Origin of the sequence: Burkholderia sp. AU30280 (assembly GCF_020420125.1) — a bacterium.
Taxonomy (GTDB): domain Bacteria; phylum Pseudomonadota; class Gammaproteobacteria; order Burkholderiales; family Burkholderiaceae; genus Burkholderia.
This window is the reverse complement of the sequence record NZ_JAIZRY010000013.1, coordinates 1-57078: the sequence shown is the minus strand read 5'-3', so window position 1 is coordinate 57078 and position 57078 is coordinate 1. Positions and strand designations below refer to the sequence as shown.

Sequence of the window (57078 nt, the reverse complement as noted above, 5' to 3'; positions counted from 1 at the left end):
GTGCTGCGCTGACGGATCGCCAGGCCGGCCGCGCATGACGCGCCGCCGCCGTCGGCGGCCGGTTCGATTTCAGATGTAACACGGCAGCCGCAATCTGCAACGCACGAGAAATGCCGGACGCCGACACTCCATTGCAACGCAATCTCGCAATGGAGCGTACGCATGGAAGCAACGGCACTCCTGTTGTCCCGAATCCAGTTCGCGGCCACGGTCTCGTTTCACATCATCTTCCCGTCGTTCACCATCGGGCTGGCGGCGTGGCTCGCGGTGCTCGAGGCCATGTCGGTTGCGACGGGCAATCGCGTGTACCGCCGCGTGTTCGAGTTCTGGCTGAAGATTTTCGGCGTCGCGTTCGGCATGGGCGTGGTCTCGGGCATCGTGATGGCGTTCCAGTTCGGCACGAACTGGAGCGAGCTGTCCCGCGCAAGCGGCCCGATCCAGGGGCCGCTGCTCACTTACGAATCGTTTACCGCGTTCGCGCTCGAGGCCACGTTTTTCGGCGTGATGCTGCTCGGCCGCCCCCGGGTGCGGCCGTGGTTCTATCTGACGTCGTGCATCCTCGTCGCCGCCGGCACGACGATGTCGGCATTCTGGATTCTCGTCAACAACTCGTGGATGCAGCATCCAGTCGGATACGTCGTACAAAACGGCGTATTCGTGCCGACCGACTGGGCGGCGATCATCTTCAACCATGTCGTATGGGTCCGCTTCCCGCACATGCTGCTGGGCGCGTATCTGACCACCGCATTCTGCGTGGCCGCCGTCGGCGCCGCCTATCTGCTGAAGGATCGCTACCGGGTCGAGGCCACGGTCATGGTGCGGATGTCCGTCACCCTCGCCGCCGTGCTCGTCCCGCTGCAGATCCTGTTCGGCCACCTCACCGGCGACTACCTGCACGACGATCAGCCGGCCAAATTCGCCGCGGTCGAAGGACGATGGACCGACGAGCAGCCGGCCGCCGAAGTGATCTTCGCGATTCCCGATGCCGCGCATGAGCGCAATCGCGTCGAATGGAAAGTGCCGGTTCTCGGCAGCCTCGTGGCGTCCGGCACCGTCGACTCGCGCGAAGTCGGGCTGACCGATTTCGCCGCCGCCGACCGGCCGCCCGTGCTGATTCCGTTCTTCGCGTTCCGCGTCATGGCCGGGTGCGGGCTCGTCATGCTGGCGCTTGCGTGGGCCGGCACCGCCGTGGCCCGGCGCGGCAGGCTCGAGCAACGGCGCTGGCTGCTCTGGCCGCTCGCATTCAGCTTCCCGCTCGGCTTCGTCGCGATCCTGGCCGGCTGGTTCACGGCCGAAGTCGGGCGGCAGCCGTGGACCGTGTGGGGCGTGCTGCGCACCGCCGACGCACTTACGCCCGGGCTCACCGCGCACTTCGCCGCCGCGACGCTCGCGCTGTTCGTCGCGATCTACGCGTTCATTTTCTGCTTCGGCGTGTACTACATCGTGCGCATCGTGCAGCGCGGCCTGGCCAGCGGCGACGTGCTGACGGTCTGGAATGGCCATGTCATCCAACGGACGTATGCCCCCGCGGCGCGGCCGGCGCGCGCACCGCAGCCGAACGTCCACAAGATTCGATAAGGAGAACTTCGATGATGAACTGGTTCTGGTTCGTCGAACTCGCGTTCGCGCTCGTCGCGTACCTGATGCTCGACGGGTTCGATCTCGGCGTCGGCATGCTGACGGCCTTTGCAGGCGAGGCGCGCGACGAGATGATCGCGTCGATCGCGCCGGTGTGGGACGGCAACGGCACGTGGCTCGTCATTGCCGGCACGATCCTGTTCGGCGCATTTCCGTCCGTGTATTCGATCGTGCTGCCGGCGCTGTATGCGCCGCTCGGCATGATGCTGGCCGGCCTGATCATGCGCGGCGTCGCGATCGAGTTCCGCCACAAGGCCATCCGCTCGCGCCGCATCTGGGACGTCCTGCTGTTCGCCGGCTCGCTGCTCGCAAGCGTCATGCAGGGCGTGTGCGTCGGAACCTATGCGCAGGGGCTGCCGGTCGAGCACCTGCGCTACGCCGGCAACGGATTCGAATGGTGCTCGCCGTTCGCGCTGTGGTGCGGCGCGAGCCTCGCGCTCGGCTACGCGCTGCTCGGCTCGGGCTGGCTGGTATTGAAGGGGCGCGACGCATTGCAGCGCATCGGCCGCGACGCGATCAACCGGCTCGCGCCGATCACCGCGCTGTTCGTCCTGTCGATCCTCGCGTCGACCCTGCTGACCGAAACCGCCGTCGAAACGCGCTGGCTCGTGCATCCGCTGCTGTTCGCGCTGCCGGTCGCCGCGGGCCTGACGTTCCTTTATGTGCCCACCGCGGCGCGGCGCGACGGTGCGTCGGCCTATCTGTTCGCCGCCGCCGGATGCATCGCGATGGTGCTGATGCTCGCCGCATCGTATCTGCCGTTCATCGTGCCGTTCGAAGTCACGCTCGACGCGGCCGCCGCGCCGCGTTCGAGCCAGACCTTCATGTTCTGGGGGGCCGGGCTGTTCGTCCTGCCGTTCATCGTGTTCTACACGTACGTCGCGTATTCGGTGTTCCGCGGCAAGGTGTCCAACGCGCACGCGTACCACTGACGCATTCGCTTCCAGCGTTCCATTCAACCGAGGAATCCCATGAAAGTCGCCCTATTCATTCCATGTTTCATCGACGCGTTCTACCCGGAGGTCGGCATTGCGACGCTGCAACTGCTCGAGCGCCTGGGCTGCGAGGTCGACTATCCGCTCGACCAGACCTGCTGCGGCCAGCCGATGGGCAACAGCGGTTGCGAAAAGCAGGCCGCGGCGACCGAGAACCTGTTCGTGAAGAACTTCACCGGCTACGACTACATCGTCGCGCCGAGCGGCAGCTGCGTGCACCACGTGCGCGACCACCTCACCGCCGCCGACCAGACGCGCGACGCGGTCGCGGTACGCAGGAACACGTACGAGCTCGTCGAATTTCTCCACGACGTGCTGCGCGTGCGCGAATTCCCGTGGGCCGAGTTCCCGCACAAGGTAGGGCTGCACAACAGTTGCGGCACGCTGCGCGCGCTGCGCACCGCGAAGATGTCGGAGATCGACGAGCCGTTCTTCTCGAAGCCGCTCGCGCTGCTCAAGGGCGTGAAAGGCATCGAGTTCATCCAGCCCGACCGCCCGGACGAATGCTGCGGCTTCGGCGGCACCTTCTGCGTATCGGAGGCGCCCGTATCGGCGCGCATGGGCGCGGACAAGGTTCGCGACCACCATCGCAACGGCGCCGAGTACATCGTATCGGCCGATTCGTCGTGCCTGATGCACCAGAAAGGCTGCTCGGACCGCCTCGAGCTCGGCCTGAAATTCATCCATATCGCGCAGATCCTGAACGGAGCACGAGCATGAAACGCGTAGACCACGTCGGCGCATCCGAGAAATTCATCGCCGACGAGAAACACATCCAGTTCCACGACAAGCGCTTGTGGGAGCTGCGCACGTCGCGCGACGCCGAAGTGCACGGCATTCCCGAATGGGAAGCGCTGCGTACGCTCGCGTCGGCGATCAAGGAGCACACGCTCACGCACCTGCCCGAGTACCTCGAGGAGTTCGAGCGCAACGCGACGGCCAATGGCGTCGTCGTTCACTGGGCGAAGGATGCCGAGGAGCACAACCGGATCGTGTACGAGATCCTGAACCGGCGCAACGCGAAGCTGCTCGTCAAGAGCAAGTCGATGCTGACCGAGGAATGCGAGATGCGTCCGTATCTGGAAGAGCGCGGCATCACGGTCGTCGAGACCGATCTCGGCGAGCAGATCCAGCAGCTCGACGACGAGCTGCCCTCGCACATCGTCGTGCCTGCCGTGCACAAGCTCGCGACCGACGTCGCGAAAATCTTCTCCGAGAAGATCGGCACCGATCCCAACGAAAGCAACATTCCCAAACTGGCCGAAGCGCAGCGCAACGCGACGCGCCCGCTGATCCTGAACGCCGACGCAGGCATGACCGGATGCAACTTCGCGGTCGCGGAAACGGGTGGCATCACAGTGTGCACGAACGAAGGCAACGCGGACCTCAGCGCCAACGTGCCGCCGCTGCATATCGCGTCGATCGGCATCGAGAAACTGATTCCGAAGCTCGAACATCTCGGCGTGTTCGTGCGCATGCTGTCGCGCAACGCGATCGGCTCGCCGATCACGCAGTACACGTCGCACTTCCGCGGGCCGAAAAAAGGCGGCGAGATGCATTTCGTGCTGGTCGACAACGGCCGTTCGGAGCGGCTCGGCATGGACGATTTCTGGTACTCGCTGAAATGCATCCGCTGCGGCGCGTGCATGAACACGTGCCCGGTCTATCGCCGCAGCAGCGGCCTCAGCTATGGCGGCGTGTACTCGGGGCCGATCGGCGCGATCATCAACCCGACCTTCAACCTGCGCAAGTACAGCTCGCTGCCGTTCGCGTCCACGATGAACGGCAGCTGCACCAGCGTGTGCCCGGTGAAGATCAACATCCACGAGCAAATCTACAAGTGGCGGCAAATCGTGGCCGAGCAGCACGAACTGCCGTTCGTCAAGCAGGAGGCGATGAAAGTCGCCGGCCAGGTGCTGTCGCGGCCCGCGCTGTATCGCGCCGCCGTCAAGACGGCGGGCACCGCGGTATCGGTGCTCCCGCGCGCCGTGCTCTACAACCCGCTCAACGTGTGGGGCAAGCAACGCGAAGTGCCCGACGCGCCCGAGCAGACTTTCCGTGACTGGTATCTGAAGAGGAACAAGAAATGAGCAGCCGAGACCTGATGCTTTCCCGTTTGCGCGAAGTGCGCCCCGCCCGCCGGCCGCTGCCGCAGGTGCCGATGTTCGACACGAAACTTCCGCCCGCCGTCGATACGTTTCGCACGTCGCTCGCGCGGCTGGGCGGCACGTGGTGCGGGTTGCCGGAGCGCACGCCGCTCGACGCGTTCATTCGCTCCCGGTTTCCCGGCGCATCCGTGTTCTGCTCGGCGACCCCCGAATTCGACGGCAACCGCGACCTCGCGTCGATCGACGATCCGCGTGCGCTGAACGATGTCGACGTCGGGATCGTGCGCCCGGCGTTCGCCGTCGCGGAGACCGGCTCGATCTGGCTCAGCGAGACGGAATACGACGTCAACGCGCTCGGCTACCTGTCGCAGCACCTGGTCGCATTGCTCGACCCCGCGGACATCGTCGGCAACCTGCATCACGCGTATCACCGCAGCGAGTTCTTCGCGGCCAACTATGCGGTGCTGATGAGCGGACCGTCGGCGACCGCCGACATCGAGGGCGTACTGGTGCGCGGCGCGCAGGGTATCCGGTCGCTCACCGTCATCCCGGTGCCGAGGCCCGTTGCCACGCGATAACGCAGGAGCATGCGATGAGTGTCATCAAGCGCGCCCGCGATACGATCGCCCGCGCATGGCGCGACGGGCGGCATCACCTGCCGCTCTCGGCAGCGCTCAAGGCCGGGCTGATCTGCGCGGCGCCGGCGCTGCTCGCGGCCACGCTGCACGCGCCGTCGCTGTGCTGGGCCGCGATCGCCGCGTTCTGGACGTGTCTTGCGGACGATCCGTCCGAATCGATCCGCACGCGGGCCGGTGCGGGGTTGTGGTTCGGTGCGATCGGCGCGCTCGCGTCCGCGTGCGCGACGACCGCCGCGGATGTCGGGTGGCTCGCCGTCGCGCTGACGGGCGTCGCGGTCTACGTCGGCGGCCTCGCGCGGCTCGGCGGCGCGGTGATGGGCACGCGCGGGTTGCTGCTCGCCACCGCATGCGCGGTGTCGGCCGCGTTTCCCGCGCATCCTTGGCCCGCGCCCGAACGGTATGCCGCGAGCTTTGCCGGCGGAAGCCTGTGGGCGGTCGTCTGTCTCGTGGGCTTCTGGCAGGAAAGCCACACGGCCCGCGCACGCAGGGCGGCCTTCGCCTACCTGTATGCGGCGAGTTCGTTCGTGCGCGCGCTGGTGCCGGTCGCACACGATCCGCGGCGTGCGGGCGGCCCCAATCGCGCCGCGCTGCGAACGCGACTCAACGCAATGACGCGCACGGCCCGGGCCGAGCCGATGGGCGCCGGCACCGCCGCCATGGCGTGGCAACTCGGCGGCGAAAGGTCGATCGCGTTGCTCGCGGGCCTCGAAAGCCTGCTGTGCAACCGCCCCACGGACGGCACCACGGCGGCCACCCTGCTCGTTCCGTTGCTGCACCGGCTCGTCGCGTTGATCGATGCGCATGCCGACGCGGTACTCGAACGGCCGGGCTGCGACGCCGCGCTCACACGGCTGCGCAACAGGCTGGCCGCCGACATGCGCGGCGCGACGCTGCGCGCGGACGGTTCGGCGCTCGGCGACGACGCGCGTGCCTGGCTGCAGTCGTGCATGACGCTCGTGGCGGCGTTCACCGATATCGGCGATATCCGCGCCGGCGATCGAAACCCGGCGCCGCCCGTCGCGCGCGAACGGCCGCGCCTATTCCAGGCGATCGGCTTCGCGACGCGTGCGGCGCTGACGGAAATCCGTGCAAGCGGACGCATCGCGCGCTATGCGCTGCGGCTCGCGGTGGCGGCCATGCTCTCCGCGGTACTGGCCCGCGCGCCTGGCGTTCAGCAGGGCTACTGGATCGTGCTGACCACGTTGTTCGTCGTGCAGCCCACCGTGCCGCACACCGTCAGGATTTCCGGCCTGCGGGTATTCGGAACGGTCCTGGGCGCGATCGTCGCATCGGGCGTCGCGCTCGCGTCTCACAACATGGCGCTGCTCGCGCTGGCGATCGTCCCGCTCGCCACCGGGACCTTTTCCGCGCGGCCGGTCAGCTACGTGTCCTACATCCTGTTCCTCACGCCGCATTTCATTCTCGTCGCGTATCTCGGCGCACCTGTCGCATCGCCGTGGCTGCTCGCCGGGATACGGGTCGCGAATAGCGTCGCGGGCGCACTCGTGGCGCTCGGCGTGAGCGTGCTCGCTTGGCCGGAGTGGGAGCGGGGCAAGCTCGACGCCGTATCGAACCGGGCGATCGCCGCGGTGGCGGAATACATCGAGCTCGTCCGTGCATTCGTGTCGAAGCGCGGCGTCGAAGCAGACGAACTGATTGCCGCGAGGCGGCAGGCGTGCGGCGCGACCGACGAACTCGACGCGCTGTCGGCGGCCATGCGCCTGGAAGCGGGCACAACGCGTTCCCGTATCGACGACGCTTGCGAACTGGTCCGTCGGCTGCGCGATGCGGTCGGCGGCGCCGCGCCGCTCGAGTGCCTTGCCGCGAGCATGAGCGCCGCTCGCCGCGAACGGCTCGCCACGGTAGAACTGTCGAGCGTCGAGTTGGCGGCCGATGCGACCGCGCGCGCCGTTGCCGTTCGCGATTCGCGCACGCGTCGCTTTATTGCGTTCAGAACCGATCTGGCACAGTCAGCAGCCCGAAGCGACTCGACGCAACGCGCACGCTCGTTCGGCGCGGCCGTTGGCGATATTCCACCAGCGGACTGATATCGCGCGCGCCACGGGCGCGCCGGCCGGAAGCTGCGTCAGCCCCGTTGCGTCACTGGGCCGTCTCGGCCGCCTCCACGACCGGCAGCGGCCGGCTCGCGATCTTCTCGGCTTCCGCGCGCTTGAGCCCCAGCGTATGCAGCAGCGTTGCCGCCGTGCGTTCCGGAAAATGCTCTCCGCTGAAGCCCAGTTCCTTCAGCACACCGGCGGCCGGCGCGCCCGGCGCGACGAAGTTGAGTTCGGCGGCAATGGCGGTCAGCACCGTACCGCCGACCGACAGGAAGCCGATGAACGGATCGGCGACCACGAAACGTTTCTCGGCGATGCCGCGCTCGATGTCCCGCAGCAGGCGCTGACCGAGGCCGAACGTCAGGACCCGCGCCGAAAAACCCTCGCGGATCAGGAAGTGCCCCCATACCGGCTCGCGCCGCGCGCGCATCAGCGTATGCCGCACCGACACGGCAACGATCTCCGCCGGGTCGGACAAGCCGCTGGCCAGACGATCGAGCGAATCCGCGAATTCCTCGAATACCGATTCCACGAGGGTGGCGTAGATCGCTTCCTTCGATTCGAAGTGGTTGTAGAACGAGCCGAAGCCGACGTCGGCGGCCTCGGTAATTTCGTTGATGGCGACGCCTTCCATGCCCTTCTCGGCCATCAGCCTGAGCGCGGCATCCAGCAGGCGGGCGCGGGTCTCCCGCTTGCGGCGCGCGCCGCGCGGCTCGCGCTCTTCGGCGGCCGCGGGCGCGGGTGTGGACGCTTCCGGCGCGGAGCGCTTTGGGGTCCGGCGATTCGGTGTGTTCGGCATGACGTTTCCGATTCTTGTTCGTGCCCAAGTATAGATTCAAATGTCTACATTGACAAAATCATCATCTATGACTTTAATGTCACAAAAGGCGCCGAAACAAAGCCTCGAGAACCGATCGACAGACGAATGGAGAAACGGTGGAGACACATCTGCATACGGACGCCAGCGCGTCCATTCACGACAACCTGCCCTCGTCGCCCGAGCGCGGATTGCGTTCGACGCTCGGCGTACCGATCCCGGGATACAGGCCGGCCGGCACCGCAACGGGCCACTTTCCGGCCTGTCGCGGTACCCGCGACGAAGCCCGCCGCCCGCATGCGAAATCGACGAGCGACACCGCGACGTTCACGGGCCGGCCTGTCATGCCGCGCGGCGGCGCGATTGCATGTCGGCCGTCGCGCGCAAAGCCCCTCGATGCGACGGCGCCTGCCTTCGCGATTGCCACTCGACCTGCCTGATCGTCATCCTCGATGAAACTGACCACCCCACAGCCGGCGCGACACCCCCACCCCACCACGAAGGCATCGGCGCTCGCCTATTTGATCTTCGATCGTCCGGACCTCGACGAGGCCGAGCACTTTCTCAACGACTTCGGTCTTCGAACGGTGCTGCGGGACGACACGCAATTGTTGCTGCGCGGCACGGGCGCCGCACACTTCTGCTATGTCGTTCGCCACGCGCCGAAGGCCCGCTTCGTCGGCTTCGGATTGCGGGTCGACAGCCGCGCCGATCTGGAAGCGCTCGCCGGACTCCCCGGCGCGTCGAAGGTCGACGCATCGGATTGGCCCGGCAGCGGCCACCGGGTGAGCCTCACCGATCCGTCCGGTTTTCGGGTCGACGCGATCGCGGGCCAGACACGGGCCGACACGCTGCCGCATCGCGCCGCGCTCCCGTTCAACTCGATCGACGCGCCCGTGCGGATCAACGAGACGCAGCGGCCGCCGGCGAGCCCACCCGAGGTCATCCGGCTCGGGCACGTCGTGCTCGAGCTCGCCGACTACCAGGAAACCTGCGCGTGGTACACGCAGCATTTCGGGTTCATCCCCAGCGATGTCCAGGTGCTGCCGGACGGCTCCCCTGCGGTCGCATTCCTGCGGCTCGATCTGGGCGACAGGCCGGCCGATCACCATACGCTCGCGCTCGCCCAGGGATTCGTGCCAACTTATAGCCATAGCGCGTACGAACTGGTCGACGCCGATGCCGTCGGCATGGGCCAGCGCATGCTTCGCGACAGCGGGTGGACCCATGCGTGGGGCATCGGCCGGCACATTCTCGGCAGCCAGATCTTCGACTACTGGCAGGACCCGTGGGGCGACAAGCACGAACACTATTGCGACGGCGACCTGTTCACGGCCGACGAGCCGACGGGCGTGCACGCGGTCAGCCGCGAAGCAATGGCGCAGTGGGGCCCGACGATGCCGCGCAGCTTCACGAAGCCCCGGTTCACGCCGTCGAGCCTCGCGGCACTGTTTCGCAACCTGCGCCGCAGTCCCGACCTGACGCTGAGCAAGCTGCTGACCCTGGCGAAGCTGTTCGCCTGATCCCCTACCGTCCGTTCGACTCACGAGAGACCCATTCATGTCACTGCTAGTCCTGCACTTCCGGCATAACGGCCGCGCCCAATGGGGCGTGGTCGCCAACGGCGCCGTCACGCCGATTCCCGGCGACTTCGAAACGACCGCAAGCTTTCTCGCGGCGAATCCGGTCGAGCGGCTCGTCGCGCTCGACGGACCGACGATTCCGGAGAAAGAGGTGGAGTGGTTGCCCCCGGTAACGGCCAACCAGCAATTCGTTTGCCAGGGCGCGAATTATCGCCGGCACATGATCGAGTCGGGCATGGATCCGGACGCGAAAAAGTTCAACATGATCTTCACGAAGGCGACGAGTTGCATCGTCGCCGCCGACTCGCCGGTCGTGAAACCGCGCCACGTCCGGTTTCTCGACTACGAAATCGAGCTCGGCCTCATCCTCAAACGCGACATCGCGTCTCGCCGGCAGATCACGGACGCGAACCTGCACGACTACGTCGCCGGCACCGTGATCGTCAACGACTATTCCGCGCGCGATGTCCAGATCCCGCAGATGCAGTTCTACAAGGGCAAGAGCTTCCGGACGTTCGGCCCGGTCGGCCCGTATCTGTGCCTGCTCGAGCGGCGTGACTTCCCGAAGCTGAAGGCGCTCGACCTGACGTTGACCGTCAACGGCGCGGTGCGTCAGCAGGACTCGACGTCGAACCTCGTCTACGGCCCGGCAGAAACGTTGACAGAGCTGTCGGGCGTGCACGACCTTCACGCCGGCGACCTGCTCGCGACCGGCACGCCCGCCGGCTGCGCACTCAGCATCCCGTCGCCGCTCAAGCAGCGGGCCGTCGCGCTGTTTCCCGAATCCGTCAAGTGGAAGATGTTCATGAAGGTGCAAGCGGGACGCGCGCAGTACCTGAAGGCCGGAGACATCGTCGAAGCCCGGATCGCGAGCCGGGACGGAACGATCGACCTGGGCGTGCAACGTAACGAGATCGTGGACGAAGCGGCATGAACGGCATCGCGACCCGGGACGACGTGCTGGCGATCGAAGCGCAGGGCCTGCCGGCGGACCTCCCTGCCAGCACGTACGAGATGATTTGCGCCGGTGCGGCCATCGATCCGTCCGCCCCCGCGCTCTCCTTCTTTCCGAGCGCCGACGCGCACCGCGACGCCGAGCGCTGGACCTATCGCGAGCTGGTTCGCGACATCACACGCACGGCCAACCTGTTCACGCGCCTCGGCGTGAGTTCGGATTCGGTGATCGCCTATGTGCTGCCCAATCTTCCCGAAACGCATTTCGTGATCTGGGGCGGGCAAGCGGCCGGCATCGTCTGCGCGATCAATCCGCTGCTCGAAAGCGAAGCGATAGGCAGCCTGCTCAAGGCGGCCGGTGCCAGCGTACTCGTGACGCTCGCGCCATTTCCCGGCACCGATCTCTGGCAGAAAGTCGCGGCCATCCTTCACCAGGTCGAGCCGCTGCGGCATCTCGTGCTGGTCAATCCGGCCGATCGCGTGCGGGGCGCGACGCAATCCGCGGCCCGAACGCTCCAGCGTGACGCATGCACGAAGCTGCACGGTGACGACGGTTTGCGCGGCGCGGTGCCCGCGCCTATCCAGATCCACGACTTCGGTACGGCAATCGCGCGGGAATCCGGTACGGCGCTCGACAACGCGCGCCGCATTCAACCTGGCGACATGTCCTCGTTCTTCTGCACCGGCGGCACCACCGGATTGCCGAAAATCGCGATGCGCAGCCACGGCAACGAGGTGGCGAATGCATGGAGCGCCGGCCGGTTCCTCGGCGACAGCATCGGCCCCGGCAAGACGACCTTCTGCGGATTGCCGCTCTTTCACGTCAATGCCGCGATGGTGACCGGCCTGCTGCCTTTCTCGCGCGGCGCCCATGTCGTGCTCGGCACACCGCAGGGTTACCGGGGCGACGGTGTCATCAAGCGTTTCTGGGAAATCGTCGAACATCATCGCATCAACTTCTTCAGCGGCGTCCCGACACTTTATGCGTCGCTGCTCGACATTCCCGCCGACGGTCATGCCATCGACTCGCTCGAATACGGCCTGTGCGGTGCGGCGCCGATGCCCGTCGGCGTCTTCAGGGCCTTCCAGGAAAAAACCGGCATCCGGATTCTCGAAGGCTACGGCCTGACCGAAGGCACGTGCGTGAGCAGCGTCAACCCGCCGAACGGCGAGCGTCGGCTAGGATCGATCGGGCTTCGCATTCCGTTCCAGGCGATGAAGGCGGTCGTCGTGGACGATGCGGGACGGTATCTGCGCGATTGCGCGGTGAACGAGGACGGGCTGCTCGTCATCTCGGGGCCGAACGTTTTCACCGGCTATACGCGCCCCGATCAGAACAAGGCGTTATGGCTCGATCTCGGCGACGGCAAGCGCTGGCTCAACACCGGCGACCTCGGCCGCTGCGATGTCGACGGTTACTTTTGGCTGACCGGCCGCAAGAAGGAATTGATCATTCGCGGCGGACACAATATCGACCCCGCGGCGATCGAGGAACCGCTTCATCGGCATCCGGCGGTCCAGATCGCCGCGGCAATCGGGCGGCCCGATGCGCATGCCGGCGAGCTGCCGGTCGCATACGTTCAGCTCAAGCCGGGTATGAGCGCGACCGAGCACGATCTGGCAGCGTTCATGCAGTTGGAGATCACTGAACGCGCCGCCCTGCCCAAGCACGTCCGAATCGTGGAAGCGATCCCGCTCACGGGCGTCGGCAAGATCTTCAAACCGGAACTCAAGCGCCGCGAGACGCGTGACGCGCTCCGCGAAGCGTTGGCCCAGGGCGGCGCCCCCGGTGCATCGATCGACGTCACGACCAACGAATCGGGCGGCATGTCGGTGTCGGTCGAGTTGAGCGACGCCGGGCTCGAACCCGCGGCCCGACTGGTGCTGGGGCGCTTTCCGTTTGCGTTCTCGATCTCGATCGCCGCGCGGCCAATACGGTCGCGTTGACCGACCGCTACAGACCTGCGGCGATAGAGCAGCACGGCTAGCCTGCATAACACACACATCGAAAGCAGGCCGCCGCATTCAATAAGGTATCCAGATTAGTTGTAGTTCATGAAATGGATCGAGACAGAGGAGACACGAGATGAAGTTGAGGCGAACGATGCGTTTCGCAGGCGCGGCGGTTTGTATCTGCTCGGCTTCGCTTGCCGACCATGCCGATGCGCAGACGGCAGGCAGCATTACGACATCGGCAGGATGGCTGCATATTGCCCCACAGGGCGACGCAACGCCCCTGACCGTGCAGAGCGTGGGCGGCATGACGGTGAATCAGCAACTGGCCGGCACCGGCGCACATGCCAGTTCGACGGATACGCTCGGAATAACCACCGAGTACTACATCACCGACAACATAGGTGTCGCCATGCTGTTGGGCATGCCGCTGAAAGTCAATCTGATCGGCGACGGGACGTTGCAGAAGTACGGCACGCTCGGCACGACAAGGCCGATGCCGCCCGCCATTGAACTTCGCTACCACCTGTTTTCAGCCGCATCGAAATTCCGTCCGTACCTGGGCATCGGCGCGAACTACACGTGGTTCACGCAGGTTCGGGCAACCAACAGCCAGTTCATCTACGACAGCTTCGGGCCGGGCGGCTCGGCACGAGCGACGCTCAGCGCGTCGTGGAACCCGGTGTTCGAGCTCGGCGCGAATTACGCGCTGACAAGACACTGGTCTGTCGGGACCTCCGTCAACTACATGCCCGTGAAAACCCACCTCACGTTATACGGACAGACCGCGACGGGCACGCCGATCGTTTCCAGATCGACGCTCCGGCTCAATCCCCTCAGCGTGTTCCTGAACGTCGCCTATACGTTCTGACGGGTACGCCCGGATGCCCCCCCGCATCGAAGCAACACATTGGATCGAACGATGAAACGACAGGTTCTCAAGACCATTCTATTTGCGTTGCCCAAGGTTCTGGAGCTGACAGCGCGCCGCTTCCCCGCCTACCGGGAACGTCTCGAGGAGCGCAATCTCGTCGCATGGATCGGGCTCATGGATCAAAGCATCGGCCGCGCCATCGAGATCAGGAATGGCCGAATCCGGTCGCGCGCCGGCAAGCACCTGAGCCCCGACGTCCGCATGGCATTCAAGGACGTCGCCACCGCGCTGAAGTTTCTTTCACCCAGCCCCGATCAGGGCGAAATCGTCCACGCCGCCAAGAACTTCAAGGTGGTCACCGACGGCGACGACGCACTGCTGGTCTGGTTCATGCAAACCCTGAGCATGATGCGCACCGTCGGCCAGCCGATGGGCACCCCCATGCGCGACGGTACGCGACGCTACACCACGTGTACCAACGGCGGGCCTCTGTTCGTCTACGTCAAGGATGGCCGCATCGTCCGCGTGACCCCCATCGAGCTGGACGATACGGATGCGCCAAGCTGGGTGATCGAGGCACGTGGACGCCGCTTCAGCCCGCCGCGACGCGGCCTGGTCGCGCCCCACGCATTGACGCTCAAGTCGCTGGTCTACTCCGACAAGCGCATCCTTCACCCGATGAAACGGGTCGACTTCGACCCTGACGGCGGGCGCAATCCCCAGAACCGCGGCAAGTCCGGCTATGTGCGTATCAGCTGGGACGAGGCGCTGGACATCGTCGCCAAGGAGATCAACCGGCAGAAGCGCGTTCACGGTCCCGGCTCCATCACCTTCCCGATGTCGTCTCATCACCAGTGGGGCAACGTGGGCTACTACCTCAGCGCGCTGACGCGCTTCGCCAACCTGATCGGCTTCACCCGGGTCGCCGCGAATCCGGACAGCTGGGAAGGCTGGTACTGGGGCGCCATGCATCATTTCGGCAACTCGATGCGTGTCGGCGTGCCGTCCGGCTACGGCGGCCTCGAGGATGGTCTCAAGGAAGCCGAAATGATCGTCTTCTGGTCGTGCGATCCGGAAAGTACCAACGGGGCCTACGCGGGATTCGAGGGAACACCGCGCCGCCTGTGGGCCAAGGAGCTCGGGATCGAGTTCGTTCACATCGACCCGCACTGCAATCCGACCGCCCAGCTGCTGGGCGGTCGCTGGATCCCGATCCGGCCGCAAACCGATGCGGCCCTGGCGACCGCCGTCATGTACGTATGGACCGTGGAAGGCTTGTACGACAAGGACTACGTTGCGAAGCGCACGACCGGTTTCGACGATTGGAAAGCCTACCTCCTGGGCGAAACCGACGGGATTCCCAAGACGCCAGAGTGGCAGGAGAGCGAGACCGGCGTGCCGGCCAAGGACGCCCGCGCCCTTGCGCGCCTGTGGGGAAATAAAAAGGTGCATCTCGCCGTCGGGATGACCGGCGCGGGATTCGGTGGCGCGGGCCGCGGTGCGACCGGCGCGCAATGGGCGCGCTGCATGATCATGATGATGGCCATGCAGGGCTGGGGCAAGCCGGGCGTGAATTTCGGCTGCCTCGAAATCGGCGCCCCGCACGATCTCCAGTTCTACTTCCCCGGCTACGCGGACGGCGGCATTTCAGGCGACCTGGCGTGGACGGCCAATGCGGTGGACAACTACCAGCGCATGCCGCACATCCTGACCATGAATCCCGTCAAGCAGATGGTGCCGCGACAGCAGATGCCCGATGCGATTCTCGACGGCCACGCCACCGGTTATCTGTGGGACGGCATGTCGCAGGAAGCCCAATTCGCGCCGTTCACCTACCCGATGCCCGGCTATTCGCCGATCCACATGATCTATCGCTACGGCGGATCCGCGTTCAGTACCGTGGCGAATTCCGGACGCTGGACGCAGGCCTACCGGCACTCGAGCATCGAGTTCGTCGTCAATCAGTCGATCTGGATGGAAGGCGAAGCCCAGTTCGCCGACCTCATCCTGCCCGCGTGTACTTCGCTGGAACGTTGGGACATCGGAGAATGGGCGAACTCGGGCGGCTACGCCCATCACGGGTATGGCACGGTCAACCATCGGATGCTGACGATGCAGCACAAGTGCATCGAGCCCTTGGGCGAATCGCGTTCCGACTACGACATCTTCACCGCCATCTTGACCCGGTTGGGCCTGGGTGGCGTCTTCACCGAGGGCTGCGGCGAGCTCGACTGGGTCAGGCGCGTGTTCGACTCGTCGGATCTGCCCGATCACGTGTCGTGGCGCGAATTCTGCCGCAAGGGCTACTTCGTCGTGCCGCCCGAAAAGCCCGAGCTTCGCCATCCCGTGGACATGCGCTGGTACGCGGAAGACCGGAAGAAGGATCTGCCGGAACCGCATCCGCTACCGTCGCAGTTCGCGGAAAAGTTCGGCCGGGGCTTGCAGACGCCGAGCGGCAAGCTCGAGTTCGTGCCCGAACTGCTGAAGCGGCACACCGCGGACAATCCCGAGCGGCCGCCGCTCAACCGATATATCCCGTCGTGGGAAGGCCTGCGCTCGGACCTGGCTCAACGCTACCCGCTGCAGTTGATCGCCACCCACAGCCGCTACAGCTTTCATACCCATTGCGACGGCAAGCGTTCCGCGGTGAACAGCGTCGACGATCATCGCGCGCAGATCGCCGGGCACCGGTTCTGGCTGCTGCGGCTCAATCCGGCCGACGCCGCGATTCGGCGCATTGCCCATCGCGATCTCGTCAAGGTGCACAACGACCGTGGCGCCGTGATCTGTGCGGCTGATGTCTCGCCGCTGGTGAACGCCGGGGTAGTGAAATCCTACGAGGCGAGCGCCGAATTCCAGCTGATCGAAGTCGACGGCGAGCAAGTCGAGATTGGCGGTTGCATGAACATGCTCACCCCCGACCGGCCGCAGACCGCCGGCACGAGCAGCATGAGCCCGAATTCCTGCCTGGTGCAGGTCGAGAAATGGCGCGGTGCCGAGGCGTTCATGCTCGGTCGCGCAGCGTGAGGATTTTCCAATGAGCAAGTGGAACCTGATTATCAAGGTCGGACGTTGCGAGAACTGCCAGAACTGCGTGATCGCCGCGCGGGACGAGCACGTCGGCAACGACTTCCCCGGTTACGCCGCGCCCGCCTCGGCCGACGCCGAGAGCCCCATCCGCATCCTGCGTCGCGTACACGGTGCCGCGCATATGATCGAGACCACGTATTTGCCGGTCATGTGCAACCACTGTGACGACGCGCCGTGCATGCGGGTCGGCGGCGACGCCATTCGCAAGCGTGCCGACGGCGTCGTCATCATCGATCCGGACAAGGCGCGCGGCCGAAAGGACATCGTCAAGGCCTGCCCTTACAAGGCGATCGTGTGGAACGCAGAACTGCAACTGCCCCAGATCTGGATCTTCGATGCCCATTTGCTCGATCAGGGTTGGCCCCGTCCGCGCTGCCAGCAGTCGTGCCCCACCGATGTCTTCGAGACGGTCAAGCTCGATGACACGGCGATGGCCGAGAAGGCCCGACGCGAGGGGCTCAAGGTATTGCGCCCCAACCTGGGCACGAAGCCCCGCGTGTGGTACAGCGGCCTTGAGCGCTGGGAAACGTGCTTCGTCGGCGGAAGTGTCAGTGTCCAGGCCGCAGACGTGGTCGAGTGTGTCGCGGATGCGGCCGTCGCGTTGTACGCCGGTAATCAGTTGATAGCCGAAACCGTCTCCGACGGCTTCGGCGATTTCCGGTTCGACGGCCTGGCCAAGGGCAGCGGCTCCTACAGGGTGCAAATCCGGCATGCCCTCGGCAATGCTTCGCGAGCATGCGAATTGGGCGACAGCGCCTACCTGGGCGAGATCCGGCTCAGCCGGTCGACGAGCGCCGCAGCGATCGAGTGCGCGTAAGCCGACGAGGGCTGAACACGGCGGTATTCGAATCCGTCTCCGTGGCTCAGCCTTGAACAGGCAGGCGAGTTGTACCCTATCGGCCGCCATGGCAGGATATCGCTTCGATCATGAGGGGCGCGTGGTGTGCGTTACAGGGATTAAAAAATGATGCTGTCGTGGCGATTGCGTTGGTACGTGCTGGCGACGGCCCGGACGCTGCACAAGCACTGGCAGGCTCTATTACTTGCTGTCCTGCTGTTGGTACCCGCAATGCCCTTGTTCGCACAGTCCCGCCTCTTGGGCGCGCCCGTCCTCGCACCTTTGGCTCCGGAGCATGGCTTCGAATGGCGGTTCGTCTGGATGCACATGCTCGAAGCCATCGGCATGCTCTGGGTGCTGATTCAACGTACGGCCATCAGCGGCGGCCCCTTCGCCGTCTTCGTCAAGTCGTTGCCTGTTTCCAATCGACGTCACCGCGCCCTCGATGCAACCATCGTGCTGATCGCGAGTACGCCGCTACTGCTGCCCGTCGTTGCCGCCGCGATCGCGTTCGCTTACTTGCCGCACAAGGCCTCGAACTATCTGTACGTGATCGATTTGACGATGATTACGCTTGGATGGCAATTGGTCGCGTTGTCGCGCAATATCAGTAACGGAGTGCCGTTGGTGGTGGCCAATTTCATGCTGATCGGCGCGCTGCAGACAGGTCACGCGCTGCAGACGACGCTGCTGGCGGCGGCGTCGATCGTTGCTGCGTTCGCGTTGATCCATGCGCCCGCGGCATCCTCTGCGCGTGCGGGGCAGTTCGGTACATCGTGGCGTCGATTCACCGATCACATTTCCGTCAATGCATCACGCCGGCTTCCGGCGTTGGTCAAACTTCAGCTCGGTATCGTAGGGTTTCACCTCGCAGGAACCGTCAGCCGCTGCGTCGTCATGGGCGCGGTCGCCGCTGCCACTTGTTACGTGGCTGACCTTTGGGGTTTCGACGCACGCGTCGTGCCATTGACGCTGATCGCGCAGGCTGTGATCGCGTTGATCGCGGCGACGACCTATCGCGATTTGCGCGCGAGTCATGTTCGCGCGGCCCATTTTGTGCGCTCACTCCCGCTTGCCTCGATCGTGCAGGTTCGTGCGGATGTACTGACCGTCGCCACGCTGGCACTGCCATTCGCGGCTGCCGCGCCACTGTTTCTGGTCGTGCACGGCGTCCTGGCGGCCCACGTCGCGGCAGCCATCGTCTTGGCCGGGGCGCCACTGCTTGCGCTGCTGCGTTTGCCACAACGCTGTGCGCCGGGAGAATCCGTGTTGCTCGGCGCAATACTCGCCGTGATCTGGATCGCCGCCGCGTGGCAAATCTTCGTCTGACGGATTTCACGATGCTTCGAATCGACAACCTCCACAAACGCTATGGCGAGCGCGTCATATTCCACGGGCTGCGTCACAGCTTCGGGGCGGGGTGCGTGGCGCTTTGTGACGAGAACGGCAGCGGCAAGTCGACCTTGCTTGGCATCCTCGCCGGGACCATCGATGCCGATGAAGGCGATGTCTGGATCAATGGTCATTCGCTTCGTGAAGCACCGCTCAAGGCAAAGTCGTCACTCGCTTATGTGCCCGACGACTGCATCGCGTATCCGTTCCAGACTGGACGTGAGTTCCTCGAACTCGTCGCCTCGACTAAAAAAACGGTCGTCGATCGTCGCACGCTCGATCTGGCTCATCGTTTCGGGTTGGCGCCGCACCTGGATAAGCGCTTTGAGCAGATGTCGCTCGGCACTCGCAAGAAGATTTTCTTGAGCGCCGTCACACTCGGGGACGCCTCGGTCGTCATTGCGGACGAGCCTGGCAACGGGCTCGACGACGCCGCGCGCGGCGTCCTCATGGACCTCTTCCGAACGCTGGCAAAAGATCGCGTTGTGTTCTTCTCGAGTCATGATCGATGGCTTACAGAAGGCTGCGGTGCAAGAACAATCAATTTTGCCGATCTTCGCACGGTTGGATAGCGCGCTGGTTCAGCTATTCAGTTAGTCATCCCGATATCTGATGGCTTCAATGTCGCTATTTTCCATTTGCTCGTGGGCACGCGGGCAATGAGAAGCAACCCGCCGATGACGGATTGTGGCCGGTTGCCGCCCGACGCGGTCGGCTGCAGCCGACCCTCAACAACCGTTCAGGCGCCCTCTACCGCAACGACCGATTCCAGGCCGCACCCGCCGCCCGCCTGGCAACGTTGGCCAGACAGGCGTCCTGCGAATGTCCCGCGCGATCAACCACGCCTGACATCGCGAAGGCTTCGTTTTGATCGTGAAGATGGCTGACAGCCGCATCCACCATTTCGCGCTGGCCATTCCGCTGAAGACACGGCCCAACGCGATATGGCGACCAAACGTTGGCCTCCAGAGTGGCAAGTGACGGTAACTGAACCCGGCATTTCCGGCAGTTGCACGCTCCTTGAGTTTTCATATCCAGATGCAATACTCCTATCAGCCATCGATGCGAGACCATTCGCCCCGCGCCATGACGGACTCCGCCACTTGTCCGACCTCCCCGGTCGTTTGCGATGATCCGAGCCTGTCGTTCTCTGCCTATGGCACCGGCTGGGGTACGTTGCACGTCATTCGGGAAACGCTCGGCGCAAACACGGCGACACCCGAACAGTTGCTCACCGCATTTGAAAGCAATCGCGAGAAGATCGCGGTTGCGGTCAATCGACATACATTGCCGAACGACGGCCGGCACATCCTGCACGACACATCAGACTTCTAGATCAGCACCCGCGGGTGGGCCGGCATACCGACTGTAGAAGTAGACAGGAGGCGTTACATGAACATCCGGATCCTGGTTCCCTGCGCCCTGGCCCTCGTTGACATCTCCGCTCACGCTGCCGATATCACCGGCGCAGGCAGCACTTTTGCCGCCCCGATTTACGCGAAATGGGCAGACGCGTACAAGAAGTCGGGCGGCGGCAAGGTCAACTATCAAGGCATCGGTTCGTCCGGTGGCCTGAAGCAGATCAACGCGAAGACGGTCGATTTTGCCGGTTCGGACGCGCCGCTGAAGGATGACGAGCTCGCCAAGGACGGCCTGTTCCAGTTCCCGACGGTCGTGGGCGGCGTGGTGCCGGTCGTCAACGTGCCCGGTGTAAAGTCAGGCGAACTGACGCTGTCGGGCCCGGTGCTCGGCGACATCTACCTCGGCAAGATCAAGAAGTGGAACGACCCGGCGATCGCCGCGCTGAACCCGAAGGTCAAGCTGCCGGATGCGGACATCGCCGTGGTTCGCCGTGCTGACGGCTCGGGCACGAGCTTCATCTGGACGAACTACCTGTCGAAGGTCAACGGCGAATGGAAGTCGAAGGTCGGCGAAGGCACGACGGTCAACTGGCCGACGGGCACGGGCGGCAAGGGCAACGACGGTGTCGCGGCTTTCGTGCAGCGCCTGCCGGGCGCGATCGGCTACGTCGAGTGGGCGTACGCGAAGAAGAACGGCATGGTCTACACGGCCCTGAAGAACTCGACGGGCACCGTGGTCGAGCCGAAGACGGAAACATTCAAGGCCGCTGCTGCCGGCGCGAACTGGTCGAAGTCGTTCTACCAGATCCTGACCAACGAGCCGGGCAAGGACGCGTGGCCGATCGTCGGCGCGACGTTCGTGCTGCTGTACGCGAAGCAGGACAAACCGGAACAAGGCAAGGAAACGCTGAAGTTCTTCGACTGGGCATTCCGCAATGGCAACCAGGCTGCCACGGATCTCGACTACATCTCGCTTCCCGATCCGGTCGTGTCCGAAATTCGCAAGCAATGGAAGGCGAAAATCAAGGACGTCACCGGTAAAGCGCTGGCGGACTGAGCGCGCTGGGTAGACGCGATATCGACCGCATACGTCCCTGGGCGCCGCGAAGCCGCCATCGGCCTGGCCGCACCGAGCGCCCGGAAGCGGACGGTCGCCAGCCTATTCATCGCGAAGCTCGCGTCTGGCGATGCGTGCGGTCTGTACCGCGTTCAAAGCTGCGACCACCCTCCGTCGACCGGCAGTTCGGCGCCGTTCGTGAAGGTCGCATCGAACGCGAGGAAGAGGCCGGCCTGCGAGCGGCCAGTCACCAGAACGCGCGCGCCTCCGTCGAGGAGCATCTTCGCCGTCGCGAGCCCCATGCCGCTCGTGCCGCCGATCATCACCCCCTTTTTATCCTGGTACCGGTTCATATGGTTTCTCCTAGAGAGATTCGGGTCGCGCTTCTGATTCAGGACGCCGCGCTCAAGGATTCCGCGTATGACCAATTGACGCCGGAGACGTTGACGACGGCCTGCCACGCGGCTTCTTGATTGGCGCCATCGTGGAGGTGCGGGTGGCGCTGCGCCTCAATGGGGCCGGTGAACTTCCCTTTGGCCGAGGCAAAGAATTGCCCCGAGACGTCGGTTCCGAACTCGGACGCCTGGAGGTACCGACGGGCCGCGGTCTCCGGCGTCTGATTCATGCCGGGAATGAGGTTCGTGATCGGGATGAACAGATACTTCAACGCAGGGCCAGCGTTTCGCACCACCTTGGTGTCGGTCGCCGCACCGGGCGAGACCGCGTACACGGCCATGCCCGAAGGCAGCCGGCGAGCCAGCGCCGCGGTCCACCAGGCGATCATGAGCTTCGCGTCCGCATACGCATTGTTCGGCACGTACTTCACGTTCGGCCCGTTGCGCAGCAGGGCTTCCATGGCAGCGGTCAGGTCGCCCTGGTGATATTGGGCAGCGAGTGCGTCCACGTCGGTGTAGCGGAACAGCGGTACGCCCCCTCGGGCAGGTTCCGCGCCAGCGATGACAATCCGCGAATCGGGGCTCAACAGGTTGGCGCGGAGCAACCCGACAGTCAGTTGATGATGGCCGATCAACGGGGCCTGAGAAGCCTCGATGCCCGCTGCGGTGATCACGCGCTGCTTGCCTGGGACCATTCCGGCATTCAGCAGCAGGAAATCGATCGGCCGACCTCGCTTGACGAGTTCGGCGAGCGCTGACTGAACGCTGGATGGCGTGTCCAACTCCAGTTCCAGCGGCGTGAAGACCTGTCTTCCGGTTTCCGCCGCGAGCTGAGCGGCCGCTTCCTGGGCTCGAACCAGGCTGCGCCCGGTGACGATGATCTCGTGCCAGCCCTCTCTGGCGAGCAGGCGGGCAGCCGCACGGCCAAGCCCGGAGGTGGCGCCGGTGACGAGCGCGATCGAATGTTCCATGGGTGTCTCCGTGGTGAAGGGCGAAGGTCGAGTCGTGAGGCCCCGCAAGGCCACGGACGACTTGCTAATTTAGAACTATTTGGTTATATATTTGAGCAATGCAGATCGTCAAGGAATTTTGAACCAAATGATTCAAAATGCGAGTAGACCGAGGGGGCGACCGCGCAGCTTCGACGAAACGGGGGCGCTGGAAAAGGCAACTCAGGTGTTCTGGTCGAAAGGCTATGACGGGGTGACGATTGATGATCTCGTCGCCGGCATGGGTGTGGGCCGGCCGAGCCTGTATGCCGTCTTTGGGGACAAGCGGGCGATATTCCTGCGCGTCCTCAGGGGGTACGCAGAACGGAAAGGCGCATCGGCCGCGAAGGCACTCCTCTCGCCACCGAGTCTGCGCGACTCGATCACGGGCTTTCTGAGGTACGCCGTCGAAAGCGCGACCGAGAAAGGGGCCGCCCGGGGCTGCCTCCTGGTGTGCGTCGCTCCGCTTGTGGACGACCCCGAGGTCCGGCAGTTCCTGCAAAACGCGGCCGCCGGTGGCACCGCGCTGGTGGAAAGTCGTTTCCGGGACGCGATCAGCGCGGGAGAAATACCCTCCGACTTTCCCGTAGCCGCGCGCGCCACCCAAGTCACGGATTTGGCGCGTGGGCTGACCATGCGTGCGCAGTTAGGCACGCCGCGCAAGACGCTCTTCAGGGATGCCGAGGAAGCAGCCGACCTGGTGCTCCTGCCGCGGCGTGGAAACGCGGGGCCGGAAAGTTGATGCCGACGTTGAGTGGCGCTGTGTGGCAGTAGGTTTTGATCGTTGCCGATCAGTGCGCCGTCAAACCCGATCAATCGTTTCCCGTTCGGGACGGGAGGGATCACCTTGATTTCGAAGTCGAAGCCCGAGAGCCAGTCAACCTCGAGCGCGCTCCCTCTCGGGTGGCGATTCGCGCCAGCATGAGTGGACCAGGCTCCCGAAATCGTCTCGCGCATTCTCGGCAACCGGAAACCCCGCGGCATCGGGCGGCTTGTCTGTGAGCCCCCCGAATCCGACCTCAAGTTGTTGCGGGTCGGACTGCAGAACGACTCCCGCGTCGCACCGCACTACGGTCCTGCATCGCTACCACTCGGACAGCCGAGGAGAACGCCAGGTCGTGAAGCGTAGCTCTTCCTCGAAGGATGACCGGTGTCACGCATCATGTTGTTGTCGCCATGCATCCGATGGCTTAGTCGACCGACGAACCCATCGGCACGTCGCCGACGACCACGCCTTTCAACCCCTTCCGCAACGCCGTCACGTTGTCTACACCGTTCAGTTGCTCGAACGCCCGTTGCGCTTCCTCCCAGAGAGCGGCCGCCCGTTCGTGCAGGCGCCGCCCCTCCTCGGTGAGTTCGACAAGGCGGCTTCGGCCGTCGGTGGGCGACGGCTTGATCGTGACGAAGCCGTCGCGCTCCAGGAAGCCCACCATCTTCCCCATCGCCGTTCGTTCGATATCGAGCCGTTCGGCAAGGGCATTGACCGGGGTACTTCCCACTTCGCGCAGGGCGGCCAGGGTAAGGAATTGCGTGATGCGCAGCCCCGAGGGCTCGAGATGGCTATCGTAGAGTCGGGTGATCTGCCTGCTCGCCTTCCTGACGGTGAAGCAGTTGCATTGATCGATTCCGAGCGGCTGGTTAACGGGCAACATCGGTTGCACTCCTGATTTCGGTTCATTGCGCGAACGCTACGCGCGTGTCGCGTGGCGGTTCGGTGGTAGCCATGAATGATAGCCGGGAGCGACAGGGCCGGCGTACGATCTGCGCACCGCGTGGCGCGCCGCCGAATCCGGCCCGTGTCGACTGCGGTGTTCAAAGCCCTGCCGGCGGCGTGATGTAGCCGGGTATCTCGGCCGCGAGCGTGCGCTTCAGCACCGCTGTCCCCTCGTCGGCCATGACCTCGCTCTTGCCGGCGGCGAGCGCGTCGTAGGTCTGTCGCACGACGTCCGCGGGACTGGCTTTAGGCACGTCGATGCCGTTGGTCAGATCGGTATCCACGAACCCGACGTGCAGGCCGAGAACCTGGATGCCCCGCTCGCGCAGGTGAAAGCGAAGCTGGTTCGTGTAGCTCCAGGCGGCGGCTTTCGACGCGGCATAGGGCGTCAGATTGGGCCTCGGAAGCCACACGATGTCGGAAAGCACGTTGATGATGGCGGCGTGCGGCTGGGCCGCCAATATCTGCTCGAAGGCCTGTGTGACGCGCACCACGCCGTAGTAGTTGGTATCGAACATGCGGGTGGATTGCGCTTCGACGTCGGCCGCGAGGGGCCCGTCGATCAGAGCGGCAATGCCCGCGTTGTTGATCAGCAGCGTCGTGTCGGCCGCCCGTTTCGCGGCCTCGGCGATCGACGCCGGATCCGTGACATCGATCCTGACCGGCACGATGCCCGGCTCGTCGAAACCGCTCGTGTTGCGCATACCCCCGTACACTTTCGCCGCCCCGCGCCGAAGCGCCTCGCGTGCAAAAGTGAGTCCCAGGCCGCGATTGGCACCGGTGATGAAGACGGTGGCGTTCTTGATATCCATGACAAGCTCCTTTTTCAAAAGCCGCGCGCCGGGGGAGTGTCGACTCCATCCACGGGCGCGCGGGTGCCAGGCTCAAAGAAAGACGTGTTCCGGCAACTGCTTCGAAAGCGACTCCCGCAGATGGGTCGCGAGAGTCAGTACGGCGCCAAGCGGGCTCATCCGCACGCTGACGCGCGGCACCGAGCCGTCGGCATTGCGATCGACGACCACGACCGCGCTCAACGTTTCGCCGCTCGTCAGAACGGCCTCGTATTCGAGAAAAAGCCGTGTGCCGACGGCTTGAACAAACGTAGGCGTCTGCGAGACATAAAAAGTCCCGACGGCGTCGACGGCGAGCCGGATTTCATCGCGCCCGATGACGGGCGCGCGCAACACCGAGCTGACCAGCTCGGCGTCGGCCGTCAGATCGTCGAGAAACGGATGACGATCGGATTGGATGGGTGACATTTTCAAACCTCCCGGTTCGTTTCAACGACGTGTTCACACGAACGCGGCCCGATATTTCTCGACGAACTGCTGGACCGACAGCGCCGGCGTTCCGGTGATCTTCTCGACGGCATCGTTGGTGCCCGAGAAGATGCCGTCGCGGTAGTTCTGCGCAACTTCGACCAGATGCTGCGTGAGGAACGGCGGAAACTTGTAAAGGGTTTCCATCTTGATTCGGAATTCCTCGATGGAAGTCGGCGCATATTCGATCCGGGCGCCGAGCACCTCGCTCATCGCGGCTGCGATCTCGACGTGGTTCATCTCGACGGGGCCGTGGAGCGTGTAGGTCTTGCCCTCGTGGCCTTCGGGGTTGGCGAGGATGCGGGCGATCACGCGCCCCTGATCGTCGCTGGCGATGGGCGCGTGACGGCCGTCGCCAAACGGAAATTCGATCTTCTTCGTGGCCCATATCTCCCGCGCAAAATGCGGATAGACGAGCCAATCGGCAAAGAAGGTCGGACGCAAATGCGTCGTCGCGACACCCGACCAATCGAACACCTGCTCGGAGACCCAGTGATCCTGTGCCGCGTGGCTCAGCGACGCCCGGCGCGCGGAAATCTGCGACATGTTGACGATCGCCGTGACACCCGCTTCCTTTGCTGCCTGCGCGAAATAGGCCGCGGCCCCGATGATCCCCGGCGCGATCGGATGAAGGAAATACGCCGATCGGATGCCTTCCATCGCTGCCCGAATGGCGTCGATGTCGGTGAAGTCCCCGACCGCGACATCGACACCGCGCCGCCTCAGCGCTGCCGCCCGATCATCATCCGTGCGCACATAGGCTCGCACGCGCTTGTGCATCTTGAGCAGTTCGTCAATGGCAATACCTCCGGTGCGTCCGGTTGCACCGCTCACAAGAATTTCAGGCTCGTTCATCGCTTCGCTCCTTTCGAAAATGAGAGCATATGCTCCCTTGACACGAAGGTTAGGAGCATATGCTCTCATTGTCAAGTTTTTCTGGTTCGCCGGTACCTCGAGGAAAGTCACGCCGCAGCCGGCGGCGGCATTGCGAGCCGCGCATCGCCGGGCGGCTGCGCAGGTGCCCGGCAATGCGAAGCGCCTGCGGGCGTCGATATCGTGCCGGCTTACTTGCGGCTGATCAGCCAGATGTATGAGGGGCCATAGCCATGCCTGGCGAGGACATTTGAGTGTCCATACGGGGGCGGGAGCGAACGGCTGAAATGGCCGGGAGCCGTCGGCTGAAGTCGCCCCCGGCTGTCCTGTCCCACGTCACCACGTTTGATCGGCAAGCCAAAATCCGGATTCGCCACGCCACTCGACGAACACCACAAATCGCGGTGCGAACAGGTACTCGGTAGAAATCCGCGGCTCACCCGTCTGAAGCCCCTTGCCGGTCGGCGCTTCGACGGATTCCGACGCACCTCGACAGCACACCCCAACCTTCACAATTCATTTAACTTTCCGTGAGGACTTCGACACCGGCCGCTGACTACGATAGGCGCATGTTTTCAGGACCTGCTGCCAGGAGCCCATCATGCCCACCCGCAGACATCTGCTGTTCGCCGGCGCTACCGGCCTCGCCGTGCTCGCGACCCTGTCGTCCGCCGGCCGCCGCGCGCTGGTCGGCTGCGCGTTCGCCGCGCCGCCGGTCACCCCGCAGACGGCCGCCCCTTTTGAAGTCACCCTCAGCGACGCCGAATGGCATCGCCGGCTCACGCCCGCCCAGTACACGATCCTGCGCGAAGCCGGCACCGAGCGGCCGTACACCAGCCCGCTGAACGACGAGCACCGGCAAGGCACGTTCGCGTGCGCCGGCTGCAACCTCGCGCTGTTCTCGTCGGCCACCAAGTTCGACAGCCATACGGGCTGGCCGAGCTTCTGGAAGCCGCTCGACCACGCGGTCGCCACCCATACCGACACGACTTTCGGGATGATCCGCACCGAAGTGCACTGCCGCCGCTGCGGCGGCCATCTCGGTCACGTGTTCGACGACGGTCCGCAACCGACCGGCCTGCGCTACTGCATGAACGGTCTCGCGCTCACCTTCCACCCTGCCGCCGCCTGATCCGGCCCCGAACTCCCGACCGACTGGAGAACGCACCATGCTGCTCATCGTCCTTGCCTACCTCGGCGGCGTGCTCACGATCCTGAGCCCGTGCATCCTGCCCGTGCTGCCGTTCGTGTTCGCGCGCGCCGACCAGCCGTTCGTACGCACCGGCCTGCCACTGCTCGCCGGTATGGCGCTCACGTTCGCCGTCGTCGCGACGCTCGCCGCCGTCGGCGGCGGCTGGGTCGCGCAGGCGAACCAGGCCGGACGCTGGGTCGCCATCGTGCTGCTCGCGATATTCGGCCTGACCCTGCTGATGCCGCGCCTCGCGGAGCACCTGACCCGCCCGCTCGTCGCCGCCGGCAACCGTCTCACCGGCTTCGCGCAACGCGATGGCCGCCCGGCCGGCCCCGCGTCGTCGCTGCTGCTCGGCGTCGCGACCGGCCTGCTGTGGGCGCCGTGCGCAGGCCCGATCCTCGGGCTCGTGCTGACCGGCGCCGCGCTGCGAGGCGCGAGTGTCGGCACGACGCTGCTGCTGGTCGCGTACGCGGCCGGCGCGGCGACGTCGCTCGGCGTCGCGCTCGTGATCGGCGGCAAGGTGTTCGCCGCGATGAAGCGCTCGCTCGGCGCCGGCGAATGGATCAAGCGCGGGATCGGCGTGGCGCTGCTGGCCGGCGTCGGCGCGATCGCGCTCGGCCTCGATACGGGCGCGCTCGCCCAGTTATCGACCGTGACCACGGGCGGGCTCGAGACGAAGCTCGTCGACCGGCTCGGCGGGCGTTCGAACGGCGCACCCTCGGCGATGCCCGCGACGGGCGATGCCGCCGGCCACGCAAGCGGCGGCGCGATGATGGCCGCGGCTGCCGATGGCGCGCAAGCCGGCGGCGGCGCAATGGCCGGCGGCGCGATGATGCGCACGGCCGCCGCGACACCTGCCGCGCTGCCCGTCGAAGGCACGCTGCCCTCGCTCGACGGCGCGGTGCAGTGGCTCAACTCGCCGCCGCTGACGGCGGCCGGCCTGCGCGGCAAGGTCGTGCTGGTCGATTTCTGGACCTACTCGTGCATCAACTGCCTGCGCACGTTGCCGTACACGAACGCATGGGCACGCAAGTACGCGCCGTACGGGCTCGTCGTGATCGGCGTGCACGCGCCGGAGTTCGCGTTCGAGCGCGACATCGGCAACGTGAAGAAGGCCGTGCATGACCTCGGTATCGACTACCCGGTCGCGATCGACAACGGCTATTCGATCTGGCGCGCGTTCGGCAACGAATACTGGCCCGCGCACTATTTCATCGATGCGCAAGGCCGGATCCGCCATCACCACTTCGGCGAAGGCGAATACGCGCAATCGGAACGCGCGATCCAGTCGCTGCTCGCCGAGGCCGGCCATCCGGAAGCGCTGAACGTGCCGCTCGGGCTCGCCGCCGCACCCACGACGGGTGTGCTCGCGGCAGCCGACGCCGCGGACGTCCGTTCGCCCGAAACCTATGTTGGCTATGCACGTGCGGAGAGCTTCACGTCGCCGGGCGGCGTCGTGCGCGATGCGGCGCACCGCTACGACGCGCCCGCGCACCCCGATCTCAACGACTGGGGTCTCGCCGGCACGTGGCGGGTCGGCGCCGAACGCGCGTCGCTCGACGCGCCGTCGGGACGGATCGTCTACCGCTTCCACGCCCGCGACCTGCACCTCGTGCTCGGCCCGGGCGCGAACGGCCAGCCCGTGCGCTTTCGCGTGACGATCGACGGCACGGCGCCCGGTGCCGCACATGGCACCGACGTCGATGCGCAAGGCTACGGCACCGTGACCGGCCAGCGCCTGTACCAGCTGGTCCGGCAGCCCGGCGCGATCGCCGACCGCACATTCGCGGTCGAGTTTCTCGATCCCGGCGTGAATGCGTACGCGTTCACGTTCGGCTGATCCAGGCTGATCCCGGCTGGACGCGGCGCACCGGCGCCGCCTCCGGGCCACCCGTTTTCCATACCGTCTTCCGAAGGAGCACACCGTGAACACCATCTCCCCCCGCGGTCCCGCGCCGCAACGGCGCACGGCGATGCTGCGCCGCATCGGCGCCATCGCCGTCGCGGCCGCCGCCGTGTTCGGCTACCAGCGCATCGTCCATTCCGCCGAGCCGATGCGCACCGTGCCCGCTCCGGCGCTCGACGAAACGCCCGGTGCATCGCACGACGAGACGGCCGTGTTCGCCGGCGGCTGCTTCTGGGGCGTGCAGGGCGTGTTCGAGCACGTGAAGGGCGTGAAGCAGGTCACGGCCGGCTATGCGGGCGGCGCGTCCGAAACCGCGCACTACGCGCTCGTCGGCTCGGGGCTGACCGGGCACGCGGAATCGGTTCGCATCGTCTACGACCCGACCCGGATCACGTACGGCCGGCTGCTGCAGGTGTTCTTCTCGGTCGCGCACGATCCGACCGAGCTCAACCGGCAGGGCCCCGACGAAGGGCCGCAATACCGGTCGGCGATCTTCCCGACCACCGCGCAGCAACGCGCGGTCGCGACCGCGTACATCGCGCAGCTCGGCACCGCGCACGTGTTTCCGGCGCCCGTCGTCACGCGCGTCGAGGACTACAAGGGGTTCTACCCGGCCGAGGCCTATCACCAGAACTACCTTGAACTGCACCCCGACGCGCCGTACATCGCGTACAACGACATGCCGAAGATCACCGGGCTGAAGCAGCACTTCCCGGTGCTGTACCGCACCGACCCGGTACTGTGGCGCGATACGGGCTCGTGACCCGCGAGCGGCCGCGTGACGGACGATACCCGCCGCGCGGCCGGGGCACGTGCGGCCACGCACGGCCGGCGCAGCCGCCTTCGAGCCGGTTTGCGCTGCATCAACGAAACCGCGGCCGCCGTGACGGGGCAAACCCGCATCGCGTCCGCCGAGACAGGCAACTTCGCGTAGACTTCTCCAGATCCCCGCCGCGTCGTGCGGCGCCCGGAATCCCAGTCCAGCCTGGAGACGTCACGCATGCGCGCAGTGCCCTTCCCTGACAGCGGCACCCTTGGAGAACCCTCTTCCGGCGCGGCCGTGCGCGACCTGCGCCGCGTGCCGATTCATCCCGATCACTGGTACCCGCTCGCGTGGTCGCGCGAGCTGAAACGCGGCAAGACGCTCGGCGTGCGCTTCGCCGGCGAACCGATCGTGCTCGTGCGCACCGAATCCGGCGCCGTGTACGCGCTCGAGGATCGTTGCGCGCACCGCCAGGTGCCGCTGCACGCGGGCGTCGTGAGCGGCGAGACGCTGCGCTGCTGCTATCACGGCTGGACCTACGCGTGCGACAGCGGCCGCTGCGTCGACGTGCCGTATCTCGGCCGCGAGCGCCTGCCCAACGGCGTGCGCGCGTATCCGTGCCGCGAAGCGCACGGGCTGATCTTCGTGTTCCCGGGCGATGCGACGCTCGCCGACACGCGGCCGTTCCCCGCGCTCGAATCGGCGGACGACCGCGCATACAAGACGCGCCGTTTCGGCCGCGAGGTCAAGTGCCACTACTCGTTCATGCACGAGAACCTGATGGACATGAACCATCAGTTCCTGCACCGCAAGCAGATGGGGCAGATGCGCGCGCGTTCGGTGGGCCGGCGGCGCGGCGACGACTGGGTCGAGGTCGATTACACGTTCGCGCGGATGGAAGGCAAGCAGCCGGTCGGCGAGGCGCTCGTGTTCGGCGCCAGCAAGAAGCCGGCCGACCAGTCCGACAAGAGCGTGATGACGGTGCGCACCGGCTATCCGTACCAGACGCTGCAGATCCGCTCGAGCGAAGGCACGCTCGTGATGGATCTGTGGATCGTCTATGTGCCGCTCGACGCCGAACAGCGCACCAACCGCACGTTCGGAGTGCTGTCGATCCACAAGCCCGGCATCCCGTTCGCGCTCGATCTCGCGTGGCCGCTGCTCGTCTGGTTCACCGAGCGGATCTTCCGCGAGGATCGCTGGATCGTCGAGCGCGAGCAGGAAGCGCACGACCGCCAGGGCGCCGACTGGAACCACGAGGTGTTTCCGGTCATCAACGAGTTGCGCGACCTGCTGCGCCAGTGCGGCGCACGCACGGTGATCCCGATCCGCGACGCACGCGACGGCGCGTGACGCGAGTGGCGCGTGACGTGAATCGCGCGCGCCGTTACAACCTGAATGCGCCCGGCAGCAATGCGTGGGCCGTCGTAACCTCGACGGCCCCTTTCAGGTTGGCCAGGATCACTTCGATGTCGGGCGTGCCGATCTCGATGATCACCTGGCGGCACGCGCCGCACGGCGCGATCGGGCCATCCGTGTCGCCGACGACCGCGAGCCGCGCAAAATCCCCCGGACGATAACCGGCGGCGATGGCAGAAAACATCGCCGTGCGTTCCGCGCAATTGCAGAGCCCGTAGGATGCGTTCTCGACATTGCAGCCGTGAAAAACCGTCCCGTCGCGCGCCTGTAGCGCCGCGCCGACCTTGAAGCGCGAATACGGCGCATACGCGCGTTCGCGCGCCGCCTTCGCCGCTTCGATCAGTTCGTGTCGTTCCATCTCGTCGTGCCTCCGATTGTGTGCCGGGATGTATGAGCGCGGCCGTATCCAGCCATCGCGATACTCGCGTGACGCGAAGCGGGCCGCTGTTGTCCGCACCGTGAGATCGGTCAGTCGATCCGCTGATAAATGGTCGGCGGCGCGTCGCCCGTCTCTCCCAGCACGTAGCTGCGCTGGATCGTGTCCACCGCGTGCGCCGCGGCGGCAGCGTCGCGGGCATGCACGTAACCGAGCGGCTGGCCGGCTTCGACACGCTGCCCGATTTCCGCGAGCGCCGTCAGGCCGACACTGTAGTCGATCGCATCCGCCGCGCGCGTGCGGCCGCCGCCTAGCGCGACAACCGCCAGCCCGAGCGCGCGGCAATCGACCCGCTGCACCACGCCGCTCGTGCGCGACGGCACCGGCACGATCACCTCCGCCCGCGCGAGATGACGTGCGGGCGCATCGAGCAGGTCCGCAGGACCGCCGAGCGCCGTGACCATCCTCGCGAAGCGTTCCGCCGCCGCACCCGTATCGAGCGCGTGCTGCAACTTCGCGCGCGCGTCCGCGACGTCGCGTGCCAGCCCACCGGTGACCAGCAGCTCTGCCGAAAGCGCCATCGTGACGTCATGCAGGCGCACCGGACGCGACTTGCCCGTCAGGTAGTCGATCGCGCACGCCACCTCGATTGCATTGCCCGCGCACGGCGCGAGCGACTGGTTCATGTCGGTGAGGATCGCCGTCGTCTTCATGCCGGCGCCGTTGCCGACGTCGACGATGCTGCGGGCCAGTTCCGCCGACTGCTCGGCGGTCGGCATGAATGCGCCCGAGCCGACCTTGACGTCCATCACGAGCCCGTCGAGTCCGGCCGCGAGCTTCTTCGACAGGATCGACGCGGTGATCATCGCGACCGACTCGACGGTCGCCGTCACGTCGCGAATCGCATAGATGCGCATGTCCGCCGGCGCCAGCCGCGCGGTCTGCCCGATGATCGCGACGCCGACGTCGCGCACCGTGCGGCGAAACGCGTCCGTATCGGGCGTCACGTCGTAGCCGGGAATCGCGCTCAGCTTGTCGAGCGTGCCGCCGGTATGGCCGAGCCCGCGACCCGAGATCATCGGCACGTAGCCGCCGCACGCGGCCACCATCGGCCCGAGCATCAGCGACACGACATCGCCGACGCCGCCGGTCGAATGCTTGTCGATCACGGGGCCGCCGAGATCGAGCGCGCGCCAGTCGAGCACGTCGCCCGAGTCGCGCTGCGCGAGCGTCAGCGCGACGCGCTCGTCGGTGCTCAGGTCGTTGAAGAACACGGCCATCGCGAACGCGGCCACCTGGCCCTCGGTCACGCTGCCGTCGGTCACGCCGCGCACGAACGCGGCAATCTCGTCGCGATCGAGCGGCTGCCGGTCGCGCTTGCGGCGAATGAATTCCTGCGGTAAGAACATCGTTGCTTCTCCTCGATCGTTAGGCGCGCGCTGCCCGGTTCAATGCAGCGAGAAGAACAGGCCGGCAATCGCCGCGCTCATCAGGTTCGACAGCGTCGCGGCCGTCAATGCGCGCAGGCCGTGCCGCGCGACTTCCGAGCGGCGCTCGGGCGCGACCGCGCTGAAGCCGCCCGCGAGAATCGCAATCGACGAGAAATTCGCGAAACCGCACAGCGCGAACGACACGATCGCAAGCGTCTTCGGGTCGAGCACCTGCAGGCCGGCCGCCGCGACGTGCGCGCCGCCCTTCAGGTACGGCGACAGGTCGCCATACGCGACGAACTCGTTGAAGATCAGTTTCTCGCCGATGAAGTTGCCGGCCAGCGCCGCGTCGTGCCACGGCACGCCGATCATCCACGCGAGCGGCGCGAACAGGTGGCCGATGATACCCACCAGCGTGATCTGCGGAAAGCCCGCGAACGCGGCCACGCCGCCGACGATGAGGTTCATCAATGCGATGAGACCCACGAACGCGATCAGCATCGCGCCGACGTTGATCGCGATTCGCAGCCCGACCGACGCGCCGGACGCCGCCGCCTCGATCACGTTGGCGGCCCGCTTGTCGTCGAAATCGAGCCCGTCGACCACGACGCGGCTCGGCTCGACCGTCGGGTACAGCAGCTTGCCGAACAGCAGTCCGCCCGGTACCGCCATGAACGACGCGGCGAGCAGGTATTCCATCCTCACGCCAAGGCCGGCGTAGCCGACCAGCACCGAACCCGCGACCGACGCCATGCCGCTCGCCATCACCGCGAAGATCTCGGCGCTCGTCATGTTCCGCACGAACGGCTTCACGAGCGCGGGCATTTCGCTCTGCCCGAGAAAAATCGTCGCCACCGCCGAGCACGCCTCGATGCGGCTCACGCCGAGCACTTTCGCCAGCGCCGCGCCGAGGATCGCGACGATCCACTTCATCACGCCGATGTAGTACAGCACCGCGATCAGCGCGGTCACGAAGATGATCATCGGCAGTACCCGCAGGCCGAACACGAACCCGCCGTCGCCGAACAACTGGAACATCCGGCTGTCGACCAGCCCGCCAAACACGAACGCGATGCCGTGATTGCCCATGTCGAGCACGCGATTGACGCCGTTCGCGGCCGCCGCCAGCGCCGTGCGGCCCGACGGCACGAACAGCACCAGCGCGCCGATCGCCAACTGCGTGCACAGCGCGGCGATCATGGTCCGGCCGCTCACCGCGCGCCGGTTGTTCGACAGCAGATAGGCCACCAGCAGCAGGAACAGCATACCCAGGAGACTGCGCAGAATTTCCACCTTGTGCTCCTTTCTCTCGATGTTATTGAAATGCCGGAGCGCGCCCGATGCGCGCCCGTGTCCTGCCGACGACGGCCGTCACTCGGCCGGTACGCCGTCCTTCCAGTGCGCCCAGTCCTTCACGATCGCGTTCACGAGCGGCGAACCGGCGAGGTACAGATTGTCGAGCGCCGGTACGAACCCGCCCTGGCTCTGGTAATCGAGCAGGTTGTCGACGTCCGAGCCGCCCGGCGGCGGCCGGTCGAAGTCCGAGCCCGAGCGCAGCACGGCCACGCGCTGCGTATCGGCCAGCCCTGCCGCGGCCGCCCGCTTGATCACTTCGAACGTCGCATTGTCTTCCTGCTGCGTCGTGCAGTACACCCCCTTGCCGTCGGTCAGCAGGCGCGTCCATTCCCTGGCGCGCTCGCCGAGCTTCGTGCCCGAGAACCACGTGTCGCCCGCGAGCGTATCGCACTGGATCACGGTCGGCGGCCGGTTCGCGGGCGCATCCGGGTACTTCGCGCGATACGCGGCCGCCTCCTTGCTGTCGTGCAACGTCACGTCGCGCGACAGCGCGACGGCCTTGTCGAGGAGTGCCTCGTTCAACCGGAACACCTCGGTGCGGTAATCGAGCGGCGGCTTCTCGTCCCCGCTCTTCGTGTTGATGCCGAGATAGCCCGACTTCCAGCCGGCCGGAATCTCGCGCGCATCCAGCTCCCACTGGATTCCGAAGTCGACCAGGTAGCGCGCCCACGCGGCCGAGCCGAGCGTGCCCTGCGCCGGGTCGATGCCGGCGATGCCGGTCACGACGAAGTAGGTCTTGCGCAGGTCGAACCGGCGCGAATAGACCAGCGCCGCCATCGATGCGGCCGCGTTCGCGTGGCCCATGCCGGTCGTCAGCACGCAAACGTCGTTGCGCGTGCAACTGACGGCCGGGTAGTCGGGCGACAGGCCCGGCACCGCGATCTTCCGCACCGGGCCGATCCGGTCGAGCCATGCCTTGCCTTCCGGCCCGAACATCGTGACGATCAGCACCTTGATCGCGCGCGGCCGATGCGCGCGTTCGCCGGCCGCGTGCGCGCCGCCCGTCATCGTCGCGGCCAGCGCGACGACGGCCGCCCACTTTGCTACTTTCCCCTTCCACATTGCTTGCCTCGTTCGTGTGAGATTCATGATCGTGTCGCGAGCCCGTCAGAACTGATAGCCGACGCTCGCGTAATAGCCCCAGCCGGTCGACCGGTTCTGGAACGGCCCGTCGCCGAAGTTCAGCTCGGTGCCACCCCACTGGCCGCCGTTGTGGAAATAGCGGGCCGCGGTCCAGAAACGCCAGTGCTTGAACGAATAGATCAGCACGTTGGTCGACACGAACGCGGTGTCGGTGCGCGCATTGCCGCCCGTCTCCTCGCGCAGTTTCGAACCGAAGTCGTAGTTGAAGAACCCGACGTAGGTCAGGTTGCCGCCGTGAAACGTGCCGATCGGGTAGATGTATTTCATCTGCGCGCGATAGCCGTCCCACGTGTTCTGGTTGGCCGCGCCGTAGTTCTCCCATTGCCGGCGCAGGTACAGGTTCGCGGACAGCATCAGCTTCGTATGCGTATCGATGTCGGTGCCGAGGCCCGCATACAGCGTGTTCTGCCGCCCGGCCGTGTTGTGCCCCTGGTCGTAGATCCAGTCGAACGCGACATACCATTCCTTGAACGGCCCGAATCCGAGATGCCGGCCGACGAGATCGTCGATCGACACGCGCGGCTCCTGCTCGCTGAACAGCGGCGAGCCCTTGTTCGTATAGCCCGAGTCGTAGCCGTTGCCGACACCGATCGCGCGCGGCAGGTCGACATAGCCGTACAGATCGAACGGCCCCTTGCGGCCGAAGTATTCGTATTCGAGGTACACGTCGTTGGTCGTGTGCGGCCCGAAGCGGATGTCCTTCGACCCGATCACGCCGAGGCTCTGGTGAAACCAGCTCGACAGGTACGGCGACGGCGCAGGTGCCGGCGGCGCGTTCGGCGTGACCGTGCCGCTCTCGGCAAGCTGCGTCGCACCCGCCTGCGCGACGGTGCCCGCCTCCTGCGCGATTGCGGCCGCCGGCATGCCCACCGACAGCGCAAGCAGCATCGCGCCCGTGCGCACCGCCGCATTCATCTCTTTCATCGCACTCCTTGACAATTTTCTCAGTTCTTCTATATGCATGCTCTTGACCCCGCCTTCCGATCGTTGCTCTTGTCGATATCCCGATGCCGTGCGTCGGGCCCGGATCTCCGCGGTTGGCCGCTGCCCCAGATTCGGGCGCGCCGCCTGCTTCAAGTGCGCGTGCGCTCCGAACTTGACCGTTCAGTCAGCATTCGGACCGTTTCGCGGATAAACCCGAGGGGATAAAGCACAAGCCGTGCCATAAATTGACCGGACGGACAGGATGCGAGAAAGATGCGGAAGCGGGGAACGGCCGCCACCTGCGTGACAAGCCGTCCCGCGCCGGCCGGCCGTCGGCGTGAGCGCAACGGGACGTCCAGACGCGCGCGGGGCGCGGCGCGCGAACGAACACGCCCCGCGACACGTTCCGCTCAGCCGCCGCGTTCGACCGGATGCGGCTCGCGCAGCCGGTTCGCAATGCGTGCGGCCTCGTAGTAACTGGCCGCCGGCGGGCGCTTCAGGTAGCGGCCCGCGCCGCGCACGGCGCGCAGCTCGCCGTCGGCCCACGCGAGCGCGCCGCGCGTGAGCGTGTGCGTCGCGACACCCTGCACCGTCATTCCTTCGAACACGTTGAAGTCGACTTGCTGATGATGGGTCTTCACCGAGATCGTCTTCGTCGCGGCCGGGTCCCAGACGACGAGGTCGGCATCGGCGCTCACCTGCACGGCGCCCTTGCGCGGATACAGGTTGAAGATCTGCGCGGCGTTCGTCGACGTGATCCGCACGAACTCGTTCGGCGTGATGCGGCCGTGGTTCACGCCGTGATGCCACAACACCGACATGCGATCCTCGACGCCGCCGCAGCCGTTCGGGATCTTCGTGAAATCGTCCCGGCCCATCGCCTTCTGCGATGCGCAGAACACGCAGTGATCGGTCGCCGTCGTATGCAGTTGCCCCGCCTGCAGCCCACGCCACAGTGCCTCGCGATGCTCGGCCGAGCGGAACGGCGGGCTCATCACGTGCGCGGCCGCGCGCGTCCAGTCCGGATCGCGATAGACGGCCTCGTCGATCACCAGATGGCCCGGAAGCACCTCGCCGAACACGCGCAGCCCTTCGCTGCGCGCACGCGCGATCGCATCGACCGCATCCTTCGCGGACACATGCACGATATACACGGGCACGCCGAGCACCTGCGCGATGCGGATCGCGCGGTTCGCGGCCTCGCCCTCGACCTCCGGCGGCCGCGACAGCGGATGCGCCTCCGGCCCCGTCATCCCGCGCGCGAGCAGCGCCTTCTGCAGCTGGAACACGAGCTCGCCGTTCTCCGCATGCACGGTCGGCAGCGCACCGAGTTCGAGCGAGCGTGCGAAGCTGTTCACGAGCACCTCGTCGTCGGCCATGATCGCGTTCTTGTACGCCATGAAGTGCTTGAAACTCGACACGCCGTGTTCGCGCACGAGCGTGCCCATGTCGCGGTGCACGCTCTCGTCCCACCATGTCACGGCCACGTGGAAACCGTAATCGGCCGCCGCCTTCTCGGCCCAGCCGCGCCATGCATGGAACGCGTCCATCAGCGGCTGCTTCGGGCTCGGGATCACGAAGTCGATGATGCTCGTCGTACCGCCCGCGAGCCCGGCGGCCGTACCCGAGTAGAAATCGTCGCTCGCGGTCGTGCCCATGAACGGCAGTTCCATGTGCGTATGCGGGTCGATGCCGCCCGGCATCACGTACTGGTCGTGCGCATCGACGACGGTCGCACCGGCGGGCGCGTCGATCTGCTCGGCGATCTGCAGGATCGTGCCGCCGTCCTCCGGGGCTGCGCAGAGCACGTCCGCGCGATAGGAGCGGTCCGCATCGACCACGGTGCCGCCGCGAATCAGGATTGCCATTGGGTTGCCTCCTCGTTGACTGTCGGGTGCCGCATGCCGCGCTCGGATCACAAGCGCCGTGCGCGTCATGCGCTCGCGATCTGCGCGCGCGCGCCGGCGCGCCACTTCATCCAGGTGCCGTACACGCACGACGCCAGCACGAGGCCGACGAACCACGCGTACGTGTAAAGCGTGTTGAAGAATGCCGGCACGTTCGGGAACGATGCCGGAAAAGCCGTGTGCAGGAAGCCGGGCAGGTTCGGCAGCACGCCGATCGCGAGCGCGGCCAGCGCGGCCGGATTCCAGCCGCGCGCGTAGCTGAAGCCGCCGCGCTCGTCGAACAGCGCGCGCGTGTCGAGCCGCGTGCCGCGAATCAGGAAGTAGTCGACCATCAGGATCCCCGCCACGGGCCCGAGCAGCGCCGAATAGCCGACGAGCCAGGTGAAGATATAGCCGTCCGTCGTTGCGAGGATCTTCCACGGCATCATCACGATCGCGATCGTCGCGGTGATCATCCCGCCGGTGCGGTACGAGATCGCCTTCGGCCACAGGCTCGAGAAGTCGTAGGCCGGGCCGACGAGATTCGCGGCGAGGTTGCAGCACATCGTGTCGAGCGTGAGGATCACGAGCGCGATGCCCACGCCGATGCCCGTCATCCGGCTCGTCAGGTCGATCGGATCCCAGATCGCGTTGCCGTAGATCACGACGGTCGCCGACGTCACGACGACCGATACCACCGACAGCAACGCCATCGGCAGCGGCAGCCCGATCGACTGTCCGATCATCTGGTCGCGCTGCGAATGCGCGAAACGCGTGAAGTCGGGAATGTTCAGCGCGAGCGTCGCCCAGAAGCCGACCATCGCGGTCAGGCCCGGCCAGAAGGTCGCCCAGAACAGCCCGGCCTTCTTGCCGCCCGCCGCGAACTGCGACGGCGCCGACAGCATCGTGCCGAAGCCGCCCGCCTTCGACGTCGCCCACCATACGAGCGCCACGCACATCACGACCTTGATCGGCGCGGACCAGCTCTCGAGCCAGCGGATCGAATCGGTGCCGTGCCAGATGAAATAGATCTGCAGCGCCCAGAACACGAGGAAGCACGCGAGCTGCCCGACCCCGATGCCGACGACCGGCAGCGCCGCGCCGTGCAGCGCGTTGCCGGTCAGGATGTTCAGCAGCGTGTAAATCGCGCTGCCGCCGAGCCAGGTCTGGATCCCGTACCAGCCGCACGCGACGATCGCGCGCAGCAGCGCCGGCAGCTTCGCGCCCTGCGTGCCGAATGATGCGCGCACGAGCACCGCGTACGGAATCCCGTGCTTCGCGCCCGCATGGCCGATCAGCAGCATCGGCACGAGCACGATCAGGTTGCCGAGCAACACGGTCATCACCGCCTGCCACGGCGACATGCCTTCCTGGATCAGCCCGGCCGCGAGCATGTACGACGCGATGTTCATCACCATCCCGACCCATAGCGCGGCAAAGTGATACCACTTCCACGTGCGCTGCGCCGGCGTCGTCGGCGCGAGGTCGTCGTTGTACAGGCTGCCGCCCTGCGCCGCGGCGCTGTCGGGATCGGCGGGATTCGCTGCGTGATTCATCGAACGCACTCCACGAAAAACGTCGGCGCCGGCATCGTGCGATGCCGGCCCGGGTGGAACCCAAAGCGGCGGTGCGGGATGCCCGCGCCGCCGGACGCCGGTCAGGCAGCCTGCTTCGCGTGCTTCTCGGGCGCCGCCGCCGCGCCTGCACCCGCGTCCGCGCTCGCCGGATTGTTCGGATGCGTGGTCCAGTTCGCGTAGTCGCCCGAATCGACACGCTCCATCGTGATGCACTGCTCGACCGGACACACATGCATGCAAAGATTGCACCCGACGCATTCCGAATCGACCACTTCGAAGTGCCGCACGCCATCCTTCGTCGCCGTGATCGCCTGGTGCGACGTGTCCTCGCACGCAATATGGCACAGCCCGCACTGGATGCAGCGATCCTGGTCGATGCGCGCCTTGATGTCGTACTTCAGGTTCAGGTATTTCCAGTCGGTCACGTTCGGCACCGCGCGGCCGCGGATGTCGTCGAGCGTCGCGTAGCCCTTCTCGTCCATCCAGTTCGACAGCCCGTCGGCCAGGTCCGACACGATCCGGAAGCCGTAGTGCATCGCGGCGGTGCATACCTGCACGCTACCGGCGCCGAGCACCATGAACTCGGCCGCGTCGCGCCAGGTCGAGATGCCGCCAATGCCCGAGATCGGCAGGTTCGGCGTTTCCGGATCGCGCGCGATCTCCGCGACCATGTTCAACGCGATCGGCTTGACCGCCGGGCCGCAATAGCCGCCGTGCGTGCCCTTGCCGTCAACCATCGGCATCGGCGCCATGTGATCGAGGTCGACCGCGACGATCGAGTTGATCGTGTTGATCAGCGACACGCCGTCCGCGCCGCCCTTGTATGCGGCGCGCGACCCCATCCGGATGTCGCTGATGTTCGGCGTGAGCTTCACGAGGCACGGCAGCTTCGTGCCTTCCTTCACCCAGCGCGTGACCATCTCCACATATTCGGGTACCTGTCCGACCGCCGCGCCCATCCCGCGCTCGCTCATCCCGTGCGGACAGCCGAAGTTCAGCTCGACCGCGTCGGCGCCCGTATCCTCGACGAGCGGCAGGATCCATTTCCAGTCGCGCTCGTTGCACGGCACCATCAGCGACACGATCAGCGCGCGATCCGGCCAGTCGCGCTTCACCTGCGCGATCTCTCTCAGGTTCACGTCGAGCGGGCGGTCGGTGATCAGCTCGATGTTGTTCAGCCCCGCCATGCGCTGACCGTTCCACTGCACGGCGCCGTAGCGCGAACTGACGTTGACGACGTGCGGATCGAGCCCGAGCGTCTTCCAGACGACCCCGCCCCAGCCCGCCTCGAACGCGCGGTTCACGTTGTAGGCCTTGTCGGTCGGCGGTGCGGACGCGAGCCAGAAGGGATTCGGCGAAGTGATGCCCGCGATGGTGCAGCGAAGGTCGGCCATGGTCGGCTCCGTGAGAGTGGGATCGTGTTCGTTGTGCTCGTGGCGTGTGACGCGCGTCGGGCGGTCACGCGGCCTTCGCGTCGCGTTGCGCGAGCGCCGCGTCGATCGACGCGGCCGCGCGCTTGCCGTCCTGCACGGCCTGCACCGTGAGGTCGATGCCGCCCGTCGCCGCGCAGTCGCCGCCGGCCCATACGTCGGGCCATGCGGTGCGCCCGTCCGCGTCCACTGCGATGCGCGCACCGTCCGCCGTCAGCAGCGCGGCGTCGACGCCGTCCGGTGTCAGCGTCTGGCCGATCGCCTTCAGCACCATGTCCGCATCGACGGTGAAGCGCTCGCCCGACGCCGACTCGAACTCGACACCCGTCACCTGCCCGTCCGCACCCGCCATGCGCACCGGCTTCGCGTGCGTGACGAGCGTGACGCCGCTCTTCTGCGCGAACTCGCGCTCGGCCCATGTCGCGCTCATCGCGTCCACGCCGCGCCGGTACACCATCGTCACGCGCTCGGCGCCCAGCTTGCGGCTCTGCACCGCCGCATCGATGGCCGTATTGCCGCCGCCGATCACGACGACGCGCCGCCCGACCGGCACGTTCTCCAGCGCGTCGGCCTGCCGCACCTGCTCGATGAAGTCGACCGCGTTCATCACGCCGGCCAGTTGCTCGCCGTCGATCGAAAGCGCACGCACGCCGCCGAGGCCCATCGCGAGAAACACCGCGTCGTGCTGCTCGCGCAGCGCGTCGAGCGTGATGTCGCGCCCCAGCGCGACGCCGGTTTCCAACGCGATCCCGCCCACCGACAGCAGCCACTCGACTTCACGCTGCGCGAACGCGTCGACGGTCTTGTAGGCGGCGATCCCGTATTCGTTGAGACCTCCGGCCTTCGGGCGCGCGTCGAACAGCGTGACGCGGTGCCCGGCGAGCGCGAGCCGGTGCGCGCATGCGAGCCCGGCCGGCCCCGCGCCGACCACCGCGACATGGCGGCCCGTGTCGGGCGCACGCGTGAAGCGCACCGCACCGGTCTCCATCGCCCAGTCGGTCGCATGCCGCTGCAGCGCGCCGATCGCGACGGGCTGCGCATCCTGGTGATTGCGCACGCATGCGCCTTCGCACAGGATCTCGGTCGGACACACGCGGGCGCACATCCCGCCGAGCGGATTCGCCGACAGGATGTCGGTCGCGGCGCCCTTCAGGTTGCCGTTGCCGATCTTGCGGATGAAGCTCGGGATGTCGATCTGCGTGGGGCACGCTTGCACGCACGGCGCGTCGTAACAGTAGTGACAGCGGCTGGCGGCCGCCGCCGCGGCAGTCGGATCGAGCAGCGGCGCGATATCGGCGAATTCGCACGAGAGTTGCGTGGACGACAGGCGATGCGCGGCGATATCGCCGGTTGGCTTGGTGGTCATACGCGTTCCTTCGACTGGGTGGAGACAAAGCCGTCCCCGCCGGCCGCGAATGCGCGGTCGGGGCGGTCTTTATTAGGAATGCTACGGTCAGGCGATCAGCAGCCTGCCGGCTGCTACGATCCCTGCGTCATGAAGCCGGCTCGCATGCACGCGACAGCATCGCGTGCAGCAGCACGTTCGCGCCGGCCTCGATCCAGGCGGGCGTCGCATCCTCGATCTCGTTGTGGCTGATGCCGTCGACACACGGCACGAACACCATCGACGTCGGCGCGACCTGCGCGAGGTAGCACGCATCGTGGCCGGCGCCCGACACGATGTCGCGATGCGAGAAACCGAAGCGGTCGGCCGCACTGCGCACGGCTTCCACACAGGCAGGATCGAACGCGACCGGCTTGTAATAGAAGATCTGCTCGAGTTCGGTCTCGAGCCCGATGTCGGCCGCGATGCGCGCCACGCCGTCGCGCAATGCGGCATCCATCTTCGCGAGCACCGCGTCGTCCGGATGACGGAAATCGACGGTGAAGAACACGCGCCCCGGAATCACGTTGCGCGAGTTCGGGTAGACCTGCATCATGCCGACCGTCGCGCAGCCGAACGGCGCATGATCGAGGCCGATCCGGTTGACGAGATCGACCACGCGCGACGCGCCGAGCAGCGCATCGCGGCGACGCGGCATCGGCGTCGGCCCCGCGTGCGCTTCCTGGCCGGTGAAGGTGATCTCGTACCACCGCTGCCCCTGCGCATCGGTCACCACGCCGATCGTCTTGCACTCGGCTTCCAGAATCGGCCCCTGCTCGATATGCAGTTCGAACGCCGCATGCAGCTTGCGCCCGCCGCACGGCACTTCGCCTGCATAGCCGATGCGCTTGAGTTCCTCGCCGATCGTCTTGCCGTCCACATCCTTGCGCGACAGCCCGTATTCGAGCGGGAACACGCCCGCGAACACACCCGACGCCACCATCGCGGGCGCGAAGCGCGAGCCTTCCTCATTGGTCCAGATCACGACCTCGACCGGATGCTCGGTCTCGATGCCGTGATCGTTGAGACTGCGAATCACCTCGAGCCCGCCGAGCACGCCGTAGATGCCGTCGAAGCGGCCGCCCGTCGGCTGCGAATCCGCGTGCGAGCCCGTGACGACCGGCGCCGCATCGGCCGCGCGGCCCGCGCGGCGCATGAACACGTTGCCCATCGTATCGACCGTCACCGTGCAGCCGGCGGCCTTTGCCCAGCTGACGATCAGGTCGCGGCCGGCCTTGTCGAGATCGGTCAGCGCGAGGCGACACACGCCGCCCTTCGGCGTCGCCCCGATCTTCGCGACTTCCATCAGGCTGTCCCACAACCGCTTGCCGTCGACCTTGATCGACGTGTCGAAAGCTGCCCGCTTCACTGTTTCCGATACCGCGTTCATTCGTATCGCTCCTGTGGGGTCGGTGATGCCGCCAGCCGGTCCGTGCCGGTGCGTGTCATGCCTGTTTCGGGGCAACGCCGCCCAAGCGCGGTGCATGCCCCGGTCGTTCGCGAAGATCGTCCGGCGAATCGGGCTGGAAGGTTTCCGCCGCTCGTCGAATCCTGTCCGATTGGACAGGTTTTAGACGATCAAAATGACCAAATCAATCTCTTTCTTGCGTGAACGTAGAGAGCGAGAAACGTGCCACCGCAACGCAGCATCGCAACACAGGCGCGAAATCTGCACACGTGCGTTCGATGCGGATCAGCGGCTAGAATGAAGCCCAACGCGGCACGCCTGCCGCGCGAGGGCAACGATGAGACATGACGAGGCGGCGACCGAAGCCACCGACAGCGACGAGACGTCCGCGCCTTTGCGGCGACGCAAGGCGCACATCCGCGAGTCCAACGAAGCGCATCTGCTCGCCTGTGCGGAAGCCGTGTTCGCAGAACGCGGGCTCGACGGTGCGAGCACCGCGATGATCGCGGAGCGCGCCGGCCTGCCGAAAGCGAACCTGCATTACTACTTCCCGACGAAGCTTGCGTTGTACCGCCGCGTGCTCGACGACCTGTTCGAGGACTGGCATCGTGCGGCCGGTTCGTTCGAGGCCGACGACGATCCCGTCGAAGCGATCGGCGCCTACGTGCGCGCGAAGATGGCGTTGTCGCGGCGGCGTCCGCTCGGCTCGAAGGTCTGGGCCAACGAGATCATCCACGGCGCGGAGCACATGCAGGACATCCTGTCGGAACGCGTGAAGCCGTGGTTCGATACGCGCGTGAAGGTCATCGAAGGCTGGATCGCGCGCGGGCTGCTCGTGCCGATCGACGCGCATGCGCTGATGTACCTGATCTGGGCAACCACGCAGCACTACGCGGATTTCGATGCGCAGATCCGCGCGCTGAGCGGCAAGCGGGCGCTCACGCAGAAGGCGTTCGACGAGAGGACCGAACAGGTCGTGCAGCTTGTGATCCGCGCATGCGGGGCAGTGTCGCCGCACGCGAAGGCGTAGCGCGACAACGCGATCCGCCCAAAGCAGAACGGGTATCGCACCGGTGTTTCCCGTGCGATACCCGTCGTACGCGTCGCCGCATGCGGACTACGCGCGATGCGTTACACGATGCGCTCGATCGCGATCGCCGTCGCCTCGCCGCCGCCGATGCACAGCGACGCGACGCCGCGCTTCATCCCATACGTTTCGAGCGCGGCCAGCAGCGTCACCATCACGCGCGCGCCCGATGCGCCGATCGGATGCCCAAGCGCGCACGCGCCGCCATGCACGTTGACCTTCTCGTGCGGCAGGTCGAGATCGCGCATCGCGGCCATCGGCACCACCGCGAACGCTTCGTTGATCTCGAACAGGTCGACGTCGCGCAGGTTCCAGCCGGTTTTCTCCGACAGCTTGCGCAGCGCGCCGATCGGCGCGGTCGCGAACAGGCCCGGCTTGTCCGCGTAGGTCGAATGCCCGACGATCACGGCCTTCGGCGTGAGCCCCAGGCGCTCGGCTTCCGAGCGGCGCATCATCACGAGCGCGGCCGCGCCGTCCGAGATCGACGACGCATTGGCGGCCGTCACCGTGCCGCCTTCGCGGAAGGCCGGCTTCAGCGTCGGGATCTTGTCGAGCTTCGCCTTGCCCGGCTGTTCGTCGATCGACACGACCGTTTCGGTCTTGCCGGCCTTCACGGTCACCGGCGCGATCTCCGACACGAAATGCCCGTCGGCGATCGCACGTTGCGCGCGCGTCAGCGATGCGATCGCGAACGCATCCTGTGCCTCGCGCGTGAACTGGTACGCCTGCGCGCAATCCTCGGCGAACGTGCCCATCAGGCGGCCTTTCTCGTACGCGTCCTCGAGCCCGTCGAGGAACATGTGATCGAGCACCTGCCCGTGACCCATGCGCATCCCCGCGCGCGCCTTCGGCAGCAGGTACGGTGCATTCGTCATGCTCTCCATCCCGCCCGCGACGGCCACGCCTGCCGAACCTGCCAGCAGCAGGTCGTGCGCGAACATCGCGGCCTTCATCCCCGAGCCGCACATCTTGTTGACCGTGGTCGCGCCCGCCGCGAGCGGCAGCCCGGCCTTCAGCGCGGCCTGCCGCGCCGGCGCCTGGCCCTGGCCCGCCGGCAACACGCAGCCGAACACGATTTCATCGATGCGCTCGGCCGGCACGTTCGCGCGCTCGAGCGCCGCGCGAATCGCTACCGCGCCGAGGTCGCTCGCGCTGGCTGCCGCCAGGTCACCCTGAAAACCACCCATCGGCGTACGCGCCGTGCCAACGATTACGATCGGATCCTGAGTCGTCATGATTCGCTTCCTCCAGTGTCAGCGCGGTGCCATGCGCAACGCGCCATCGAGACGGATGACTTCGCCGTTCAGCATCGTGTTCCCGGCGATGTGGCGCACCAGCGCCGCAAATTCTTCCGGCCGGCCGAGCCGCGGCGGGAACGGCACGCTCTTGCCGAGCGCGTCCTGCACGTCCTGCGGCATGCCGGCCATCATCGGCGTCGCGAAGATGCCCGGCGCGACCGTCACCACGCGGATGCCGAACCGCGCGAGCTCGCGCGCGATCGGCAGCGTCATGCCCACCACGCCGCTCTTCGACGCCGCATACGCGGCCTGCCCGATCTGCCCGTCGAACGCCGCGACCGACGCCGTGTTGACGATCACGCCGCGCTCGCCTTCCGCATCGGCGTCCTGCTTCGACATCGCCTCGGCGGCCAGCCGGATCATGTTGAACGTGCCGACCAGGTTGATCGACACCGCGCGCGCGAAGCGGTCGAGCGAATGCGGGCCGTCGCGGCCCACCACCTTCTCGCCCGGCGCGACGCCCGCGCAGTTGACGAGCGCGTCGATGCGGCCGAACGCGTCACGCGCCGCGGCGACAGCAGCCTGACCGTCGGCTTCGCTCGTCACGTCCGTCTTCACGAAGCATGCGGCCGCACCGAGTTCGTGTGCGAGGCCCGCACCTGCCTCTTCGTTGACGTCCAGCAGCACGGCCTTGCCACCTTCCGCGACCACCATGCGCGCCACCGCGGCGCCGAGGCCCGAACCGGCGCCCGTAACCAGAAAAACGCGATCCTTGATATCCATTCGCAGTCCGTACAGTATGTGTTCAGGGTTGAGCGGCCTTCTCGGCTTCCATCTTGCGCAGTACGAAGCGCTGGATCTTGCCGCTCGGGGTTTTCGGCAGCGCGTCGACAAAGTCGATCGCGCGCGGATAGGCGTGAGCGGACAGCCGCCGCTTCACGTGCAGGCTCAGTTCCTCGGCCAGCGCCGGCGTGCCGTCCTGGCCTTTCGACAGCACGACGAACGCCTTGACGATCTCCGTGCGCTCCGCGTCGGGCACGCCGATGACGGCGGCCTCGCTCACGGCCGGATGCTCGATCAGCGCGCTTTCCACGTCGAACGGGCCGATCCGGTAGCCGGACGACGTGATCACGTCGTCCGCGCGGCCGATGAAGCTCACGGTGCCGTCCGGCTCCAGCTCGACGTTGTCGCCGGTCCGGTAATAGCCGCCCGCGATCGCCGGCGTGTCCTGCTGCCAGTAGCCGTGGAACCACAGCAGCGGCGAGCGAGCGATGTCGATCGCCAGGTTGCCGGGCTCGCCCGGGCCGAGCTCGCGGCTCGCCTCGTCAAGCACCGCGACGCGGTAGCCGGGCATCGCAAGGCCCGCCGAACCCGCGTGGACGGCATGCGCGAGGCCGTGATGGTTGTTCACGACCATCCCGAGCTCGGTCTGGCCGTAGTGATCGTAGATCGGCGCGCCGAGCGCTGCGTCGAACCAGCGCACGACTTCCGGATTCAGCGGTTCGCCCGCGCTGCTGACCACGCGCAGCTTGCCCTTCAGTCGCGCCGCCGCTTCCGTCCCGGCCGCCATCAGCATCCGGAAGGCCGTCGGCGAGCCGGCAAGGCTCGTGATCCCGAGCCGCTCGATCACGTCGTACGTACTGTCGACCGTGAAACTGCCTTCGTAGAGCGTCGTCGCGTGGCCGAGCAGCAACGGGCCCGTGATCGCGTAATAGAGGCCGTACGCCCAGCCCGGATCGGCGATGTTCCAGAACCGGTCGCCGGCACGCAGGTCCACCGCTTCGCGCATGTACGCGCCGAATGCAAGCAGCGCGCGCAGCGGCACCGGCACGCCCTTCGGCAAGCCCGTCGTGCCCGACGTCGACATCATCATGAACAGGTCCGTGCCCGTGCGCAGCACCGGTTCGAACGTGTCGGGCTGCGCGTCGAGCGCCGCGCGGAAATCGATGTCGCGTTCCGGCAGCGTTTCGCCCGGCTCGCGCACCGTCGCAACGGGCGGGCAACCGGCGATCTCGTCGAGCTTCGCGCGATTCGCGACGTTGGTCACGATCAGGCGTGCGTCGCTCATGCGCAGCCGGTGCTCGATTGCTTTCGGGCCGAATGCGGTGAACAGCGGCTGATAGACGGCGCCCGCGCGCCATGTGCCGAGAATCGTCGCGACGAGTTCCGGCGTGCGCGGCAACAGGCCCGCCACCACGTCGCCCGGCTTCACGCCCTGCGCGACCAGCAGGTTCGCGACGCGTGCCGACAGCGCCTTCATCTGCGCAAACGTGTAGCTGTGGTGCTGCCCGCCGGCGTCGATCCAGTCGAGCGCGATCGCGTTCGCCGATGCGTGCCGGTCGCAGCATTCCACGCATGCGTTCAGGCCGCGCGCCAGGTCGCCGTGCAGTTGCTGCGCGGCGGTCTCGATACTGAACCGGGCCACGGCGTCGGCGTAGGCCGGCACCGCTTGGGCGGTAGCTCCATCAGACATGCGTGTCTCCTGTGCGTTATGGCCGCCGGCGAGCCAGGGGCGCGACGGGGATAGTTCGATAGTAGACAGCCCGTACATTGCAATCAATGACAAACGGAATCTAGAATCGTGATCGCTTTTGCCATGTCGGGAGGACGCAGGAAAATGGGGCCGCAGATGATTTCACCGGATTTCGTCGACGACGCGCTCGCGTGCCTGCGCCGGCAAGGCCTTCCGACGGAGCCCGTGCTGCGCGCCGCCGGCCTGCCGGCCGCCCTATGCGAGCCCGTCACGCCGCAGCAGTACGGCAGGCTGTGGCTCGCGATCGCCGGTACGCTCGACGACGAATTCTTCGGCCTCGCCGCGCGCCCGATGCGGCGTGGCAGCTTCACGCTGCTGTGCCATGCGGTGCTGCACGCCGGCACCCTCGACAAGGCGCTGCGGCGCGCGCTGCAGTTCCTGCGCGTGGTGCTGGACGAGCCGCATGGCGAACTCGTCGTGGCCGACGGACAAGCCCAGATCGTGCTGACTCAAACGGGCGCGCCCTACCCGGCGTTCGCGTACCGGACGTTCTGGCTGATCCTCCTGGGCGTCGCGTGCTGGCTGATCGGCCGGCGCATCCCGCTGCAGCGCATCGACTTCGCGTGCCCGAGCCCCGACCAGCGCAGCGACTATCACCAGTTCTTCGGCGTGCCCGTGCATTTCGACCGTCCCGACAGCCGGCTCACGTTCAACGCCGCGTACCTCGCGCTGCCGACGATCCGCTCCGAACAAGCGTTGAAGACCTTTCTGCGCGGCGCGCCCGGCAACCTGCTCGTCCGCTACCGGCACGATACGGGCTGGGTCGCGAAGACGCGCGCGCAGCTGAAAACGCTACCTGCCGCGGAGTGGCCCGACTTCGATACGCTGGCCGTGCGCCTCGGCACGACGCCCGCCACGTTGCGACGGCGTCTGCGCAGCGAAGGGCAAAGCTTCGCGGCAATCAAGGACGAGCTGCGCGGCGCGCTGGCCCAGTCGCTGCTGCGCGGGCATGCGCTCAGCGTCGCGGAGATTGCGGCCGAGCTCGGCTTCACCGAGCCGAGCGCGTTTCATCGCGCGTTCCGGAAATGGACGGGGACGAGCCCCGGCGCGTTCCGGCGGGACGTGCATGTGGCGGAGGGGGAGCCGGGGGCGGTGAGCGGATGATGCGGCAGGCCGTCGTCGACAGGAGTTGCGCGGCGGCCCCGGAAACGCTCGCGCGACGCTGATACGATGCGATCTGCCGACTGCCGTTCGGAGCGTCGCGGCCGCGTTCTACCCGGCCGTCAACGTCATCGCGTCGATCGACATCTGCGGGGTGATGCTCGTCCGGCGTCAATCGCTGCCGAACGCGCGGTAGACAGTATCCGTCGGTGCGGTATGTTCGTTGCTGCTGTTGCTCGCCGATATGAGCACCACCAACCTTCAGAGACGATGCGAGGCCCTGAAATGGATGCAATCCGTACAGCCATCGAACCCAGCGAATCCGCGCTTCGTGCCGCGATGCTGACCAACGATGTCGAAGCGCTCGATGCGTTGCTGGACGACGATCTGGTGTTCACCGTTCCGACCGGCCAGATCATCTCGAAGGAAGACGACCTCGCCGCGCATCGCGCGAAGCTGCTGCGTCTCGACACGCTCGATGTGCAGGAAACGCGCGCATGCGCGATCGGCGAGATGATCCTGACCACGACGAAGGCGATACTCGCCGGCCATTTCGACGGCGCGGCGTTCGACGGCGTGTTTGCCTATACTCGGCTGTGGCGTCGATCGAGCGCTGGCTGGCGCGTCGTCGCCGGGCACGCGTCGCAGGTCATGTAGCCGCGTCGAGCGCGCACGCCCTTCGAGCCGGCGAGCCGTGAATCCGGAGTGGAGTGGATGCGAGCCGGACGATACCTCGAAGAAGGTATCGACCATGACAGGAGATGACATGCACCAACCATTCACCCTACGTGCTGCCCGTGCCGCGGACGCGGACGAGCTCACGCGACTGGCTCGCATTTCGAAAGCACACTGGGGCTATCCGAAGGACTGGCTCGACTTGTGGCAGCGCGATCTCACGATTGCGCCGGAGACGATCGACGGATCGATCGGTTACGTCGCGGAATCCGGAGAGGCCATCATCGGATTCTGGGTCAGGGCGTCTTCGGAATCGGATCGCCCGACGCCCGGATGGCTGTTCGTTCATCCCGACCACATGGGCCGCGGTGTCGCCCGGGCACTGTGGGAAGCAGTCCGCCGGGAAAGCGCCGCGAGAGGGATCACAAGCTTCGTGATCGAAGCGGATCCCAATGCGGTTCCGTTCTATCTGGCGCTCGGGGCTGAAAAAATCGGCGAAAAGGAATCGGGCGTCGTCCCGGGCCGGTTCTTCCCGATCCTGCGGATCACGATCTGATCGCAACGCCTGTCGGGCGCTGCAACCAGACATACCCCGCGTCGCCTCTTCTCAGGCTGACTGCAACGTCATCGCACGACTGTCCTCGAGCTTGAACTCGCCGACCGTCTGCGCGAGCTTCGCGGCCTGCTCGCGCAGCAACGTCGCGGCCGCCGCCGACTGCTCGACGAGTGCCGCATTCTGCTGCGTCGCATTGTCGAGATGCGACACCGCCTGATTGACCTGTTCGAGCCCGGTGCTCTGCTCCTTCGCGGCGACGGTAATTTCCGCAATCACGCTCGTGATGCTGCGCACGCCCTCGACGATTTCGTTCATCGTCGCACCAGCCGTCTGGACGAGTCCCGAGCCACCCTCGATCTTCTCGACCGACGAGTGGATCAATTGCTTGATTTCCTTGGCGGCCTGCGCGCTTCGCTGCGCGAGCGCGCGCACCTCGCCAGCAACGACCGCGAAGCCCCGGCCGTGCTCGTTTGCACGTGCGGCCTCGACGGCAGCGTTCAACGCGAGAATGTTGGTCTGGAACGCGATGCCGTCGATCACGCCGACGATGTTGGCGATTTCGCTCGACGCTTGCGTGATCTCGTTCATCGTCGAGACGACCTCGCCGACGACCGTGCCGCCGCGCACCGCGACGTCCGACGCCGATTCCGCCAGACGGCTCACCTGGCTCGCGGCATCGGCCGAATTGCGGGCCGTGCCGGCGATCTCCTCGAGTGCTGCGGCGGTTTCCTGCAAGCTCGATGCGGCATGTTCGGTCCGGCCCGACAGATCCTGGTTGCCCTGCGCGATCTCGGCGCTCGCGAGGTTGACGGATTCGCTGAATTCGCGAATCTGCAGCAGGATCGTACTGATCTTTCCGGCGAACAGGTTGAACGCATGCGCGATCTGCGCGGCTTCATCCACGCCGTCGGCGGGCAGGCGTTTCGTCAGGTCGCCGCTGCCGCTCGAGACATCCGTGAGCGCGTCGCGGACCAGCAGGATGCGCTTGAAGGCCGCGTTCGTCATCGCACCGACCAGCGTCGCGGCGATGATGGCGACGATCAGGATCGCCGCCAGTGTCGTCGTCGCGACCGCACGCATGCCGGCCGTCACGTCCGCCTTGTCGAGCGCGAGCACGAGGGACCAATCGGTACCGGCGATCGGCTGGGCGCGCATCAGCTTGGTTGCCCCGTCGATGTCGACGGCGACGGGCTCGGACGCGGTTTGCAGCGCGCCGAGGTGGTCGGCGTCGAGTGCGGGCGAAAGACCGGTTGCGGGCTTCATGATCAGGTCGGTCTTGGCCGACGCAATCACGCGCCCGCTCTTGTCCACCAGGAATGCGAAACTCGCGGGTGTCGGGTGTACCGAGGTCACGATCGAACTCACGCTCTCCATGAACAGGCTGGCGGCCAGCACGCCCTTTACCGTGCCGTCGCGCACCACGGGCACCGCGAACGCAACAGCCGGCTTGCCGCTCGTCGCATCCCGGTAGAGGGCCGTCACGACCAGGTGGCCCGCGCCGACGGCCTGCTTGTACCATGGACGTGCTGTCGGGTCATAGCCGGGCGCGAGCGGCACGTTCGAGAACGCGGTCTTGTCCGGCAGGCCGAGCGTCAACACCTCGAAGCCGCCCGACTTGCCGAGCAGCTTCAGCGCCGGCAGCGGATCGCCCTCGCCGATCGCAATCGTGTCCGCGAGTGCCTGGGTTTCCCGGCCCCGGCTGGCCACCCATTCATTGATCGCAAGCGCGTGCCCGGCGAGGATCGACTTGTGATTCTGGTCGATTGCCTCGTCATTGTGTTGCTTGACCACGTAATAGACCAGGCCGCCTGTAACGGCCAGCGCCGTGACCACGATGGCGACGCAAGTCGCAAGTATCCGAGCACGAATCGAGGACAACATGATGACTTCGATCTCCGTTACCGCGTTGTATGAATAGGGTTGCCGAAAACAGGCAACGTCCTGTTTAACGACTGCGATCGCGGGAACTTAAGGCCTGACTGGCCAGACCAGTGCGGGCGACGGCTCGGCAGATCCGCGGATTGGGGGACGGACGGGCTGATCCGGCAAGATCGGATACCGCCCCGGCTGACTGGGCGCGTGGACGGGAGCCTTGATGAACTGGCCACGATCGTCCGGATACTCGGAAGATTGTCATGTGCCGGTTCGGCGAAGGGCTGAGGATCTGTCTGCCGCGATCCGGTGGTCCCCTCATGGGCAGTGGCAGGATGGCATCCGGTTCAGCGTATCGAAGCAAACAGACGGGATGAGGTACCCATCCCTTTTCCTGGCAGGCGTGTTTGATGGAGCGCCTACGATTCATGTTCCGCTGGCTTGATCGGCGATAAATGGCATGCCCGCAGAGCCGGCGTGTTCAGCTGCAGATTTTTTACGCTCGTCACAATATTCGCGCGCCTGAAACGTCTTCAAGCGCATGGAATCGCCACTCACTTCGCACACGATGACCGACCCAGACCGCGACATCACAGCGACAGTGATGCGTGAACGAACGAGGCTAGTGAATTTTATCCGGCGCCGGATACGCGATCCGGACGATGCCGAGGACATCCTGCAGGATGTGTTTCACGAATTCGTCCAAGCCTATCGGCTTCCTGCGCCAATTGAACAGGTGAGTGCATGGCTTTTCCGTGCCGCGCGCAACCGCATCGTTGACCGCTTTCGCAAGAAGAAGGAGCAGCCGCTGGCCGACCTGTCCGAGGTCGACGATGACGCGAACAGCGAGTATCGGCTGGACCTCGCGCTACCGGCGCATGATGCCGGCCCCGAAGCCCTCTACGCTCGCACGCTAGTGCTCAAGGCCTTGCAGGATGCGCTCGACGAGTTGCCGGCGAACCAGCGTGAGGTATTCATCGCGCACGAGCTGGAGGGCCGGTCCTTCAAGGAGATGGCCGCGCAAAGCGGTGTCGCGCTCAACACGCTGCTCGCTCGCAAACGCTATGCGGTCTTGCATTTGCGTGCCCGACTGCAACCCATTTATGACGAACTGGATAACACCTAAAGGAATCGACAGATGAATTTCCGAATCAGATGTGCAGGTAAGGCGCTGTTCGTGTTGATCGCGATTGGCGTGCTCGGATGGGTCGTCATGATGTTATGGAACTGGGTGATTCCGGCGCTATTCGTCGGCGCCCGTACGATCGACTTCGCCCATGCGCTGGGCCTGCTCGTGCTGAGCCGCATCCTGTTCGGCGGATTCCGCGGACACCACGGCTGGCGCGGTCGGCGCCACTGGCGCAAGTGGGAATCCATGACACCCGAAGAACGCGAGCTTTTCCGGACCGCGTGGCGATCCGGCAGCAACCGGCCCACTGGAGAGTAAACGTGCGCGAAAAATCAACGGGCGACTCCAAACAGAAACCGGGCGTGATAGCGCCGGTCGTCGATCTGAAACGCTGTGAAGGCAAGGGAGCTTGCGTCGCGGTGTGTCCCGAGAACGTGTTCGAGATTCGGCGCATCGACCAGGCCGATTACCTCGGCCTTGCTGTGATGCATCGCCTGAAGCTGCGCGTACATGGAATGAAAGTCGCCTACACGCCAAACGCGGATGCCTGCCGTTCATGCGGACTGTGTGTGACGGCGTGCCCCGAACGCGCCATCACGCTCGCCCGAACGGCATAGCAACATTCGTATGTCACCGATATCGAGCGACAGCGCAGCGACCCTGACGGGAGAGGCTGTCGCTGGATACAGCGTCGACCGGATCAATCTCGTCAAGGAACAAATATGACTTCACCCACCATCGCTCTTCTGCAGCGGCTCCACGAAGAGAGCCGAACCGAAATCATCGCCCGCGCCCGCGCGCAGTTCCAGGGGTCGAACGAGGATTTTCTGTCGTTAGCCGAGGAATACGACGCGATCGCCCCTCGTCTGCGAGGGCGGTTTCTCGAAACGTTCGGGCTGTCCAGCGACGACTTCGAGTCCCCGGAAGGCAGCCGGCTGTCGTTGGCCGTCTCGCCGGAAACGGGGGGATTTTTACGCAACATGGTGCTCTCGCAACGGCCGGCAAGAATCCTCGAACTCGGCAGTTCATGCGGCGTGTCGACGCTGTATTTCGCCGACGCACTGCGCATGCTGGGCCGTGGCGTGATCGTCGCGACCGAACGCGATGCGCTCAAGTGCGCACAACTGCGCGCTCACGTCAGAACAGCGGGCCTGGACGCCTATGTCGACATGCGGGAGGGCGACGTATTCGAGACCGTTGCCGAACTCGACGGTGCTTTCGACATGGTGTTTATCGATGTATGGGCCGACGCCTATCTGAAGCTGTTCAAGCAGGTCGAGCGCCTGCTGCGCCCAGGATCGGTCGTACTGGCCGACAACATGTACACAGCCGAGGACGCCGTTCGACCGTACAAGCACTACCTCGACAACGATCCACGGTTTTCGACCACAACCCTGGACTTTGAATCGGGGGTTGAATTTACGGTCGTCGTTTCTTGAATGGGGACGCCGTCGAAGCGCTTCTTCCACGGGATCTCGGGCTAAAGGAACACCGCCGGCGATCGAAGTTATGACGCGAAGGAAATCAAGAACATCGCGCACCCGATACATCGCGAAGACCGGATGCCGGGTGCCTGTCCGTTGCCGCGCTATTGCCATTCTCGGACCCCAGTGATTGAGCGCGCGTCCCAATCAGGAGCGAGTGGTGGCACCGGCCATTGGCGCGTCGATTCCTTGTGGCGTATTGCGCTCGATATGGCGCCTGAAGACGGTACGACAGGGGGCCCACTGGAGTTGGATTGATGTGACGTGCAGGAGAGCGCACCGGGTTTCAGGCGCGCCGCGCTGCGGATTGCTCGAGAACGGCAGGCGCCTCGATCAGCGCATTCGTCGTTTCAGCTCCAGCCAGGCCGCCCATCCCGATCCCCCGTGCATTTCGGCCGCGCCAATGCAAAAACCCCCGCCTTTCGGGCGGGGGTTCTTGGCTTAGGGAGCCTGACGATTACCTACTTTCACACGGGAATCCGCACTATCATCGGCGTAGAGTCGTTTCACGGTCCTGTTCGGGATGGGAAGGGGTGGGACCGACTCGCTATGGTCATCAGGCAA

General features: G+C 66.0%; 51 protein-coding genes and 1 rRNA gene (1 of these 52 only partly in view). 30 read left to right on the top strand and 22 right to left on the bottom strand.

What is annotated here, in order from left to right; all coding sequences use genetic code 11:
* The 7 genes from LGN17_RS26815 to LGN17_RS26785 form a co-directional block, all read left to right on the top strand.
* Positions 1 to 12 carry the end of a PAS domain-containing sensor histidine kinase gene (locus LGN17_RS26815; protein WP_226199661.1) on the top strand. Its footprint begins 1683 nt before the window's first position, so the window shows 12 of its 1695 coding nt (coding positions 1684-1695); its start codon lies beyond the left edge, outside the window; it ends in the stop codon at positions 10 to 12.
* A 150-nt stretch (positions 13 to 162) separates the two neighbouring features.
* On the top strand, positions 163 to 1578 hold the full coding sequence (locus LGN17_RS26810; RefSeq protein ID WP_226199659.1) for a cytochrome ubiquinol oxidase subunit I: 1416 nt from the start codon (positions 163 to 165) through the stop codon (positions 1576 to 1578).
* Between the two features lie 11 nt (positions 1579 to 1589).
* On the top strand, positions 1590 to 2570 hold the full coding sequence (cydB, locus tag LGN17_RS26805; RefSeq protein ID WP_226199655.1) for a cytochrome d ubiquinol oxidase subunit II: 981 nt from the start codon (positions 1590 to 1592) through the stop codon (positions 2568 to 2570).
* A 39-nt stretch (positions 2571 to 2609) separates the two neighbouring features.
* Complete coding sequence (locus LGN17_RS26800; RefSeq protein WP_226199652.1) at positions 2610 to 3353, top strand: (Fe-S)-binding protein; 744 nt, start codon at positions 2610 to 2612, stop codon at positions 3351 to 3353.
* Positions 3350 to 4723 (top strand): lactate utilization protein B, encoded by a 1374-nt coding sequence (locus LGN17_RS26795; RefSeq protein WP_226199650.1) that lies wholly within the window; start codon positions 3350 to 3352, stop codon positions 4721 to 4723. The genes LGN17_RS26800 and LGN17_RS26795 overlap by 4 nt, the downstream gene beginning before the upstream one ends.
* Positions 4720 to 5319 carry a LutC/YkgG family protein gene (locus LGN17_RS26790; protein ID WP_226199647.1) on the top strand — a complete coding sequence of 200 codons (600 nt, stop codon included), beginning with the start codon at positions 4720 to 4722 and terminating at the stop codon, positions 5317 to 5319. The genes LGN17_RS26795 and LGN17_RS26790 overlap by 4 nt, the downstream gene beginning before the upstream one ends.
* Positions 5320 to 5333: 14 nt before the next feature.
* A complete protein-coding gene (locus LGN17_RS26785; protein WP_226199644.1) occupies positions 5334 to 7427 on the top strand; it encodes an FUSC family protein in 2094 nt (697 codons plus the stop codon).
* Positions 7428 to 7479: 52 nt separating this feature from the next.
* On the opposite strand, the gene LGN17_RS26780 is transcribed toward LGN17_RS26785, so the two are convergent.
* Complete coding sequence (locus LGN17_RS26780; protein ID WP_226199641.1) at positions 7480 to 8235, bottom strand: TetR/AcrR family transcriptional regulator; 756 nt, start codon at positions 8233 to 8235, stop codon at positions 7480 to 7482.
* A gap of 470 nt (positions 8236 to 8705) precedes the next feature.
* On the opposite strand from LGN17_RS26780, the gene LGN17_RS26775 reads away from it, so the two are divergent.
* From LGN17_RS26775 to pstS, 10 genes are all read left to right on the top strand, one after another.
* A complete protein-coding gene (locus LGN17_RS26775) occupies positions 8706 to 9776 on the top strand; it encodes a VOC family protein (protein WP_226199639.1) in 1071 nt (356 codons plus the stop codon).
* Between the two features lie 37 nt (positions 9777 to 9813).
* The gene (locus LGN17_RS26770; RefSeq protein WP_226199638.1) at positions 9814 to 10770 is read left to right on the top strand and encodes a fumarylacetoacetate hydrolase family protein; all 957 of its coding nucleotides are present in this window, start codon (positions 9814 to 9816) and stop codon (positions 10768 to 10770) included.
* Positions 10767 to 12737, top strand: coding sequence for an acyl-CoA synthetase (locus tag LGN17_RS26765; protein ID WP_226199636.1), 1971 nt, complete (start codon positions 10767 to 10769; stop codon positions 12735 to 12737). Before LGN17_RS26770 ends, LGN17_RS26765 begins: the two co-directional genes overlap by 4 nt.
* A gap of 139 nt (positions 12738 to 12876) precedes the next feature.
* Entirely contained in the window at positions 12877 to 13614 is a 738-nt protein-coding gene (locus tag LGN17_RS26760; protein ID WP_226199634.1) for an OmpW/AlkL family protein, read from the top strand.
* Between the two features lie 51 nt (positions 13615 to 13665).
* Entirely contained in the window at positions 13666 to 16644 is a 2979-nt protein-coding gene (locus tag LGN17_RS26755; protein WP_226199632.1) for a molybdopterin-dependent oxidoreductase, read from the top strand.
* A 10-nt stretch (positions 16645 to 16654) separates the two neighbouring features.
* Positions 16655 to 17524, top strand: coding sequence for a 4Fe-4S dicluster domain-containing protein (locus LGN17_RS26750; protein ID WP_226199630.1), 870 nt, complete (start codon positions 16655 to 16657; stop codon positions 17522 to 17524).
* 147 nt (positions 17525 to 17671) lie between these two features.
* Positions 17672 to 18874, top strand: a complete 1203-nt coding sequence (locus LGN17_RS26745) for a hypothetical protein (protein ID WP_226199627.1) — start codon at positions 17672 to 17674, stop codon at positions 18872 to 18874.
* 11 nt (positions 18875 to 18885) lie between these two features.
* On the top strand, positions 18886 to 19509 hold the full coding sequence (locus LGN17_RS26740) for an ABC transporter ATP-binding protein (protein ID WP_226199623.1): 624 nt from the start codon (positions 18886 to 18888) through the stop codon (positions 19507 to 19509).
* Positions 19510 to 19975: 466 nt separating this feature from the next.
* The gene (locus LGN17_RS26735) at positions 19976 to 20272 is read left to right on the top strand and encodes a hypothetical protein (RefSeq protein WP_226199621.1); all 297 of its coding nucleotides are present in this window, start codon (positions 19976 to 19978) and stop codon (positions 20270 to 20272) included.
* Positions 20273 to 20329: 57 nt separating this feature from the next.
* On the top strand, positions 20330 to 21355 hold the full coding sequence (gene pstS, locus LGN17_RS26730) for a phosphate ABC transporter substrate-binding protein PstS (RefSeq protein ID WP_226199618.1): 1026 nt from the start codon (positions 20330 to 20332) through the stop codon (positions 21353 to 21355).
* Between the two features lie 152 nt (positions 21356 to 21507).
* Here the strand turns inward: pstS and LGN17_RS26725 are convergent, their stop codons facing one another.
* Together LGN17_RS26725 and LGN17_RS26720 are read right to left on the bottom strand one after the other, a co-directional pair.
* A complete protein-coding gene (locus tag LGN17_RS26725) occupies positions 21508 to 21708 on the bottom strand; it encodes a hypothetical protein (protein WP_226199616.1) in 201 nt (66 codons plus the stop codon).
* 38 nt (positions 21709 to 21746) lie between these two features.
* Positions 21747 to 22721 (bottom strand): SDR family NAD(P)-dependent oxidoreductase, encoded by a 975-nt coding sequence (locus LGN17_RS26720; RefSeq protein WP_226199613.1) that lies wholly within the window; start codon positions 22719 to 22721, stop codon positions 21747 to 21749.
* A gap of 127 nt (positions 22722 to 22848) precedes the next feature.
* Here LGN17_RS26720 and LGN17_RS26715 point away from each other — a divergent pair, with 127 nt between their 5' ends.
* Positions 22849 to 23481 (top strand): TetR/AcrR family transcriptional regulator, encoded by a 633-nt coding sequence (locus LGN17_RS26715; protein WP_226199610.1) that lies wholly within the window; start codon positions 22849 to 22851, stop codon positions 23479 to 23481.
* Positions 23482 to 23929: 448 nt separating this feature from the next.
* Here the strand turns inward: LGN17_RS26715 and LGN17_RS26710 are convergent, their stop codons facing one another.
* The 4 genes from LGN17_RS26710 to LGN17_RS26695 form a co-directional block, all read right to left on the bottom strand.
* Complete coding sequence (locus tag LGN17_RS26710) at positions 23930 to 24391, bottom strand: MarR family winged helix-turn-helix transcriptional regulator (protein ID WP_226199607.1); 462 nt, start codon at positions 24389 to 24391, stop codon at positions 23930 to 23932.
* A gap of 160 nt (positions 24392 to 24551) precedes the next feature.
* A complete protein-coding gene (locus LGN17_RS26705; RefSeq protein ID WP_226199605.1) occupies positions 24552 to 25265 on the bottom strand; it encodes an SDR family oxidoreductase in 714 nt (237 codons plus the stop codon).
* Positions 25266 to 25337: 72 nt separating this feature from the next.
* Positions 25338 to 25712 (bottom strand): hypothetical protein, encoded by a 375-nt coding sequence (locus LGN17_RS26700; protein WP_226199603.1) that lies wholly within the window; start codon positions 25710 to 25712, stop codon positions 25338 to 25340.
* Positions 25713 to 25745: 33 nt separating this feature from the next.
* Complete coding sequence (locus LGN17_RS26695; protein ID WP_226199601.1) at positions 25746 to 26627, bottom strand: NmrA family NAD(P)-binding protein; 882 nt, start codon at positions 26625 to 26627, stop codon at positions 25746 to 25748.
* 619 nt (positions 26628 to 27246) lie between these two features.
* Between LGN17_RS26695 and msrB the strand changes: the two genes are divergently transcribed.
* From msrB to LGN17_RS26675, 4 genes are all read left to right on the top strand, one after another.
* Entirely contained in the window at positions 27247 to 27777 is a 531-nt protein-coding gene (gene msrB, locus LGN17_RS26690) for a peptide-methionine (R)-S-oxide reductase MsrB (protein ID WP_226199599.1), read from the top strand.
* A 37-nt stretch (positions 27778 to 27814) separates the two neighbouring features.
* On the top strand, positions 27815 to 29677 hold the full coding sequence (locus LGN17_RS26685; protein ID WP_226199597.1) for a cytochrome c biogenesis protein DipZ: 1863 nt from the start codon (positions 27815 to 27817) through the stop codon (positions 29675 to 29677).
* A 133-nt stretch (positions 29678 to 29810) separates the two neighbouring features.
* Positions 29811 to 30506 (top strand): peptide-methionine (S)-S-oxide reductase MsrA, encoded by a 696-nt coding sequence (msrA, locus tag LGN17_RS26680; protein ID WP_226199994.1) that lies wholly within the window; start codon positions 29811 to 29813, stop codon positions 30504 to 30506.
* Between the two features lie 237 nt (positions 30507 to 30743).
* Complete coding sequence (locus LGN17_RS26675; protein ID WP_226199592.1) at positions 30744 to 31859, top strand: aromatic ring-hydroxylating oxygenase subunit alpha; 1116 nt, start codon at positions 30744 to 30746, stop codon at positions 31857 to 31859.
* A gap of 34 nt (positions 31860 to 31893) precedes the next feature.
* Here the strand turns inward: LGN17_RS26675 and LGN17_RS26670 are convergent, their stop codons facing one another.
* The 10 genes from LGN17_RS26670 to LGN17_RS26625 all read right to left on the bottom strand — a co-directional run bounded on the left by LGN17_RS26670 (position 31894) and on the right by LGN17_RS26625 (position 44821).
* Entirely contained in the window at positions 31894 to 32283 is a 390-nt protein-coding gene (locus LGN17_RS26670) for a cytidine deaminase (protein ID WP_175958346.1), read from the bottom strand.
* Between the two features lie 110 nt (positions 32284 to 32393).
* Positions 32394 to 33710 carry a thymidine phosphorylase gene (deoA, locus tag LGN17_RS26665; protein ID WP_226199590.1) on the bottom strand — a complete coding sequence of 439 codons (1317 nt, stop codon included), beginning with the start codon at positions 33708 to 33710 and terminating at the stop codon, positions 32394 to 32396.
* A 39-nt stretch (positions 33711 to 33749) separates the two neighbouring features.
* On the bottom strand, positions 33750 to 35024 hold the full coding sequence (locus LGN17_RS26660; protein ID WP_226199588.1) for a NupC/NupG family nucleoside CNT transporter: 1275 nt from the start codon (positions 35022 to 35024) through the stop codon (positions 33750 to 33752).
* A 78-nt stretch (positions 35025 to 35102) separates the two neighbouring features.
* The gene (locus tag LGN17_RS26655; protein WP_413227054.1) at positions 35103 to 36149 is read right to left on the bottom strand and encodes a purine-nucleoside phosphorylase; all 1047 of its coding nucleotides are present in this window, start codon (positions 36147 to 36149) and stop codon (positions 35103 to 35105) included.
* A 45-nt stretch (positions 36150 to 36194) separates the two neighbouring features.
* A complete protein-coding gene (locus LGN17_RS26650) occupies positions 36195 to 37154 on the bottom strand; it encodes a nucleoside-specific channel-forming protein Tsx (RefSeq protein WP_319000866.1) in 960 nt (319 codons plus the stop codon).
* A gap of 410 nt (positions 37155 to 37564) precedes the next feature.
* A complete protein-coding gene (gene hydA, locus LGN17_RS26645) occupies positions 37565 to 39022 on the bottom strand; it encodes a dihydropyrimidinase (RefSeq protein WP_226199586.1) in 1458 nt (485 codons plus the stop codon).
* A 65-nt stretch (positions 39023 to 39087) separates the two neighbouring features.
* On the bottom strand, positions 39088 to 40596 hold the full coding sequence (locus tag LGN17_RS26640; protein ID WP_226199583.1) for an NCS1 family nucleobase:cation symporter-1: 1509 nt from the start codon (positions 40594 to 40596) through the stop codon (positions 39088 to 39090).
* 101 nt (positions 40597 to 40697) lie between these two features.
* On the bottom strand, positions 40698 to 42011 hold the full coding sequence (preA, locus tag LGN17_RS26635) for an NAD-dependent dihydropyrimidine dehydrogenase subunit PreA (RefSeq protein ID WP_226199580.1): 1314 nt from the start codon (positions 42009 to 42011) through the stop codon (positions 40698 to 40700).
* A gap of 64 nt (positions 42012 to 42075) precedes the next feature.
* The gene (locus tag LGN17_RS26630; RefSeq protein WP_226199578.1) at positions 42076 to 43413 is read right to left on the bottom strand and encodes an NAD(P)-dependent oxidoreductase; all 1338 of its coding nucleotides are present in this window, start codon (positions 43411 to 43413) and stop codon (positions 42076 to 42078) included.
* Positions 43414 to 43540: 127 nt separating this feature from the next.
* Entirely contained in the window at positions 43541 to 44821 is a 1281-nt protein-coding gene (locus tag LGN17_RS26625; RefSeq protein WP_226199576.1) for a Zn-dependent hydrolase, read from the bottom strand.
* A gap of 355 nt (positions 44822 to 45176) precedes the next feature.
* Here LGN17_RS26625 and LGN17_RS26620 point away from each other — a divergent pair, with 355 nt between their 5' ends.
* Positions 45177 to 45869 carry a TetR/AcrR family transcriptional regulator gene (locus tag LGN17_RS26620; RefSeq protein ID WP_226199574.1) on the top strand — a complete coding sequence of 231 codons (693 nt, stop codon included), beginning with the start codon at positions 45177 to 45179 and terminating at the stop codon, positions 45867 to 45869.
* Between the two features lie 101 nt (positions 45870 to 45970).
* On the opposite strand, the gene LGN17_RS26615 is transcribed toward LGN17_RS26620, so the two are convergent.
* Genes LGN17_RS26615 through LGN17_RS26605 form a run of 3 tightly spaced genes read right to left on the bottom strand, consistent with a single transcriptional unit; the run spans position 45971 to position 49637 of the window.
* Positions 45971 to 47161: an acetyl-CoA C-acetyltransferase gene (locus tag LGN17_RS26615; RefSeq protein WP_226199572.1), complete on the bottom strand. Its 1191-nt coding sequence runs from the start codon at positions 47159 to 47161 to the stop codon at positions 45971 to 45973.
* 18 nt (positions 47162 to 47179) lie between these two features.
* Complete coding sequence (locus LGN17_RS26610) at positions 47180 to 47947, bottom strand: 3-hydroxyacyl-CoA dehydrogenase (protein ID WP_226199570.1); 768 nt, start codon at positions 47945 to 47947, stop codon at positions 47180 to 47182.
* Positions 47948 to 47969: 22 nt separating this feature from the next.
* Positions 47970 to 49637, bottom strand: a complete 1668-nt coding sequence (locus LGN17_RS26605) for an acyl-CoA synthetase (protein ID WP_226199568.1) — start codon at positions 49635 to 49637, stop codon at positions 47970 to 47972.
* 144 nt (positions 49638 to 49781) lie between these two features.
* Between LGN17_RS26605 and LGN17_RS26600 the strand changes: the two genes are divergently transcribed.
* The 3 genes from LGN17_RS26600 (at position 49782) to LGN17_RS26590 (ending at position 52029) form a co-directional block, all read left to right on the top strand.
* Positions 49782 to 50801: an AraC family transcriptional regulator gene (locus LGN17_RS26600; protein WP_226199566.1), complete on the top strand. Its 1020-nt coding sequence runs from the start codon at positions 49782 to 49784 to the stop codon at positions 50799 to 50801.
* A gap of 282 nt (positions 50802 to 51083) precedes the next feature.
* Positions 51084 to 51455: a nuclear transport factor 2 family protein gene (locus LGN17_RS26595; RefSeq protein WP_226199563.1), complete on the top strand. Its 372-nt coding sequence runs from the start codon at positions 51084 to 51086 to the stop codon at positions 51453 to 51455.
* 109 nt (positions 51456 to 51564) lie between these two features.
* Positions 51565 to 52029, top strand: coding sequence for a GNAT family N-acetyltransferase (locus LGN17_RS26590; RefSeq protein WP_226199560.1), 465 nt, complete (start codon positions 51565 to 51567; stop codon positions 52027 to 52029).
* A 51-nt stretch (positions 52030 to 52080) separates the two neighbouring features.
* Here LGN17_RS26590 and LGN17_RS26585 read toward each other — a convergent pair whose 3' ends face one another.
* Positions 52081 to 53910 carry a methyl-accepting chemotaxis protein gene (locus LGN17_RS26585; protein ID WP_226199557.1) on the bottom strand — a complete coding sequence of 610 codons (1830 nt, stop codon included), beginning with the start codon at positions 53908 to 53910 and terminating at the stop codon, positions 52081 to 52083.
* 532 nt (positions 53911 to 54442) lie between these two features.
* Between LGN17_RS26585 and LGN17_RS26580 the strand changes: the two genes are divergently transcribed.
* The 4 genes from LGN17_RS26580 (at position 54443) to LGN17_RS26565 (ending at position 56469) form a co-directional block, all read left to right on the top strand.
* Positions 54443 to 55027, top strand: a complete 585-nt coding sequence (locus LGN17_RS26580; protein WP_226199553.1) for an RNA polymerase sigma factor — start codon at positions 54443 to 54445, stop codon at positions 55025 to 55027.
* A gap of 12 nt (positions 55028 to 55039) precedes the next feature.
* Positions 55040 to 55348: a hypothetical protein gene (locus LGN17_RS26575; RefSeq protein WP_226199550.1), complete on the top strand. Its 309-nt coding sequence runs from the start codon at positions 55040 to 55042 to the stop codon at positions 55346 to 55348.
* 2 nt (positions 55349 to 55350) lie between these two features.
* A complete protein-coding gene (locus LGN17_RS26570) occupies positions 55351 to 55647 on the top strand; it encodes a 4Fe-4S dicluster domain-containing protein (protein ID WP_226199548.1) in 297 nt (98 codons plus the stop codon).
* A gap of 105 nt (positions 55648 to 55752) precedes the next feature.
* Positions 55753 to 56469 (top strand): O-methyltransferase, encoded by a 717-nt coding sequence (locus LGN17_RS26565; protein ID WP_226199546.1) that lies wholly within the window; start codon positions 55753 to 55755, stop codon positions 56467 to 56469.
* Between the two features lie 493 nt (positions 56470 to 56962).
* On the opposite strand, the gene rrf is transcribed toward LGN17_RS26565, so the two are convergent.
* Positions 56963 to 57075: ribosomal RNA gene (gene rrf, locus LGN17_RS26560) — 5S ribosomal RNA — on the bottom strand.
* Positions 57076 to 57078: the final 3 nt, after the last annotated feature.

Excerpts from the sequence above, each read along its gene's own strand:
- LGN17_RS26710 (WP_226199607.1), bottom strand. The coding sequence starts at position 24,391 with ATGTTGCCCGTTAACCAGCCGCTCGGAATCGATCAATGCAACTGCTTC.
- hydA (WP_226199586.1), bottom strand. The coding sequence starts at position 39,022 with ATGGCAATCCTGATTCGCGGCGGCACCGTGGTCGATGCGGACCGCTCC.
- LGN17_RS26605 (WP_226199568.1), bottom strand. The coding sequence starts at position 49,637 with ATGTCTGATGGAGCTACCGCCCAAGCGGTGCCGGCCTACGCCGACGCC.
- LGN17_RS26620 (WP_226199574.1), top strand. The coding sequence starts at position 45,177 with ATGAGACATGACGAGGCGGCGACCGAAGCCACCGACAGCGACGAGACG.
- LGN17_RS26695 (WP_226199601.1), bottom strand. The coding sequence starts at position 26,627 with ATGAACGAGCCTGAAATTCTTGTGAGCGGTGCAACCGGACGCACCGGA.
- LGN17_RS26735 (WP_226199621.1), top strand. The coding sequence starts at position 19,976 with ATGCAATACTCCTATCAGCCATCGATGCGAGACCATTCGCCCCGCGCC.
- LGN17_RS26600 (WP_226199566.1), top strand. The coding sequence starts at position 49,782 with ATGGGGCCGCAGATGATTTCACCGGATTTCGTCGACGACGCGCTCGCG.
- msrA (WP_226199994.1), top strand. The coding sequence starts at position 29,811 with ATGCTGCGCCGCATCGGCGCCATCGCCGTCGCGGCCGCCGCCGTGTTC.
- cydB (WP_226199655.1), top strand. The coding sequence starts at position 1,590 with ATGATGAACTGGTTCTGGTTCGTCGAACTCGCGTTCGCGCTCGTCGCG.
- LGN17_RS26800 (WP_226199652.1), top strand. The coding sequence starts at position 2,610 with ATGAAAGTCGCCCTATTCATTCCATGTTTCATCGACGCGTTCTACCCG.
- LGN17_RS26640 (WP_226199583.1), bottom strand. The coding sequence starts at position 40,596 with ATGAATCACGCAGCGAATCCCGCCGATCCCGACAGCGCCGCGGCGCAG.
- LGN17_RS26575 (WP_226199550.1), top strand. The coding sequence starts at position 55,040 with ATGAATTTCCGAATCAGATGTGCAGGTAAGGCGCTGTTCGTGTTGATC.
- LGN17_RS26590 (WP_226199560.1), top strand. The coding sequence starts at position 51,565 with ATGCACCAACCATTCACCCTACGTGCTGCCCGTGCCGCGGACGCGGAC.
- LGN17_RS26750 (WP_226199630.1), top strand. The coding sequence starts at position 16,655 with ATGAGCAAGTGGAACCTGATTATCAAGGTCGGACGTTGCGAGAACTGC.
- LGN17_RS26565 (WP_226199546.1), top strand. The coding sequence starts at position 55,753 with ATGACTTCACCCACCATCGCTCTTCTGCAGCGGCTCCACGAAGAGAGC.
- LGN17_RS26580 (WP_226199553.1), top strand. The coding sequence starts at position 54,443 with ATGGAATCGCCACTCACTTCGCACACGATGACCGACCCAGACCGCGAC.
- LGN17_RS26810 (WP_226199659.1), top strand. The coding sequence starts at position 163 with ATGGAAGCAACGGCACTCCTGTTGTCCCGAATCCAGTTCGCGGCCACG.
- LGN17_RS26745 (WP_226199627.1), top strand. The coding sequence starts at position 17,672 with ATGATGCTGTCGTGGCGATTGCGTTGGTACGTGCTGGCGACGGCCCGG.
- LGN17_RS26725 (WP_226199616.1), bottom strand. The coding sequence starts at position 21,708 with ATGAACCGGTACCAGGATAAAAAGGGGGTGATGATCGGCGGCACGAGC.
- LGN17_RS26610 (WP_226199570.1), bottom strand. The coding sequence starts at position 47,947 with ATGGATATCAAGGATCGCGTTTTTCTGGTTACGGGCGCCGGTTCGGGC.
- LGN17_RS26740 (WP_226199623.1), top strand. The coding sequence starts at position 18,886 with ATGCTTCGAATCGACAACCTCCACAAACGCTATGGCGAGCGCGTCATA.
- LGN17_RS26765 (WP_226199636.1), top strand. The coding sequence starts at position 10,767 with ATGAACGGCATCGCGACCCGGGACGACGTGCTGGCGATCGAAGCGCAG.
- LGN17_RS26630 (WP_226199578.1), bottom strand. The coding sequence starts at position 43,413 with ATGACCACCAAGCCAACCGGCGATATCGCCGCGCATCGCCTGTCGTCC.
- LGN17_RS26785 (WP_226199644.1), top strand. The coding sequence starts at position 5,334 with ATGAGTGTCATCAAGCGCGCCCGCGATACGATCGCCCGCGCATGGCGC.
- LGN17_RS26625 (WP_226199576.1), bottom strand. The coding sequence starts at position 44,821 with ATGAACGCGGTATCGGAAACAGTGAAGCGGGCAGCTTTCGACACGTCG.
- LGN17_RS26670 (WP_175958346.1), bottom strand. The coding sequence starts at position 32,283 with ATGGAACGACACGAACTGATCGAAGCGGCGAAGGCGGCGCGCGAACGC.
- LGN17_RS26760 (WP_226199634.1), top strand. The coding sequence starts at position 12,877 with ATGAAGTTGAGGCGAACGATGCGTTTCGCAGGCGCGGCGGTTTGTATC.
- LGN17_RS26700 (WP_226199603.1), bottom strand. The coding sequence starts at position 25,712 with ATGTCACCCATCCAATCCGATCGTCATCCGTTTCTCGACGATCTGACG.
- LGN17_RS26650 (WP_319000866.1), bottom strand. The coding sequence starts at position 37,154 with ATGAAAGAGATGAATGCGGCGGTGCGCACGGGCGCGATGCTGCTTGCG.
- msrB (WP_226199599.1), top strand. The coding sequence starts at position 27,247 with ATGCCCACCCGCAGACATCTGCTGTTCGCCGGCGCTACCGGCCTCGCC.
- LGN17_RS26770 (WP_226199638.1), top strand. The coding sequence starts at position 9,814 with ATGTCACTGCTAGTCCTGCACTTCCGGCATAACGGCCGCGCCCAATGG.
- LGN17_RS26585 (WP_226199557.1), bottom strand. The coding sequence starts at position 53,910 with ATGTTGTCCTCGATTCGTGCTCGGATACTTGCGACTTGCGTCGCCATC.
- preA (WP_226199580.1), bottom strand. The coding sequence starts at position 42,011 with ATGGCCGACCTTCGCTGCACCATCGCGGGCATCACTTCGCCGAATCCC.
- LGN17_RS26775 (WP_226199639.1), top strand. The coding sequence starts at position 8,706 with ATGAAACTGACCACCCCACAGCCGGCGCGACACCCCCACCCCACCACG.
- LGN17_RS26675 (WP_226199592.1), top strand. The coding sequence starts at position 30,744 with ATGCGCGCAGTGCCCTTCCCTGACAGCGGCACCCTTGGAGAACCCTCT.
- LGN17_RS26790 (WP_226199647.1), top strand. The coding sequence starts at position 4,720 with ATGAGCAGCCGAGACCTGATGCTTTCCCGTTTGCGCGAAGTGCGCCCC.
- LGN17_RS26595 (WP_226199563.1), top strand. The coding sequence starts at position 51,084 with ATGGATGCAATCCGTACAGCCATCGAACCCAGCGAATCCGCGCTTCGT.
- LGN17_RS26685 (WP_226199597.1), top strand. The coding sequence starts at position 27,815 with ATGCTGCTCATCGTCCTTGCCTACCTCGGCGGCGTGCTCACGATCCTG.
- LGN17_RS26755 (WP_226199632.1), top strand. The coding sequence starts at position 13,666 with ATGAAACGACAGGTTCTCAAGACCATTCTATTTGCGTTGCCCAAGGTT.
- LGN17_RS26720 (WP_226199613.1), bottom strand. The coding sequence starts at position 22,721 with ATGGAACATTCGATCGCGCTCGTCACCGGCGCCACCTCCGGGCTTGGC.
- LGN17_RS26795 (WP_226199650.1), top strand. The coding sequence starts at position 3,350 with ATGAAACGCGTAGACCACGTCGGCGCATCCGAGAAATTCATCGCCGAC.
- deoA (WP_226199590.1), bottom strand. The coding sequence starts at position 33,710 with ATGTTCTTACCGCAGGAATTCATTCGCCGCAAGCGCGACCGGCAGCCG.
- LGN17_RS26780 (WP_226199641.1), bottom strand. The coding sequence starts at position 8,235 with ATGCCGAACACACCGAATCGCCGGACCCCAAAGCGCTCCGCGCCGGAA.
- LGN17_RS26715 (WP_226199610.1), top strand. The coding sequence starts at position 22,849 with ATGATTCAAAATGCGAGTAGACCGAGGGGGCGACCGCGCAGCTTCGAC.
- pstS (WP_226199618.1), top strand. The coding sequence starts at position 20,330 with ATGAACATCCGGATCCTGGTTCCCTGCGCCCTGGCCCTCGTTGACATC.
- LGN17_RS26655 (WP_413227054.1), bottom strand. The coding sequence starts at position 36,149 with ATGTGGAAGGGGAAAGTAGCAAAGTGGGCGGCCGTCGTCGCGCTGGCC.
- LGN17_RS26705 (WP_226199605.1), bottom strand. The coding sequence starts at position 25,265 with ATGGATATCAAGAACGCCACCGTCTTCATCACCGGTGCCAATCGCGGC.
- LGN17_RS26615 (WP_226199572.1), bottom strand. The coding sequence starts at position 47,161 with ATGACGACTCAGGATCCGATCGTAATCGTTGGCACGGCGCGTACGCCG.